Origin of the sequence: Sorangium sp. So ce1153 (assembly GCF_051521595.1) — a bacterium.
Lineage (GTDB): Bacteria > Myxococcota_A > Polyangia > Polyangiales > Polyangiaceae > Sorangium.
The window spans coordinates 14,237,195-14,294,865 of the sequence record NZ_CP150361.1 but is presented as its reverse complement, the minus strand read 5'-3'; the positions used below and the strand labels follow the sequence as shown (position 1 = coordinate 14,294,865).

Annotated in this window: 43 protein-coding genes (2 of these 43 running past the window's edge); 17 read left to right on the top strand and 26 right to left on the bottom strand. The window is 70.7% G+C overall.

Features of this window, described 5'->3' with window-relative positions:
• Positions 1-31, top strand: the final stretch of a protein-coding gene (locus tag WME85_RS52080; RefSeq protein WP_437833118.1) for an MmcQ/YjbR family DNA-binding protein. It extends 374 nt beyond the left edge of the window; 31 of the gene's 405 nt are visible here — the last part of the coding sequence; the start codon falls outside the window, past its left edge; the stop codon is at positions 29-31.
• A 181-nt stretch (positions 32-212) separates the two neighbouring features.
• Here WME85_RS52080 and WME85_RS52075 read toward each other — a convergent pair whose 3' ends face one another.
• The 8 genes from WME85_RS52075 to WME85_RS52040 all read right to left on the bottom strand — a co-directional run bounded on the left by WME85_RS52075 (position 213) and on the right by WME85_RS52040 (position 10,977).
• Positions 213-1,541: a trypsin-like serine protease gene (locus WME85_RS52075; RefSeq protein WP_437833117.1), complete on the bottom strand. Its 1,329-nt coding sequence runs from the start codon at positions 1,539-1,541 to the stop codon at positions 213-215.
• Between the two features lie 27 nt (positions 1,542-1,568).
• Positions 1,569-2,186, bottom strand: a complete 618-nt coding sequence (locus WME85_RS52070; protein WP_437833116.1) for a hypothetical protein — start codon at positions 2,184-2,186, stop codon at positions 1,569-1,571.
• A 289-nt stretch (positions 2,187-2,475) separates the two neighbouring features.
• Positions 2,476-4,641: a beta-propeller domain-containing protein gene (locus tag WME85_RS52065; protein WP_437833114.1), complete on the bottom strand. Its 2,166-nt coding sequence runs from the start codon at positions 4,639-4,641 to the stop codon at positions 2,476-2,478.
• A gap of 244 nt (positions 4,642-4,885) precedes the next feature.
• A complete protein-coding gene (locus tag WME85_RS52060; RefSeq protein ID WP_437833112.1) occupies positions 4,886-6,343 on the bottom strand; it encodes a peptidoglycan-binding domain-containing protein in 1,458 nt (485 codons plus the stop codon).
• A 154-nt stretch (positions 6,344-6,497) separates the two neighbouring features.
• Positions 6,498-6,869: a hypothetical protein gene (locus tag WME85_RS52055; protein ID WP_437833111.1), complete on the bottom strand. Its 372-nt coding sequence runs from the start codon at positions 6,867-6,869 to the stop codon at positions 6,498-6,500.
• Between the two features lie 268 nt (positions 6,870-7,137).
• Entirely contained in the window at positions 7,138-8,631 is a 1,494-nt protein-coding gene (locus WME85_RS52050; RefSeq protein ID WP_437833110.1) for a hypothetical protein, read from the bottom strand.
• Positions 8,632-9,056: 425 nt separating this feature from the next.
• Complete coding sequence (locus WME85_RS52045) at positions 9,057-9,770, bottom strand: hypothetical protein (protein WP_437833108.1); 714 nt, start codon at positions 9,768-9,770, stop codon at positions 9,057-9,059.
• Between the two features lie 538 nt (positions 9,771-10,308).
• Entirely contained in the window at positions 10,309-10,977 is a 669-nt protein-coding gene (locus WME85_RS52040) for a lamin tail domain-containing protein (protein WP_437833107.1), read from the bottom strand.
• A gap of 755 nt (positions 10,978-11,732) precedes the next feature.
• On the opposite strand from WME85_RS52040, the gene WME85_RS52035 reads away from it, so the two are divergent.
• On the top strand, positions 11,733-12,809 hold the full coding sequence (locus WME85_RS52035; protein ID WP_437833105.1) for an RICIN domain-containing protein: 1,077 nt from the start codon (positions 11,733-11,735) through the stop codon (positions 12,807-12,809).
• Positions 12,810-12,920: 111 nt separating this feature from the next.
• On the opposite strand, the gene WME85_RS52030 is transcribed toward WME85_RS52035, so the two are convergent.
• Together WME85_RS52030 and WME85_RS52025 are read right to left on the bottom strand one after the other, a co-directional pair.
• A complete protein-coding gene (locus WME85_RS52030) occupies positions 12,921-13,817 on the bottom strand; it encodes a LysR family transcriptional regulator (RefSeq protein ID WP_437833104.1) in 897 nt (298 codons plus the stop codon).
• Between the two features lie 140 nt (positions 13,818-13,957).
• Positions 13,958-15,862: a hypothetical protein gene (locus tag WME85_RS52025; RefSeq protein ID WP_437833102.1), complete on the bottom strand. Its 1,905-nt coding sequence runs from the start codon at positions 15,860-15,862 to the stop codon at positions 13,958-13,960.
• 805 nt (positions 15,863-16,667) lie between these two features.
• On the opposite strand from WME85_RS52025, the gene WME85_RS52020 reads away from it, so the two are divergent.
• Entirely contained in the window at positions 16,668-17,981 is a 1,314-nt protein-coding gene (locus tag WME85_RS52020) for a sigma 54-interacting transcriptional regulator (protein WP_437833100.1), read from the top strand.
• Positions 17,982-18,014: 33 nt separating this feature from the next.
• On the top strand, positions 18,015-21,260 hold the full coding sequence (locus WME85_RS52015; RefSeq protein ID WP_437833098.1) for a serine/threonine protein kinase: 3,246 nt from the start codon (positions 18,015-18,017) through the stop codon (positions 21,258-21,260).
• Here WME85_RS52015 and WME85_RS52010 read toward each other — a convergent pair.
• Positions 21,249-22,601 (bottom strand): hypothetical protein, encoded by a 1,353-nt coding sequence (locus WME85_RS52010; protein ID WP_437833096.1) that lies wholly within the window; start codon positions 22,599-22,601, stop codon positions 21,249-21,251. The genes WME85_RS52015 and WME85_RS52010 overlap by 12 nt on opposite strands.
• Before the next feature lie 865 nt (positions 22,602-23,466).
• Between WME85_RS52010 and WME85_RS52005 the strand changes: the two genes are divergently transcribed.
• The 4 genes from WME85_RS52005 (at position 23,467) to WME85_RS51990 (ending at position 27,778) form a co-directional block, all read left to right on the top strand.
• Positions 23,467-23,844, top strand: a complete 378-nt coding sequence (locus WME85_RS52005) for a hypothetical protein (protein WP_437833095.1) — start codon at positions 23,467-23,469, stop codon at positions 23,842-23,844.
• A gap of 1,248 nt (positions 23,845-25,092) precedes the next feature.
• Positions 25,093-25,491, top strand: a complete 399-nt coding sequence (locus WME85_RS52000) for a hypothetical protein (RefSeq protein ID WP_436623505.1) — start codon at positions 25,093-25,095, stop codon at positions 25,489-25,491.
• Between the two features lie 119 nt (positions 25,492-25,610).
• Entirely contained in the window at positions 25,611-26,966 is a 1,356-nt protein-coding gene (locus WME85_RS51995; protein ID WP_437829150.1) for a DDE-type integrase/transposase/recombinase, read from the top strand.
• Complete coding sequence (locus WME85_RS51990) at positions 26,963-27,778, top strand: ExeA family protein (RefSeq protein ID WP_437829152.1); 816 nt, start codon at positions 26,963-26,965, stop codon at positions 27,776-27,778. The genes WME85_RS51995 and WME85_RS51990 overlap by 4 nt, the downstream gene beginning before the upstream one ends.
• Before the next feature lie 749 nt (positions 27,779-28,527).
• Here WME85_RS51990 and WME85_RS51985 read toward each other — a convergent pair.
• Positions 28,528-29,250 carry an SLATT domain-containing protein gene (locus WME85_RS51985; RefSeq protein ID WP_437833094.1) on the bottom strand — a complete coding sequence of 241 codons (723 nt, stop codon included), beginning with the start codon at positions 29,248-29,250 and terminating at the stop codon, positions 28,528-28,530.
• A gap of 926 nt (positions 29,251-30,176) precedes the next feature.
• Between WME85_RS51985 and WME85_RS51980 the strand changes: the two genes are divergently transcribed.
• A complete protein-coding gene (locus tag WME85_RS51980; protein ID WP_437833093.1) occupies positions 30,177-31,682 on the top strand; it encodes a hypothetical protein in 1,506 nt (501 codons plus the stop codon).
• A 91-nt stretch (positions 31,683-31,773) separates the two neighbouring features.
• Here WME85_RS51980 and WME85_RS51975 read toward each other — a convergent pair whose 3' ends face one another.
• The gene (locus tag WME85_RS51975) at positions 31,774-32,871 is read right to left on the bottom strand and encodes an L-type lectin-domain containing protein (protein ID WP_437833092.1); all 1,098 of its coding nucleotides are present in this window, start codon (positions 32,869-32,871) and stop codon (positions 31,774-31,776) included.
• Positions 32,872-33,019: 148 nt separating this feature from the next.
• The gene (locus WME85_RS51970; protein ID WP_437833091.1) at positions 33,020-33,715 is read right to left on the bottom strand and encodes a TetR/AcrR family transcriptional regulator; all 696 of its coding nucleotides are present in this window, start codon (positions 33,713-33,715) and stop codon (positions 33,020-33,022) included.
• 84 nt (positions 33,716-33,799) lie between these two features.
• Between WME85_RS51970 and WME85_RS51965 the strand changes: the two genes are divergently transcribed.
• Positions 33,800-34,966, top strand: a complete 1,167-nt coding sequence (locus tag WME85_RS51965; protein ID WP_437833090.1) for an FAD-dependent oxidoreductase — start codon at positions 33,800-33,802, stop codon at positions 34,964-34,966.
• Between the two features lie 31 nt (positions 34,967-34,997).
• On the opposite strand, the gene WME85_RS51960 is transcribed toward WME85_RS51965, so the two are convergent.
• The 9 genes from WME85_RS51960 to WME85_RS51920 form a co-directional block, all read right to left on the bottom strand.
• Positions 34,998-35,855, bottom strand: a complete 858-nt coding sequence (locus WME85_RS51960; protein WP_437833089.1) for a hypothetical protein — start codon at positions 35,853-35,855, stop codon at positions 34,998-35,000.
• 336 nt (positions 35,856-36,191) lie between these two features.
• Positions 36,192-37,202, bottom strand: a complete 1,011-nt coding sequence (locus WME85_RS51955; protein ID WP_437833087.1) for a UDP-glucuronic acid decarboxylase family protein — start codon at positions 37,200-37,202, stop codon at positions 36,192-36,194.
• 56 nt (positions 37,203-37,258) lie between these two features.
• Positions 37,259-38,518: a CgeB family protein gene (locus WME85_RS51950; RefSeq protein ID WP_437833086.1), complete on the bottom strand. Its 1,260-nt coding sequence runs from the start codon at positions 38,516-38,518 to the stop codon at positions 37,259-37,261.
• The gene (locus WME85_RS51945) at positions 38,509-39,639 is read right to left on the bottom strand and encodes a glycosyltransferase family 4 protein (protein WP_437842611.1); all 1,131 of its coding nucleotides are present in this window, start codon (positions 39,637-39,639) and stop codon (positions 38,509-38,511) included. Before WME85_RS51945 ends, WME85_RS51950 begins: the two co-directional genes overlap by 10 nt.
• Positions 39,640-39,691: 52 nt before the next feature.
• Entirely contained in the window at positions 39,692-41,011 is a 1,320-nt protein-coding gene (locus WME85_RS51940; RefSeq protein ID WP_437833085.1) for a TIGR04295 family B12-binding domain-containing radical SAM protein, read from the bottom strand.
• Complete coding sequence (locus WME85_RS51935) at positions 41,008-42,114, bottom strand: NAD-dependent epimerase/dehydratase family protein (RefSeq protein ID WP_437833084.1); 1,107 nt, start codon at positions 42,112-42,114, stop codon at positions 41,008-41,010. Before WME85_RS51935 ends, WME85_RS51940 begins: the two co-directional genes overlap by 4 nt.
• A gap of 601 nt (positions 42,115-42,715) precedes the next feature.
• Positions 42,716-44,101, bottom strand: coding sequence for a YciC family protein (locus WME85_RS51930; protein WP_437833083.1), 1,386 nt, complete (start codon positions 44,099-44,101; stop codon positions 42,716-42,718).
• Between the two features lie 632 nt (positions 44,102-44,733).
• Positions 44,734-45,837, bottom strand: coding sequence for a hypothetical protein (locus WME85_RS51925; RefSeq protein ID WP_437833082.1), 1,104 nt, complete (start codon positions 45,835-45,837; stop codon positions 44,734-44,736).
• 85 nt (positions 45,838-45,922) lie between these two features.
• Positions 45,923-48,175 carry a substrate-binding domain-containing protein gene (locus WME85_RS51920; RefSeq protein WP_437833081.1) on the bottom strand — a complete coding sequence of 751 codons (2,253 nt, stop codon included), beginning with the start codon at positions 48,173-48,175 and terminating at the stop codon, positions 45,923-45,925.
• 281 nt (positions 48,176-48,456) lie between these two features.
• Between WME85_RS51920 and WME85_RS51915 the strand changes: the two genes are divergently transcribed.
• From WME85_RS51915 to WME85_RS51905, 3 genes are all read left to right on the top strand, one after another.
• A complete protein-coding gene (locus tag WME85_RS51915; protein WP_437833080.1) occupies positions 48,457-49,662 on the top strand; it encodes a hypothetical protein in 1,206 nt (401 codons plus the stop codon).
• Between the two features lie 133 nt (positions 49,663-49,795).
• Complete coding sequence (locus WME85_RS51910; RefSeq protein ID WP_437833078.1) at positions 49,796-50,299, top strand: DoxX family protein; 504 nt, start codon at positions 49,796-49,798, stop codon at positions 50,297-50,299.
• A gap of 113 nt (positions 50,300-50,412) precedes the next feature.
• Positions 50,413-50,835 (top strand): VOC family protein, encoded by a 423-nt coding sequence (locus WME85_RS51905; RefSeq protein ID WP_437833077.1) that lies wholly within the window; start codon positions 50,413-50,415, stop codon positions 50,833-50,835.
• A 42-nt stretch (positions 50,836-50,877) separates the two neighbouring features.
• Here WME85_RS51905 and WME85_RS51900 read toward each other — a convergent pair whose 3' ends face one another.
• Positions 50,878-51,831 (bottom strand): class I SAM-dependent methyltransferase, encoded by a 954-nt coding sequence (locus WME85_RS51900; protein ID WP_437833076.1) that lies wholly within the window; start codon positions 51,829-51,831, stop codon positions 50,878-50,880.
• A 117-nt stretch (positions 51,832-51,948) separates the two neighbouring features.
• A complete protein-coding gene (locus tag WME85_RS51895) occupies positions 51,949-52,701 on the bottom strand; it encodes a DUF998 domain-containing protein (protein WP_437833075.1) in 753 nt (250 codons plus the stop codon).
• Positions 52,702-52,946: 245 nt separating this feature from the next.
• Here WME85_RS51895 and WME85_RS51890 point away from each other — a divergent pair, with 245 nt between their 5' ends.
• The 3 genes from WME85_RS51890 (at position 52,947) to WME85_RS51880 (ending at position 55,956) form a co-directional block, all read left to right on the top strand.
• The gene (locus WME85_RS51890) at positions 52,947-53,846 is read left to right on the top strand and encodes a LysR family transcriptional regulator (protein ID WP_437833074.1); all 900 of its coding nucleotides are present in this window, start codon (positions 52,947-52,949) and stop codon (positions 53,844-53,846) included.
• A gap of 293 nt (positions 53,847-54,139) precedes the next feature.
• A complete protein-coding gene (locus WME85_RS51885; RefSeq protein ID WP_437833073.1) occupies positions 54,140-55,204 on the top strand; it encodes a sensor histidine kinase in 1,065 nt (354 codons plus the stop codon).
• Positions 55,201-55,956 carry a LytR/AlgR family response regulator transcription factor gene (locus tag WME85_RS51880; RefSeq protein ID WP_437833071.1) on the top strand — a complete coding sequence of 252 codons (756 nt, stop codon included), beginning with the start codon at positions 55,201-55,203 and terminating at the stop codon, positions 55,954-55,956. Before WME85_RS51885 ends, WME85_RS51880 begins: the two co-directional genes overlap by 4 nt.
• 6 nt (positions 55,957-55,962) lie before the next feature.
• Here the strand turns inward: WME85_RS51880 and WME85_RS51875 are convergent, their stop codons facing one another.
• Positions 55,963-57,000 carry a serine hydrolase domain-containing protein gene (locus WME85_RS51875; RefSeq protein ID WP_437833070.1) on the bottom strand — a complete coding sequence of 346 codons (1,038 nt, stop codon included), beginning with the start codon at positions 56,998-57,000 and terminating at the stop codon, positions 55,963-55,965.
• A gap of 656 nt (positions 57,001-57,656) precedes the next feature.
• On the opposite strand from WME85_RS51875, the gene WME85_RS51870 reads away from it, so the two are divergent.
• Positions 57,657-57,671 carry the 5' end (the start) of a hypothetical protein gene (locus WME85_RS51870; RefSeq protein ID WP_437833068.1) on the top strand. The gene runs 1,251 nt beyond the window's last position, so only the first 15 of its 1,266 coding nucleotides appear in the window; the start codon lies at positions 57,657-57,659; its stop codon lies off the right edge, out of view.

The window sequence follows — 57,671 nt, the reverse complement described above, 5'->3', positions numbered from 1 at the left end:
ACGCCCGCAGAAACGCCGGCGCGCTACGTGAAGGGCGCCGAGCCGCGCGGCCGGAGAGCGCCTCGACCCGCCGGCACCAGCGCGCGGCCTACCCCGTCCGGCGCTGGGTAGTGCTCAAATCTGGCCAGAGAGAGTTCACATGAAGGCGGGAAGACGGGAAGATCATTGATCTTTTCTTCCCGCCTTCCCGCCTTCATGTTCAATTTTGAGCACTACCCGCGGCGGCGCAGCGCACGCAAACCACGCAATCCGACGACGACCGCGCCCGCCTCGACCAGCGCGACCCAGCGCGCGCCGGGTCCTGCGCCCGGCGGGAATCGTCCGACCGCGCAGCCGCCCACGGCCGCCACCGGCGCGGGCGCCTCGTACCGGCAGCCGTGAGCGCGCGCCGCGCCGGCAGCGGGCGAGCAGACGCCCCCATGCGGGCACGGCTCCGGATCTTCCGGGAAGCAGAGCGCGCTGCAGGTCGGGCCCTCCTGCCCGTCGAGTTCCCCATCGAGCTCCCCCTCGAACCGCGCGCACATGCCGAACTCGCACGCCTCGTCGCGCTCGCACGAGGCGCCGATCGCCCCCGGGCTCGGCCGGGCGTACCGGCACTGCGCCGTCCCCGACGCGCCGCCCTCGCAGCGCATCGAGGCGGGGCAGTCCTCGGGGCCTCCGCACGCGCGCGAGCAGTACGGGAAGCTCGGCGCGTCCTCCGGCGACACGCACAGGCCCGAGGCGCAGTTGCCCGGCTCGACGCACGGCTCGCCGGCCTCCCCGCCGGTCTGCTCGATCGCCGCGAGCAGCGGCTCGATGAAGCCGCCGAGGTGCGCGTCGACGCGGACGGCGCTGGCGCGCTCGGCGCACGCCTCGTCGCCGCGCGAGATCAACCCGAGCAGGACCTCTCCCCCGCCGCCCTCTCCCCCGCCGCCCGCGCCCCCGCCGCCCGCGCCGAAGACCGGCCCGCCCGAGTCCCCGGAGCACGCGCTGGAGGGCGACGGCGTCAGCGAGAACGTGAGCGCGCCGAGCTCCCCGAGGACGGCCGTCCCTTGCATCCGCCGGGCGTCGCCGCGCTCCTCGGGGTCCTCCCGCCCGAAACCGACGAACCGGACGCTCCGGCCGTCGTCCTCGTCCGTCACGGGCTGCGCGCGCAGCGGGACCGGCGCCACGTCGAGCGGCTCGCGCAGGAGCAGCAGGCCGATGTCGTGCTCTGCAGCGCCAGCCCGGTAGTCCGGAGACGACCACGCCCGCGCGATGCCGACGTGGACGCCCTCGGCGGCGGACGGGCCGACGAGCGCCGTCTCCGGACGATGGCCGGCGAGGCAGTGCGCCGCGGTGAGGACGACGCGCGGGCGGATGAGGACGCCCGTGCACCCGACCTCGCCGCCCACGGCGATGCCGACGACCGCCGCGTCCTCGGTCGCCGGCGTGCCGTTCCTCACCGCCTGCCGCGCCTCGGCGGCGTCCGTCGGCAGGGGCTCGCCCGCCGGGGCGCACCCCGCCCCGCCGAGCAGGAGCAGGGCGGCCGCGGCGGTTCCTCTCGCGATGCGCGCTGTCATGGGCTGGACGCCTGCGGGGGCCTCACCTCACCGCGGCTGGCCGCAGTTGCCCCGGAAGCAGCACACGCTCGGTCCAGGGTTCAGCGACGTGAAGCAGCCGACGGCGGTGGCGTTGCAGATCGCCGAGCACTGCCACGCATAGTCCCAGGGCCTCGTCCAGCTCCCGGCAGCGCAGCCATACCTGGCGAAACAGGCGTCGTGCGCGTCGCAGCAGGCGCCCTTCGTCCCGCAGCTGATGACGCCGTTGTACGCGCCGGGCAGCAGGTCGCACCCCCAGTTGTCGTAGTCGACGCCCGAGTCCGCGCGGGAGACCTGCGCGTGGATCAGGGCCGCTCCGGTGATCGCGCCGTCGAGCGCCGGCAGCTGCTCCATCTCGACCTCGAGCGAGCCCGACGCCGCGACGGCGCCCGACTCGCCCGCCGCCGCGGGATCGAAGAGCGTCCACTCGACCGCGGGCTTCTGCCCCTCGATCGCGCGGTAGTCCGCCGAGAACTGCAGGACCCCGGCGAGATCGTAGATGTCCACGCGGACCCGCGACAGATCGACCCGGACGGCGTGCGCGACGCTGCCATCGAGCTCGACCGTCAGCGTCTCCGCGCCCTCCTCCACCTGCGGGTCGCCGGCCGGCTCCGGGCCCGATTCCACGCTACAGCCCACGAACGCGAGAGCCCCCACAGCAGCGAGCGCAGCCAGACGCAACAAAGCTCTTCTCATCGCTGTCACCTTCGCAGTCATGGCGCCGGCACCGCCAGCGCTATAATTTTACACCAACGCGCAGACGACCGCGTCTGCACAGGGCTGTGTAGCAGAGCCCGCGTTACAAACGACCTTCGCTGCGATGGTGGTCTCTCTACCGGAGCAGGACGACGCGCCGCCGCGCCGCCGCGCGCGCGGGCTGCCGGGGTGACGCCGGCGCCCGCGCTGCGGAGCCCGCTCACGGGGTGAGCGGCACGATGGCTGCGGGGGTCGCGAGATCGTTCACGTGGGCGACGCGGATCTCGTCCTCCGAGACGGAGTAGACGTAGTCCTCCAGGAAGACGCTCCGCTTCACGAACGAGCTGGCCTGGCTCCACCAGCTCCCACAGCTCACGGCGTAGGGATCGGCGCTCGTGTCGGGCAGCGGGTGGGGGACGCCGCCGAGCGAGGTGAAGCCCGCATCGACATCCACCTTGTAGACGAGCAGCCCGCTGAACGTCATCGTGTCGCCGAACTCGCCGCCGCTGCCGCCCTCGCAGATGACCATCGGGAGCCCGAGGAGCCCGCGCTGGGCGAAGTAGTTGAACGCGAGGTGATCCGTCGCGGCGTCGCTCGATGAGCCGCGCGTCCCGATCACCTCCTTGTGGGTGAGCTTCGGATCATCGAGGTTCGTGACGTCGAAGATCTGGAGCATGATCCCCTGGAACCACGCGAAGTCCCCCTGGTCGTCGGCGTCGTAACCGATGCTCATGACGTGCCCCGCGTCGATCATGTGCATGTACGTCGAGAACCCCGGGATCTTCAGCTCGCCGCGCACCCGCGGCGCCTCGGGGAGCGAGAAGTCGAGCGTGTAGAGCGGGTCCGTCTTCTTGAAGGTCACCACATAGCCCACGTCGCCGTAGAAGCGCGCGGACCGGATGTCCTCGCCCGGGGCGAGGTGGTCGATCATCCCCTTGACCACGAGCTCGCCGCCCTCCTGCTTCAGCGAGGCGACCGTGTTGTGCGCCTCCGGGTCGGGCAGGTGGCCGGTGGTCGTCGCGACGCGGAGATAGCCCTTGTGCTCGCTCAGCGCGAACTGGTTGAGCACGCGCCCCTTCACGACGCCGCTCCCGAGGTAGGCGCTCGGCTGCGCGCTGTCGCTCAGGGCGAACTTGTGGATCGTCGTCGCGTCGGGCGTCGCCGCCGCGTCCTCGTAGAACCAGCCGTACGTGCTCCCGTACTGGTGCCGGCTCGCCACATAGAGCGACTCGGAGGTCGCGTAGACGGCGCCGGGCTTGCCGACGACCGTCGTCTGGCCGAGCGCGTCGCCGCCGAGCTCGGTCGAGACGACCGAGAGGAAGCTCTGGCCGTCGCCCGTGTGCGACACGTAGAAGTTCGCGCAGCCCTCGAACGGGTCGTCGGCCCGCGGGAGCGCCTCGCCGTCGCGGTAGAGGGTGTCCTCGACGGTGGGCAGCTGGAGGTCGAGCGGCGCTGCGTCGATGAGCGCGAGGTTCTTGTCGACGAGCCGCTCGAACGCGACGTTCACGGTGCCCACGGTGCCCGGCGTGACGCCCTGCTCCGAGAGCGCGCAGATGTCGAGGCCCTCCGGCCACGTCGAGAGCCCATCGACCCTCGGCTCGGGGGAGGACACGACGGTGTGCACCGTGCTCCCGATGCGCCGGGCATTGATGAACGAGCCGGAGAACCTCAGCGTCCGCACGACGGTCGGCGCCGAGAGATCGCTGATGTCGAGCTCGGTGACCAGGAGCGGGGTGCCGTCGCCGGTGAACTCGCAGTCGTATCCGTACGTGCACTCTCCGCTGGAGTAATACGGGTCCTCGCTGGCCGACGGGGACAGCGACGAGTACACGAGGGCGCGCTGCTCATGGACGAAGAGCTTCTTCGCCTCCCCCTCGATCTCGACCGCCGCGACCCGGTGCGTGTCGGCGGCGGGCCAGGCGTCGAAGATCTGGAATTGCCCGTGGGCGAGGAGATAGACGTGCTCTCCGTCGTTCTTGATGAAGTCCGCCTCGTCGACGTCCGCCTCCTGCGTGTTCGTCGTCGAGTACTCCTTGGCGCCCCCGCCGCTGTCGCTATCCCCGCCTGCGGACGGCGCCCCCGGGAGGGGCCCTCCCGCGCCGGCCGACGCGACGTTGCCCGCGCCGCCATCGTCGCCCCACCAGTAGCACCCGCTGTCGAGCTGCTCCAGGGCGCTGGTGCGCGACGCCTCGACCGACTCGATCATGTTCTGCTTCAGCCGCTCTCGCAGGAGCGACTCGACCTCATCGCAGCTCGCCGCGGGCGTGAGGGCGCTCTGCGCGAGGCCTGTCTGCGCGGGCGCGCCTGGCTCGCTCGAGCAGGCGGCGAAGCCGATGCCGAGCGCCAGCAGAGAAACGAGCGTGCAAGTCTTGAGGAGTGTGCGCATGGGGGAAGTCTCCGTGCCAGGTCGTCGATCGGACCGATGGCCCGCGGACAGGCACGGGGCATGCCCCGCCATTTCATTAATAATTACGAACAGTTAGCGCCGGGACAGCTGGCACACGACGGCACACCGTGAGCCTCGTGGCGCACAGGCTGCCTCGAGCAGATACGGCGCCTCGATGGCCCACTTCGAGCCGCCGGAGGGGACGAAGTAGTTCACGACGCCGCTGTACCACTCGCCACCTGGCTCAGCCCCTGAGTGCGGCGCCGTGGATGTTCGCGGCGAGATCGGCGTACCTCATGCGAAACCGGCCGCGGCCCTCGGGGACCGGCGCGCGGGGCGGGGCGCCCTTGCAGCTGTCCGACCCCGCGGGGTTGCGCAGGATGACCGAGGCGGGCTTGCCGTCGGCCCCGCGCTCGATCTTCTCGGCCGCGACCCAGTGGTAGCCGCCCTCCCATTTCAGGAGGACTGGCACCTTCTCGCCGCGCCCCATCGCCCCGGCGACGTCGTCGGCGACGGACGCGCCGCTGCGCAGGAGGGACGAGACGCTCGTGTAGCTGCCGCCCATGATGTCCTGGAACAGGCTCGTGAAATTGCCGAGCGGGACGCGCGAGTCGCCCCCGAGGGCGGCCCAGAACGAGTCGTTGTCTTCGGGGTTGTCGTAATCGAAGATCCAGCTCATCGCCGTCGCGTGGTTCATGAGCGCGGACTGGAACAGCCGGTCGATGTCGACGCGGCCCGAGGCGTCGCGCAGGATCGCGTTGCGCGGCATCCTGAGCACGCGGCCCGAGCGGAGCTTCACCTCGCCCGCCTCCCGCGTGATCCCGTCGAGGATCCGCACGAACTCGGCCGGATCGACGCGCAAGAGGACGTACTCCATCGTCCCCGCGCCGCACGTGCCGCGACATGCGCCCTGCTTGACGCGCAGCGGGTTGTCGACGTGCCGGATCGCCTGCGCGAGCACGAGGTGCGGATCGATGCCGCCCTCGAGCACGAGCCTCGGGTCGCGCCGGACGTCCGCCATGGCCCCGAGGTTCGGCAGGAGCGCCCCCGTGTGCAGCCGGCCCGCCGCGAGCAACCTGTCGAGCGCGGCCAGCGCGTGCGCGTCGCCCCCGAGCGCGCGCCGGACCTCGACGAGGCGCGCGCCCCGATCGGCGGCGAGCGCGCCGGAGACGGTCGTCGCGGGCCCGTCGTCGACGGAGTCCACGGCCGGCGGCGGCGAGTCCGGGTCCGGCTCGGCCCCGGGCACGACCTGCGGGAGCTTGCTCGCGTCCGGGAAATAGCCCTGGTCGGTGCGCGAGGGCGCGGCGGGCGCCGGGGCCGCGGAAGGCGCGCGGCCGAGCGCCGCCGCCTGCTCGGGGCTGAGCCCCGCGGCCTTGGCCAGGGCCTCGTCGAGCGGCGGCGTACGCCGCGCCGCGAGGCGCCTGTCGAGGGCGGCGAGCGTCGCGGCGTCGACCGTGCCGGTCTGCGGGAGGTCCTCCGCGGCTTGCAGCGCGACGATGCCATCGTGCGTCTTCGGCCCGAACGAGCCGTCGGCCTTCGCCGGGTCGCCGAGCCCGATCGCGCCGAGCGCCTCTTGCAAGGCGCGCACGCCGTCGCCGTGCGCCCCGCGCGCGAGCGTCGCCGCGCCCGCCGCGATCGATCTCAACGCCTCGTTCGACGCGAGCTCGGGGGCGCCGAGCCCCGTGTTCCCCTTGTCGCCCATGGTCCCCTCCGGCCATCGCCAAACGCGCTGGGTCCTCCCCAGGATACTACGCCGCGCGGGTCGATGGGCGCGTCAGGCGGAGCGGCGGCACGCTGCGGGGTGGAGGCCCTGGAGCCGACGCGCGGCTCCGGGGCGCCGGGCGCTCAGCGCGCCGTCACTGGAGCTCGCCCGCGTAGAGGCACGTCCCGGCGCAGTCGGCGCCCCCGTTGTCCGGGTCGCAGGTGTCCCGCGGATCGTCCACACAGACATAGCCCTTCTCGCAGGCGAACCCGGCGAAGCCGCCGCAGGGTTTGCCCACGCAAATGCCGCCGCAGTCGGCGTCCCTCCTGGGGTTGCAGTCGTCGTTCGGGTCGTCGACGCACTTGTTGGTGCCTGGACAGCCGCGGCCGGTGATGCCGCCGCAGGTGAACTGAAGCGCGGCCTGCGACTCGTCGACCGCCTCTACCTCGCTCGCGTCGAGCGCCTCTCCCCCGCTCGGCGCCTCGGCGGCGCAGCCGACGCCGAGCACGGTGCCACTGACGATCATCACAGACACCTTAAGCCATTCCTTGAGCATGCGAGTACCCTCCAGGCGCGCTCGCCTCGTCCACGCCCTTCGCGGGGGCGGCGAGCCACGGTGAGGAGCAAAGCGAAAGGCGGGCCAGCCCCGGAGAGGCCTCCTCGGCGGCCTCTTCGCCGCGGAGCCGTCGTCGCGCGCGGCGCAGCTCGCGCAGGTCCTGCACAAACTGGGCAGGATGCTGTCTTGGAGCGCGGAGGGGGGCCGAGCGCCGGCCCCGGGGCTGGTCAGCGGGAGGTCAGTGCGCGCCGTTGGCCCGCGTGAACGGCGCGGTCACGCCGTCGAGGATCCGCGTCGTCTCGCAGACCCGGCGCCACGGCTCGTGGTACGAGAACATGGCGCCCGTGCCCGCGGGATCCGGCACGGTGAGCTCGGTGCCGGCGGCGGGGAGGCCGATGGGTCCGCCGGCGGGGATGGGCGGTGAGGAGAGGAACGGCGAGAGGCCGGACTGCGCGCCCGGCGGGCGCGGGTGGATGTGCGTGAACGGCGTCGCCAGCTCGGTCGGGCTGTGGCAGCCGTTGCACGTGGCGAGCGCGAAGTGGTGGCGCTCGATGGGCTGGAGCGGCGTCGCCAGGGTGTGATCCCAGAACGGCCCGGGCGCGGGCGGGGGCGGGGGCGAGGTCGACTCGCCGCCGAGCAGCGGGGCCGGGACCGGCGTCTGGGTGAAGTCGATCAGGTTGGGCGAGCCGGTCCAGAGCGCGTTGGCGTCGAGGTAGCCGTCGAGCGCGCCCGACGCGTTCAGGTTGTCGTCCGGCGTCTGCTTGGTCGTGTCCGGCCGGAGCAGCGCGGCGTTCGGCCCGAGGCCGACCTGCTGGAGGGTGCTCTCGCGGAGCTTCCAGTCGGGCCCGAAGATGATCTCGTTGGTGCGCACCTGGGCGATGGCGCTGCCGGAGTTGAGCGCGCCGGGCTCTGCCCCCGGGGAGGTGATGTCGTTGAGCAGCGACTCGAGGTGGGCGAGGTACGGGGGTGAGCCGATCGGCCCGAGGGACGGGTCGCTCAGCTTGTGAAAGTCGGTCGCCCAGTCGAAGGTCGTGGCCGGAGCCCCGCCGCGCTGCGACGGCAGGCGGTACTCGAGGATGACCGTGGCCGGGAGCGGGTTGCCGCTCGGCAGGTCGACGATGCCGAAGACGAAGCGCACCTCGCCGGGGCTCGGAGGGCCGCCGTAGAGGGGAGAGGGGTCCTGCAGATCGGCGCGGTTGAGGATCGCGAGGAGGCGGAAGGGCGCCCGCGTGATGTCGAGCCGGCAGGCGCCCGGGCCGACGATGGACGCCCCCGCGGCGCAGCCGCTGGCGACGAGCCACGGATCGATGAGCGCGGGCCGGATGCCGGGCCGCGCCGGCACGGCGAAGCCGTTGACGACGTTCGGCACCTCCCACGCGTGCAGCCACTCGGCCACGAACTCGTGGGCTGGTGTCGCGCCGGCCATCTGGCGCATGAGCGAGCCGAAGGTCCACGCGGCCGGGGTGCCGCCGGAGGGACACGAGCCAGACCAGGTGGTGCGGCAGACGTCGTCGACGACGGCGACATCACGGATGAGCAGCTCTCGGTCGAAGTCGACGGGCAGCGGGAGCGGCGGCCAGAGCGTGGGATTCAGGTAATCGCAGTCGGTGACGAGCGACTGCGCCGCCTCGCCGAGCGGACCGTCGTCCCCGGACCCCGAGGTCCCGGTGTCGACGGAGCAAGCCCCGATGGCGAGGCCGGCCAGCGCGCACAGGATCGATGTTCTTTGCATGAAAAGGAGGCACCTTTCTCGCGTGGGCCGCGGCTCCATGCCTGCTGGAGCGCACGGCGCGAACGCCCCCGCTGAAAACGCAGGCGGCGGCCGCCTGCTCTAGGGACGGAATATCAGCGCGCATAGTGGCCTGCATCACGCGATCTTGGCGTCTTCGTGACAGGCCCTGGGCGTGGGAGTGTGTCCCCCGGTGAAGGTGCATGAACAACCATGTACGTGAACGTCTTCCTGCGTGAGCGCCCGGGGGGGGCTACAGCCTCGGGGCCCGGCGCGCTCTCGTCGGGCGCCGGCGAGCGCGTCGAGATGGCGGCGTGCGGAGCGAGCTCGCCTCCGTGGCGCGCCCGGATCCTGAAGATAGGCACCGAGACCGCGCTCTCGCGGCGCTGCCTCGGCCGCGAGCGACTGGCTCGCTCGACGTCGCGACGTCAGTCGACCTCGATCGCGACCGCCGTGTCGTCCGGGTACGTGAACCCCTGCTCGACACCGAGCGGATCGCTGAGGGAGCACCCGCCGACTTCATCACACGTGGCGGTGCCGAAGAGCTCGAAGGCGATCTTGAACGCTCCGGGCTCCACGGCGACGGCGCGCAAGCACCCGTCGGCGAATGGATTGTCCGGACTGGCCGCGCAGGCGATGGGCATCTGCTGAGGCTCGTACAGCACACCCGTCCAGGAGAAGGTGTTGCTCTCTCCAGCGCCGATCTCGAACACGCTCCCGTCGAGGCAGTCCCACGGCCAGTCGTCCACCCTCTGGACCGTCTCGCAGGTCAGCTGCGCTCGAGGCGGATCCGCCGTGCCGAGGGGCCCGCCCTCCGGACCGATGTGGAAGCGCTCGAAGCACTCGTCGCTGCGGTAATAGATGGACGTCGCGCGGTTGTTGGTCACCGTGAACCTCACCTGGGCTCCCGGCTCGTCGTTCTCGAACGCCGAGCAATCGACCTCGCCGCCGCCGTCGCCGTCCAGCCCTCCGCCGGAGCCGCCGTCCCCGCCCTGGCCGCCGCCGTCGCCGTCCGGCCCTCCGCCGGAGCCGCCGTCCCCGCCCTGGCCGCCGCCGCTGGCGGAGCTGCTCGTGGAGCCGGACGGGCTCCCCCCCGTCGTGTCGTCGCCGCACGCGGACGCCAGCAGACCAACGCAAACCATCGCCAAGAATCTCGACATGAACGCTACCTCTCGAGCCCGCGGACTGCAAACGGTGGGCCAGGCCGGAAGATCCCGAGGAAATGCGTGGGGTTGTCGCTTCGCAGGAGGTCGCGTGTGCCTCGGTGAGCCACCATGTGTCGGAGGGTTCAGCTCGGCTTCCGTGGCCCGGTGGGGACGCAGAACAGACGGCAATGCGCCGGGAACAGAGGGTGATGCGCCAGGAGCAGCCCGCGGTGCGCCGGCTTCACCGCGCAACGCGGTTCCATAGACGTCGTGTCAGGGAAGCGAGCCAGGCGAGGAAGACGAGAGTTATGCTCCGGTGATGATGCTTCGTCTCGCCCCAGCGAGCCTGCCGGGCAGCCCGGCGCTGCCGCAGCGAGCCGCTTCATGAGCGGCCTCTTCCTCGGGGACCTGGCGCTGACACGTGTGGATCGCGACGCGTACTGCGAGCGCATCGGCTATCTCGGTCCGCGGGAGCCCACGCTGTCCGTCTTGCGGACGGCTCGCCACCGCTGTCTCGTCCCGGTACGACGCGACGCTAGGGCGCCGCGTTCGCCGCGCCCGGGGTCGGCGCGGTGACGCCGCCCTGGCCGGTGAGGTCGGGCAGCCTGCCCCACGTCTGCCCGTCGGCTGCCGCCTCCATCGGGTACTCCAGCTGGTTGAGCACCTGGTCGTTCGGAGAGATGAGGAAGACGGTCTCGCCCCTGGAGGCGCTCACCTTCCACGTCGCGTAGAAGCAGCTGCTCGGGCCTTCGGCCAGGCACGTCGTGTGGGGCCCCGGGCCCACCTCGACCGCCTGGTCGCCGAGGACGAGCAGGTACTCCCCCGGGCCGAGCTCCGTGCCCTCGGGGAACCTGAGCGCGTCGCCCGTGTTGCACAGGCCGGTCTCGTCGGAGTCGCAGAGGCCGAACCCGCCGAGGTCCGCCGCCGCCGAGCCCGGGTTGCCGAGCTCGATCCAGTCGCTGCCCTTGGCCGAGATCTCGTTCACCACGACGGTCGTCGTCACGTCACCGCCCGTGCCCGTTCCCCCTGACCCGCTGCCGCCGGTGCCGCTGCCGCTGCTGCTGCTGCTGCCGCTCGAGGCCTGTGACGAGGTGGTCGCGCCCGCGCCGGGCGTGCCGCTGCCCGCCGGCTCGTCGTCCGAACCGCAGCCCGCCGCGCAGAGCGCAGCAGCAAAGAGCATGGTGAATCGAAGGTTGGTAATCATGAAGTTCTCCTCGGCCGCAGCACACGGCGGTCCCGGCCGCGCGTCAATGGGCACGGGCCGGCCCGCCACGCCCGCTCGCAGGTCCAGGAGCGCTCTGGCCGAGCGCGGGCCCAGGCGGCTGTCCTCGGGTGCTTCAGCGTACATCGCCGCGGGGCAAGCGTGCCGCTCCGGACCGGCGCCGGGCCGGGCGGCGCGGCGGCGCGGGAGACCTCGTCACCCTTGATCCCGTGCCTGGTCCAGCGGACACGGGATCACCTCCCGCTACCGCGCCGCGTCGGCAGCCAGCGCGGCGGTTCCGAAGGTGGGCCGCGTGCGCGCCCGGCGCCTCGGCCGGGACGGAACATGGGCAGAGGCGGCCACCGCGACCCACGCGCGACGGCGGGATGGCAAGGTTTGCCGGTCAGGTAATCCTTGCCATGGCGTGATGGCATGACTTGCCACCGGGCCCCGGCGCCCATCACTCGTCGAGCAGCCTGCCCGGAAGGGCATCGACGCCGCGCTACGCCTTCGAAATCCGCGCCGGTGGCCAGGAGCGAACGCCCGCGGAGGCAGGGATGCGCGCCGAAGCCGCTGCCCCGGAAGCCGTTCTGATCGCTGGCTTCACTCTTGCTGAGTCCATCTTCGACGGTCACGGACCGGGACGACGCCGAGCCACGGCAGAGCCGCCGCTGCACGGCTACGTCGACCATCCACCGCCTGCACGAGCTGCCCTGTTTCAGCTCGGCGCGCACGGCGAATCTACCCTGGAGTACGACATGAATACGTTGAAGCGAATCGTCGGGCTTTGTATCGGTGCTTCGGCCCTCGCGGCATGCTCGGCCGCCGACGTCAACGGGGACAGCGAGAGCGTCGACACCGACGATGGCGCACTTTACGTCTCGTCCCCGAACATCTGGCAGAGCCGCAACATCCCTGTCTGCTGGGAGAACCCCGGCAACGACGCGACCCAGCGCGGCTGGGTCAAGGAGCAGATCACGAACACCTGGGATGCCGTCTCGTCGGTCAACTTCACCGGTTGGGACACGTGCGCGAGCACCTCGTCGGGCATCCGCATCCGTATCGAGGATTCGGGCCCTCACGTGAAGTCCCTGGGCAGCGCGCTCGCCGGCGTCAGCGCCGGCATGGTCCTGAACTTCACCTTCCTCAACTGGAGCCAGGCCTGCCAGGGGAACGAGGAGAGCTGCATCCGCAGCATCGCGGTCCACGAGTTCGGCCACGCCCTCGGGTTCGCCCACGAGCACAACCGCGACGATACGCCGAGCTCCTGCACGGACGCGCCCCAAGGCAGCGACGGCGATCTCGTGGTCGGCAGCTGGGACCTCAGCTCCGTCATGAACTACTGCAACCCGAAGTACAACGGCGACGGCAATCTCAGCGAGACCGACATCGAAGGCGTCCACCTCGCCTACGAACTGGGCTTCACCGGCCTGATCGTGAGCGAGGAGAACGACAAGTGCCTCGACGTCTTCCAGGCGAGCGGAGACGACGGCGCCGCCGTGGTCACCTGGCCTTGCCACGGCAACGACAACCAGCGCTGGGACCTCGCGCCGAGGAGCGACGGCTACTTCAACGTCATCAACCGCAACTCGGGCAAATGCCTCGACGTCGATGGCGCCAGCGCGGGCGACGGCGCCGCGCTCATCCAGTGGACGTGCAGCGGAGACGACAACCAGGCATGGCGGGTCGAGTCGAGCGGCGGCGCGACGCGGCTCGTCGCCAAGCACTCGGGCAGGTGCCTCAACCTCACTGCCTCCAGCCAGGACGACGGCGCCGCGGTCGCGCAGAATGCCTGCGACGGGAGCGGCAGCCAGCAGTGGTCGATCAAACCCTGACCCCCACCGTCGGGTGCTTCAGCGTACATGGCCGCGAGGCGATCGTGCCGCCCGTGACCAGCACCTGGCCAGGCGGCGTGGAGGCGACGGAGGCGTCGTCGCCCAGCAGCGTCAGGTCCCGAGCTCTTCGACCATGAGATCGATGAAGCGCCGGACACGGGGCTCCAGGAGACGTCGGGTTGGGTAGATCGTCACGATCTTCACCTCCTCCGCCTCGAGGTCGGGCAGGACCTGCTGGAGGCGCCCGGCGGACAGGTCATCGGCCACCAGAAAGTCCGGAAGAAACGCGATGCCGAGCCCCGCGACGGCAGCGTCCCTGAGGGCTTCTCCGCTATCCAGCCGCAAGCGGCTCCGCCCCTGCGCCTTGACCCAGGCTCCGTCGGCGCCGACGAAGCGCCAGCTCTGCCTTCGATTGCGGCTGCTGAAGATCAAGCAGTCGTGTCCGGCGAGCGCATCGAGGCTCAGCGGTTCGCCACGCTCGGCGATGTAGGACGGCGAGGCGCAAAGCATGGCCCTGTACCTGGCGACCACCCGGGAGACCAGCCGCGTGTCCGGGGGCGCGTCTCCGATCCGTACAGCCAGATCGAAGCCCTCCTCGACGATGTCGGCCAGTCGATCGGTGAAGCTCACCTCCACCTGGATGTCGGGCCAGGCCTCGAGATACCTCCGCAGCAGCGGCAGGACCACGAGCCGCCCGAAGGCATCGGGGACAGTGAGCCGCAGAAGCCCTCGCGGCGTGCCGGAGCGCCCCGCCACGCTCGCCTCCGCATCGTCTACCGCCGCGAGGATCTGTAGGCCCCGGTCGTAGAACACCCGGCCTTCATCGGTGAGGCTCAGCGCCCTCGTCGTGCGGTTCAAGAGGCGCACGCCCAGCCTGTCTTCCAGGCGATTCACGGCCTTGCCCGCCGCCGACCTGGTCAGGCCCATCGCCTGCCCCCCGGCGATGAAGCTCCCTTCCTCGACGACGGCCATGAAGACGAGGATATCGCTCAGGTTCGCGCGCAGCATGGTGCAGCTCCGCCTGCTCCGGCGCTGGGCTGAGCAGGCGCCTGGAATGTAGCAGGAAAGCTCCTCGCGTCTGTAGAGACATCCACTCGTTGGACGCCATGCTCCGGAGCTTGCCCGCCGCGACGGTCCGCGCTCGCCGCTCAGTGGGTGCTGGCGAGCGGAACGCGCGTGAGCTGGAGCGGCGGTAGACCGAACTTGAAGCCGCAGATTTGATTCGCGAGCGAGGCAAGCGCTTGCTTGCGGTTATCCATCTCGGCGAACGTGTGGGACAGGCCGCGCACGTCCGTGACGGTGAGCGAGCTATTCTGCAGCAGGTCCGACAGCCCGGGGCTCGCGCCAGGGCCGGCGGGGCGAATGTGATAGAAGCTGGTCGCTGTTTCGCCGGTGTGGCAGCCGCTGCACGTCTTCGAAGAGAACGTGAAGCGCGCTTCGAGCTCGGCAGCAGACGAGAGATCCGGATGATCCCAGAACGTGTCGAAGTTATACGTCGAGGCGCCGCCCAGGAACGGCGCGCCGCCAGACAACTCGGGGACCTGGTAGCCCGGATCGCCCATTGAATTCAGGATCTCGCCGAGGAGCGCAGGGCTGCCGTTCAGGTCGATCGGCGCGGGCGTCACGCCGGGTACGGACGTAAACGTCACCTGGTGCTCGCGTGGATTGTTCTTCGTGGTCGTCTGCGTCAGCGGGCCCCCCGGAGCGGGCAGCACGAACTCCCGGAGCTGCCAGATCCCGCTCAGATCGATCTCGTTCGTACGCAGCTGGTTCAGCGCGCTCTGGTTCGGCTTCTCGGGAGCGGCGCCGTGGACGACCACCGCCTCGGTCAGCGCTTCCAGCGCCGAGCCGTACGCGGGATCTCCCGGCAACAGCGTGCTCAGGTTGACCCAGGCATTTGCCCACGCCTTGATGTCCGTGCAGCTCGAGAGCGGGACGCCAAACTCGAAGATGGTCGACATCTCGATCGGCTGGCACGTGTCTCCAGCGTCCTTCGCGTCCCCGTCCCCGTTCGCGTCCCGGACTTCCATGGCGCCGAACACGAAGCGCAGCTCGCCGCCGCTGTTGCCCGCCGAGGAGCCGCCGTACGGCGAGCTCTGCGCGAGATCGCTGCGGTAAACGATGGCTTGCAGCCGAAACGGTGCGATGCTGAGGTTGAGCGCGCCGCCGCCGCTGCGCTGCTTCCAGGGATTCAGGATCAGGGAATCGACGTTCGCGGCCGCCGCGGTGCTCGTGGCGTCGAGCACCGGCGCGCCGCCGGTGGCGGTCACGCTCTGCTGCGCGCGCCAGGCGTTCATCCATTGCTTGACGAAATCACTCGAGCTCAGCCCGGAGCCCTGCGCCATCTGCTCCATCAGATGACCGAACGTCCATTTCTTCAGGGGATTGTTCGCGACCGCCGCGTTGCATGGATTCATGGTGCGAGCGGGATCTTCTATCACCGGCAGCGAACGGATCAGGAGTGATTTTTGCGGGTTGATGCTGGCCGTCGTCACCGCTCCGAGCGTCTTCAGCGGCCCGAGCTCGCCGATGCGGGGCAGCCGCACGACCGCTCCCCTGCGCAGCGCCTCGAGATCGATGGCCGACGTCGTCTCGATACGCTCGCTCCCGGACACGACGCGCGAGCCTGGGACGAAGCGCCGCACGGCCGTCTCCCTCAGGCGCGAAACCTCCCGGTTCAGCTGAGTCAGAAGCTCGACACTTACGGGGATTGCGCCCGTGAACAGGCCGTCGCCGGCCCTCGCGTCGAGGTCGCGACCGAGATCGTTGAACTCGACGCTCGGCTCGCGCTCGCTGAGCGAGAGCTTGAAGCTCGCCTCGCCATTCTCCGCCGCCACGCGCTCGCGCTCCCTGCCCGCGAGCTTCAATGACAGCGCTCCCAGGTCACTCCTCGGAAGCTGCAAGAACAGGTCATCGACGCGCAGCGGGAGCCCCCTTGCGCCGCGCAGGGCCTCCACGTCGGAGCTCGCCAGCTCCGGCGCGTCTTGCTCTGCGGAGCAAGCCGCCAGCAACACAAGCCCCGTCGCGACAAGGAATCTGCTCGTTTTGCTCATATATTTTCCTTTCGATCGTGAATCTGAATCAATGGTACGCTTCTGAGACCGGAACTTGTGGGTCACCGCGGCCTGTCCGATGACGTGAGGACGGAGCGGACAAGAATCAGCGACTCACAGCCAGAGGCCCCCGGATCCTCGCCGGTGTCATGGCGATGTGGGCTCAGCTGACGTCAGACCTGCCGACGGCTTGCTTGCTCGTCATCGAGCTCGACGCCCTCTGGCAGTCACCCACCGTGAATAGACGACGAGGCGCGTACGGGCGCTCGCTCGTGTCAGCAACTCTGGCGCTGTCAACCCTAGCAACTCTGGGGCCACGTTGCCTCGAGCTTCCAGCGATGCCTCATCCATCGGGTGACGGCGCGCGGTCGTGGAGACGACGCCCGCTACCGTGCCCGACTTCGGCGGGCCGATGCCGGCGCTGGCGTAACTCCGGACCCGTCCCGTGTTACGGGTCACCGTACGCCATTCGTCTTCGGCGGCGTAACACGGCGCAACATCCGTAACACCCACCCGGCTGGCCGAGGCGAGCACGGAGGAGGACCCAGCCCGCAGCGTCGGCGAGCCAATGATTACCGAGCCGTCTGGCCGATGGCGCAGCGCCCCATCTCGATGATGGACACCTCGCTGGCGGCTCCGCGGGCGCGGTTCACCGATCGCCGCCGCTCATGATGCTGCCGCCGGCGTATTGACCGCGTCGGCCCGACTGGGTACGCAGAGCTTCGTGTCTGGTGAGCCCGACCGAAGCACATTGTCCGCCATGGACGGACCGCGACATGTGAACGGACCAGAGAAGGGTTCCTTCTTGTTTCTGGTCGTGGACAGCCACCGGCCGGTTGCGTCGCCGGCGCGCGTCGCCCTCGACGATGTCGAGGAGGTCGTCATCGGCCGCGGCACTGCCCGAAGCCTGGATCTCACGGGCAGCGGCTCACGCCGGCGCGTCGAGATCCGCCTCGACGACCCCTGGCTCTCGTCCAGGCATGCGCGACTGATGCGGGTCCTCGGGCGGTGGTGCTTCGAAGATTGCGGCTCCAAGAACGGCAGCGTCGTCAACGGGGCGCCGAGGAAGCACGCCGAGCTCGCGGAGGGGGACGTTGTCGAGCTCGGTCGTACGTTCTTCATCTATCGCGCCGCAATGGATCGCGGATCCGAAGAGGCTAGTTTGCTGGACGGGTCGAGCCTTGCCGCGCCCGTCCCGGGCTTGCTCTCCCTCATCCCGTCCCAGCGTGAGATGTTCAAGCAGCTCGCCCTGGTCGCGGCCTCCACCATCCCCGTGCTGCTCCAGGGCGAAACGGGCACAGGCAAGGAGGTCATGGCGCGCGCCATCCATTCGCTCTCGGGCAGGCCGGGCGCATTCGTGCCGATCAACTGCGGTGCGCTGCCGCGGGAGCTGGTCGAAGGAGAGCTCTTCGGGCACAGGAAGGGCGCCTTCTCCGGGGCCACCGAGGATCGCCCCGGGCTCGTGCGCAGCGCCGATCGCGGGACGCTCTTCCTCGACGAGATCGGCGACCTACCCCTGCCCGCCCAGGCGGCCCTGCTCCGCGTGCTCCAGGAGCGCGAGGTGCGCCCCGTGGGCGGCACGCGCTCGATCTCCGTGGATCTTCGCGTCACGGCGGCCACGCACCGGCCGATCGAGCGCATGGCGGCGTCAGGCGACTTCCGCTCCGACCTGCTCGCGCGCCTCTCCGGTCACGCCGTCGAGCTCTCGCCGCTCCGGTCTCGCCGGGAGGATCTCGGCCTCATCCTCGCGGCGATCCTCCGACGCATCGACGGACAGCGCGCCGAGCACATCCAGCTGCACCCTCGCGCTGCGCGCGCCCTCATCACGTACGGCTGGCCTCTCAACGTGCGCGAGCTCGAGCAATGCATGACGACCGCGGTGGTGCTGGCGCAGGGGGGCAAGATCGATATCGATCACCTGAACAGCGCGCTGAAGCGCGGCGCCGCCGATGCCGCGGCCCAGGGAGACGAGCCCACCCGGCCCGACGAGCTCAAGGCGCTCCTGCGCGAGCACGGCGGCAACATCGCTGGCGTGGCGCGCGCCATGGGCAAGGCCAGGATGCAGATCCATCGCTGGTTGAAGCGCTACGAGATCGACCCCGATGACTTCCGCCCGTGAGGCGCTGCGCCACGGTCGCAGGATGAGGCGACCATGACGCCGGAGACGGTCATCGCGGCTCGATACCGCATCGTGCGACGCCTGGGCGCGGGCGCGATGGGCGCTGTCTACGAGGCGATCGATCTCCAGACGGCGCGGCGGCGGGCGCTCAAGGTGATGCACGCCCACACCGTCGAGCGCGCCGACCTGCGGGAGCGATTCGCCCTGGAGGCCCGCGTGTCCGGCCAGGTCGACAGCCCCGCGCTCGTCGACGTCGTCGACGCGGGTGTCGATGACGCCACGGGGACTCCGTTCCTCGTGATGGAGCTCCTCCGGGGGGAGACCTTGAGCCAGCGGCTCGCGCGCGCGGGCGGGATGGCGCCGGAGGAGGTGCTCACCTATCTCGGTCAGGCCGCGCCGGCCATCGACAAGATGCACAAGCTCGGCATCGTCCACCGCGACCTGAAGCCGAGCAATCTGTTCCTGGAGCAGCGCGAGCACGACGCCCCGCGCCTCAAGATCCTCGATTTCGGCGTGGCGAAGGTGCTGCACGAGGGCGTGACCCGCGGCTCGACCGGCGCGGCCGGGACACCGATCTACATGGCGCCTGAGCAGTTCCAGAGCAGCAGGATCACGCGCTCCGCCGATATCTACGCGCTCGGCATGATCGCTTTCACGCTCCTCGTCGGCAAACCCTACTGGGACGACGAAGCGCAGATTGGCGACAGCCCCGTCGCCTTCGCGCTCGTCGCGTTGCACGGCCCCAAGGAGCCCGCCTGCGAGCGTGCGGCGCGCCGCGGCGTGACGTTGCCGCCCGCGTTCGACGCGTGGTTCGCGCGCGCGACGGCGCTCGCGCCCAGCCGGCGCTTCCCGACCGCTGGCGCCGCCGTGGAGGCGCTGGCGCAAGCGCTCGGCGTGCCAGGCTACGCGCTGCCAGCCCAGCAGGCCGCCGGGGCCGAGGCGCAGGACGGGACACGACCCGTTGACGAGCAGCCGACGCCGACCGAGACGTTTCGATCGGACGGGCGACCGGATGAGAGTGAAGGAGCGAGACGCACGGCCCCGGAGGTCTCGGGCGCAGGGGAGCCCGGCGCCGAGCGGCCTCGCTCCGAGCCCGAGCGCGATGCGCCGAGCGACACCTCGCCTCAGCAGCTGCAGGCCATCGTGCGTCGGTCGCGCTGGCGGCGCTGGATCGCGGCCTCGAGCGCCACGCTGGCCGCCGTGGGTCTGGGCATCGCGCGGTGGGCGTTCCCTCACCGGCCCGTCGCCTCTCCTCCACCCGCCGTCGTCGTGCGATCTCCTCTGGAGCCTGACGGCGCGGTGCTCGCTTGCCCGATCCTGGAGGCCTCCGGGGTCGAAGAGCCGGCCGGGTGGCTGGGAGCCGCCGCGGCGGCGACGCTGTGCGAGCGGGCTCGGGTCATCCTCGGAGGCAGCACGGCGCGCACGTTGGTTCCTGCGGAGCTGCTCTCGCTCCCTCGGCCGCATGCGGACGCGTATCCCGTCGAGCCGTATGCCGGGCCGGAGGCCCGCGCGCGATCGCTGGAGGCGGCTCGCCGGAGGGCAGCGGCGTACGTGGACGGGACGATCGTCCTCGAGCCGTCCCGTTCGTTTCGGCTCACGCTCACGCTGCGAGCCGCCGACGGCGGCGAGCTCGCGTCCTCTGTTGGCGGGGGCAGCGCGCTCTATGAAGCCGTGAGGAACGCCATGGATCCCTGGGTCGATGCAGGGCTCTTGCCAAAGGCCGCGCGCCTCGACGACGCCGTGGCCGACTTCTCTCGGGCGCGCACCGTCGACGCGGCGCTGGACGAGCTCGACCTGACGCTGGCCATGACCCACAACGCCGGCGGGCTCCGGCAGGAGTGCGCCCGGTTCGAGGCGCGCGGCGGCGGGCTCGCGGAGATGGGCCCAGGAGAGCGCTTTCGCTGCGCCTATACGGTCGGCGAGCCCGCTCCTGCGGTCGCGCTCCCACCCGCCAGCGCCACCGCTTCGCCGGGCGAGCTCGCCGCGCGCGCCCGCGTTGACCTCATGATGCGGCGCACCGTCGACCCGTCCGCGGTGGCGGAGCTCCAGCGCCTCTATGATCGCGAGCCGTCGGCCTGGGGACGCTCGACCCTCGCGGCGACGTTATCTTGCGTGCTGCCGTCGCCCGATGAGGTGCGCGCCACGGAGATGACCACGCTCGCCAAGGACATGGCGTTCGGCGCGGTGCAGGCGGAGCCGAAGAACCCGATCGGGGAGTGGTGCGCGCCCTGGTTGCAGCTGGCAACCGTGACCCATGGGACCCCGAGCGCGACGAGCGCCTTGCAGGGAATGAGGGCCTGGATGCCGTGGGAGGCATATGGGTGGCTGTTCGAGGATTCCGGCTCAGGAGAGGCCGAACCTCCAGCGCACGATGCTCGCAAGCGCGCCCTCAGGTTCGCGCGGCGTGCCTATGTTCTCTCCCCGCTGGACATGAACGTGGCCGACACCCTGGTCGATCGGCTCCTCCAGGATGGAGCGCGCCAGGAGGCGCGCGGGATAGCGCTCGCGGTGGCCCAGGGAAGCCACGCTCCCCACAAGGTCGGGAGTGAGCTCCTCCTCGTCCGCGTCGAGGCGAGCGAGGCTCGCATCGGCGCTGCTCTCGAGCGGGCGAGGCGCACGATGGCCGTTTCTCCGGATGATTCCGGGTTCGTTCGCGTGCAACGCCTCCAGATCGCCTGGCGCGCGCTGGAGCTCGCCCTCGTCCTCGGGCGCGAGCGGGAGATAGCCGACCTCATCGTCGCCCTCTTCCTCGACCCGGAGCCGCCCCCCCTCGAGGGCACCCACATCAGCATCCCGCTCCGTATCGGGGCCATCTGCGCCCGCGCCAGCCGAGCGGTGTCACGTCGCTGCTTCGAGAGGTTTCGCAAGCTCCGGGTCATGTTCCCGGAAGGCGAGCTGCCGAACACGGAGAGCTTCATCACTGGAGCCGAGCGCTATGCCCGCGGAGACCACGGGGGCGCCGCGCTGGCGTGGCGCCCGCTGCTGCAGGAGCCTGAGCCGTTCGTCGAGGTGCTCGGCGACGCCATGGTCGCGACCTATGAGCGCGAGGGTGCGCACGAGGTGGCTCACCTGCTGGAGGAGGCGATCCCGACCGACAGCCAGGCCCTGAACGGCGCGAGCCTCAAGACGGTGCGTGAGGCGGAGCGCGCGGCGAGGCGTGGGGACGAGCAGAGGGCCCTCGACCTGGCCCAGCAGGTGATCAAGGCGTGGTCGGTGGCGGACGCCCCTGTTCCGGCGGTCGAGTCGATGAGGCGATTGGTGGCGAGACTACGGAAGTAAACGTCCAGGATACCAAGTAAGAAGCGAAGAGCAATCGGCAGATCTGCTGAGATCACATGGATGGTTCAAGTAGCTCGTGATGGGGTATTCCCAGTGGGAACCGCCCTCGACGCACGAGGCGTAGACAAGACCTGTGTTAGCATCAGACTCGTTGCACGCACATGAATTCGCAGTACCAGGAATATCAGCCGCGCATGGCTTTGGCACATTAACAAAGCAATTTTCAGTCGCACCACTCCATGGGAGGGCGCACAGTCTATCCGCGATGTTCGCATCGCCAACCGTCAAGTATTTGCTGAAGCATGCGTACTGCTTATCGAAGAGTACGTCCTTGGAGCTCCCCGCGTCACTGGCGGATGTCGAATCGAAGATGTTCCCGTAGAACGCGCCCTCACGGTACCTGAACACATCCACTTCCGGCGCCGGATACGTCAACTCCTCGGTGGCCACAGGAACCACGTCGAACGCAGCGCTCTTCTCCGGCAGCATCACGCTAAAATACCCATATGATGCCTCTGGGACGGCATCCGCTTCACTCACATCCATCATGGGACCATTCGCGGGACACTCAAATTCAACCGCGTAATCAGGACTCTTGAGCATAGCGCTTTTGATGTGCTCGATGTACTTCTTCCGAAAATCCGCCTCCGGATATGCCCCATCGTTACAGCCGTGTATGCCCGCGCATACACGCACAAACACCGGAGATGGGCTGACCTGGACCGGGCCAAGCTTGAGCGTGACCTTCCTGTTCTCTGTCTCGCCAAACTTCTGCGCCATGCATTGCCCCACGTAACGTGCCGACCACCCGCAGTTGTCCGTCGCCGAAGCCGGTCCACCGCCGCCGTCGCATCTGCTGAAGCTCTCGATCTCGATGGCTTCACCTGTGCTGCCGTCCTTCTCTCGATACCTCGTTTCGACGGGAACCTTGTCATGGAGAGCGAGGGGAGATCCCGGGCCGCGCATGGAGAGCACGACCACCTTGTCGAGCGCGTTCACCCGGGCGAGCACGCTGGCGGAGACCGCTTCCAGACATGCGTTGGTTGGAAGTTTGTTAAACCAGTCGCCCATCGCCGTTCCGCTGCTGGCGCATGCCCCCATATGCCCATTCCACTCATAGTGCTTGGGCCCCACGTCGACCGAAACCGTCTGGCCTTCATTGAGAGCGAAATACACGATGTAATCCATCAGCTGAACGGCGAGAGGCTCCAGCGTGGAATTCTGCGAGCTAAACGGCTCGACATCGTCGAGCTTCAAGCCGTTCAGCTGACTTCCTTTCAGTCGCTCGAGCAAGTCTTGGTTCGCCTGGAGCACATTCGGATGGATGCCGTTCTTGGGCATGCCGTTGTGAGGCAGCTGCCCCGCGGGAGCGACGGGCTTTGCCGGAGGTCTCTTTGACGCGCACGTCCCGCACCCCATGGAAAATCCCACGCCGAAGCAGACGAGCACCATGAACAAGCGGCTTGTGAACACGAGTGTCCTCCTGATCTTGAGTCGCAAGATGAGCGACAATGGTGGACGCAAACCCTGACACCGACATGCAGGGTTTGGGCCTTGCGCTTCATTTACGCTGACTGCTCTTGGTTGTCTACATGACGACCTACCGCAATTCGCATGCCGCGGTCTCCAATGCGCGTGCTTTCCCTCCGGCGTGGCGGGATGCCTGTTCCTGACTGCGGCCCACGCGTTCGCCGTCTCATCGAGGCAGCCCCGAGCAGCGGCGCGGCGAACCCGGCTTGCCACGCCCGCCGCCAGCGATACGACAGGACGTTACGCCGGTGATACACCGTGTTGCGCTGCGGAAAAACGCGCCGCGCATGGCTCCCCGTAACAGGTCGAGCGCCCCGCCGTTACGCCGCGCAGCGCGGAGCCAGGGGGGGCACGCCCAGGAGATCGACGGTGCCGATGCGTCGGCCTGGTGGTCCGTTTCGGCGCGAACCATGAACAATGAGCCGACGTAGAGAGCACGTCCGGCCCTTCGGCAGCGCCCCGTCGGTGCGCGCGCGTCGGCGCTCGCCATGCGCTTGAAGGGCCCGGTCGGGTCACGCGCGATGAGCCGCCCGGCTGGCACCGGAGCTGCAAGGCTGGTCAGCGTCTCCCCACCCTGGCGCTCAGGCCCCGGAGAGCCATCCATCGGCCCGGTATCCGCGACCAGGAGCGGGGGTGACACGCACAGCTCCACGCAACGGTCAAGAGGAGGTTCATCATGGCACTTGTTGATATCGTCAGCACCAGCCTTATTCTCAACATCATGGGTGCAGTAGCTAATTGGTCTGATGGTTGGGGACCCAATCTGGATTGGGGGCGACGCGGCTCGCTCCGCGCGTTGGAGAGCGCAGCGCATCTGGAGTCAACCATCGCGCTGATCCGCGATGAAGAGACCAGGCGGCATCTCGTCACCGCGAATGAGCAGCGCGCGATTCAACTGCTCGACGAGCTGACGCCGGAGCGCCCGGAGCTTCATGTCATGGCCGCGCAAACGCTGATCGGGGTCGCTGCGATGCTGCCCGCCGGCGCCACGCGCGCCGCGGTCCTCAAGAGGGCCGCAAGGCTCGTGGACGGGGGAGACCCGCGTGGTGCGTGAAGACAGGACAACGTGACGACCAGGCTCCTGCTGCCATGTCGTCCCCCGTGACGCGCGTCGGCTGACCGACGCCGCGCCGAACGAACGACGCTGGTGATTGCGAGGATGGATCTCGTCGCGACTGGCGCTGAACGATGAGCCCCCCAGGCCGGCTGTGGAATGAACGTGGTCCCCCTGCGGGAGCTTTGCCACATCGCCCTGCCGCCTCGGGATCCATTTACGTAAATTTATTTATTCAATCGTTGGGCCAGAGAGCCGCCTTCACTCCACAGCTAGACTGCGGGAACTGGGTTGGCCTGGCCTCGACTCGAACCGGCACGCCCAGGCGCGCTGGAAGGCAACATTGATCAAGATCGCGCCATGGATACCATACTATGATCAGCATCGACCCCTCTATTCATGGCCTCTCGCAGCTTGGTTCCGCGCTGCTTTGCATTGCATCTTCCGGGACTATGTTCATTTTGGCGTCTTCGGTGAGCGGCTGCGTCGTGGACGCGGACGTCTCAGTCTCCGAGGATACGCCAGCCTTGAGTCAGGCATCAGAGCTGCGGGGATCCGATTTCGTTCCGCAGAGCGACAACTGTACCTCATTTGGTTCATTTACATGTGTTCCCACCGGCAGAGAGTTCAGTTACTCGACCCCATATTGCCGACCAGTCTCGTTGATGCTCCAGCCCCTCGAGTCGAGCATGCTGCGTGATGGTGAGGAGTTCTGCGCAGCGAAGATGGCCATCATGGAGGGGGCTCGCTCCGGGTAGGCACCGAGGGAGGATGACGTCCACGGAGCCACGGCTCCGCATTCCGGTCAGCTATCCGGGATTCCCATCAAAGAAGCGACCAGCGCGCAAGTGCGCCGCTTTCCGGCCAACGCCCGGGAATTACCACCCATCGTTGCTCCCACGCCCACCTCACGACGGGGTAGGTCCACCCGAGGAGCGGAGCAGCGGCGCGGTGCCGGCCACAAAATAGGCGACGAGGAGACCTGATCTTGGCGGACAGCCTCCTCGTCGTGCTCCGATTCTCTTGCCCAGGAATCGAAGCGGTCGCAGTGTTATCCAGAGCGCCATCGACATCAAGCGTTGGCAGCAGCAACCCCCCACAGTCGTCGAAGCGCGCCCCGCTCGCTGCCCCGCCTGCGGCGCCGCAAGTTGTCCGCTCGGGGGCGCGATCCGGCTCCAAGGCCACGGCAGGCGCGAGCGACAGGTCTGGGGCCCTGCCAGCCCGGACCAGCCCCCCGAGGTGATCTCGGTGGCCGCCCGCCGCTACCGCTGCCTCGGTTGCAGCGCCGTGCTCCTCGTCGTTCCTCGCGGTGTGCTCGGCCGGCGCGTGTACAGCGCCGCCGCGATCGGCTTCGCCCTCGCGCTCTGGGGCCTCGCGCTCGCGACGGCGACCGAGGTCCGGCGGCGCGTGGGCCCGGCAAAGATCCTCGGCGAGAGCGCCGTCACCGGCTGGGCCACGCTGCGCCGGTGGGCACGCGAGGTCGCGCAGCGACGTCTGTTTGCTCAAGCCCCCGACCCAGGGCCGTCCGCGTCGCTCCGAAAGAGCGCGGCGACCGCCGCGGCCTCGCTCGCGGCGAGCGCGGACCCAACGACCCGGGCGCTGCCGATCGAGCACCGCGCCTTCTTCGGCGCCGCGCACGCGGCGTGAGGGGCTCTGCCCTTTCGGAGTCGGAATCGTACAGCCCACCGGAGAGGATCGCTGCCGAAAACGCCGCCGATCCCGGACAAGGACCGCGCGCCAGCAAGGCGCAGAAAGGACCTGTTCCAATGTCCCTCGGCCCCGCCGACCACGCCGAGTCCGTGGCGATCTTTCGCGCCACGGTCATCGGCCCTCTGATGCACCGCGTGCTCACCCACGGCCAGCTCGCCGCCGAGCTGCGCACGCGCAGCGAGCAGCGGTTTCGACCGCCGGGCGCGCACAGCACGCGCACCTACTCGGTGCCCACGCTCCAGCGCTGGCTGTACGCCTATCGCTCCGCTGGCCTCGATGGCCTGCGTCCGCAGCCACGCAGCGATCGAGGCTTCGCGCAGGAGCTCTCGGAGGAGCTGCGCGCGCTGCTGCTCGATATCCGGCGCGAGCATCCCGATGCCTCGGTGCCGCTCATCCTCAAGACGCTCGTCGATGAGGGGCGCCTCGAAGCGGGCAAGGTCTCCGAGCCCACCGTACGGCGCCTGTACGCGGCGCACGGCCTTCGCCGCCGCGCCGCGCGCGCCGAGGGCGAGCCGAAGACGCGGCTGCGCTGGCAAGCCGAGCGCCCCGGCGCGCTCTGGCACGGTGACGTCTGTCACGTGACCGGTTGCACCGTCGGCGGCAAAGCGATGCCGATCCGCATCCACGGGCTGCTCGACGACGCCTCTCGCTACGTCGTCGCGCTCGAGGCGCACACCACCGAGAAGGAGGTCGACATGCTCGGCATGACCGTCGACGCCCTGCGCCGTCACGGCAAGCCCGACGCGCTCTATCTCGACAACGGCTCGACCTACCGCGGCGACATCCTCAAGACCGCGTGCGCGCGGCTCGGCATCACGCTCCTGCACGCAAAGCCCTACGACCCCGAGGCGCGCGGCAAGATGGAGCGCTTCTGGCGCACGCTGCGCGAAGGGTGCCTTAACTACCTCGGTGCCGTGGCCTCGCTCGTCGACATCAACACGACGCTCCGCGCCTTCCTCGACCGGCGCTACCACCCGGCGCCGCATGCGGGCCTGCTCGGCAAGAGCCCGGCGCAGGTCTACGCAGTCCGTCCCGCCGGAGACAGCGCGGTCGACGAGAAGGCGTTACGCAGCGCGCTTACCGAGCGTACCCGGCGCCGCGTCTCGGGCGATAACATCGTCTCTGTCGACGGCATCGCCTGGCAGCTCGATCAGGGCTACCTCGCTGGCCAGGTCGTCTCTGTGGCCCGGTGCTTCATTGCGTCCGACGAGCCGCCGTGGGTCGAGCACGAGGGCAAGCGCCTTGTGCTGCATCCGGTCGACCCGCAGCGCAACGCGCGGCGCAAGCGGCCGCCGTGCGGTGGCCCTGCGGCGGACAGGCCGACGCTCCCGGTGGACTTCAACCCCGCGCGGACGCTCGGCCGCCGGGCGGAGGGTGGCGAGGACACGAGCGAGGCTGGAGGTGGAGCGTGAGCGAGTCGTACGTCCGCTTCTTTACCCTGTCCGCCGCGCCCTTTTCTAAGGAGATCCAGGATGGCGAGCTGTGGCTGCCGCCCTCGAAGGAGCAGCTCGTCGAGGAGGTGTGCGAGGCCGTGCACGAGCACGCCCAAGTGCTGCTGGTCGGCGAGCCTGGCGCCGGTAAGACGTGTGTGCTGCGGGCCGTGCGGCATCGGTTGCCCCAGGCAGGCTTCCGGCTGACCTACTGCCACAACGCCACGCTGGGCCGTCGCGACTTTTATCGTCAGCTCTGCCAGGCGCTCGGCCTCAATCCTGCTGCGACCGCGGCGGCTGTCTTCTATGCCGTCAGCGCGCATGTCGAGACCCTCGGCCGCGAGCGCATCCATCCCGTCTTCCTGCTCGACGAAGCGCACCTGCTCCACCAGGACACGCTCGATCATCTCCACATTTTGCTAAATTATGAATGGGACAGTCGTGCCCTGCTGTCGCTGATTCTGGTAGGGCTCCCGGACCTCCAAGACCGGCTCGAGCTGCGCAAAAATCGCTCGCTGTACTCGCGCATCGAACGGCGTCTGTCAATTGGCGCCATGGTCCCCAATGACACCGGCGAGTACGTGCGTCTGCGGATGAGCCGCGCCGGCGCCGACCGCGAGGTCTTCACCGCCGACGCACTCACCCTGCTGCACGAGGCGGCCGGCTCGAGCCTGCGCGAGATCGACCGCATGGCCACCGCCGCGCTGCGCGAGGCAGCGCGGCGCAAGAAGAAGCTCGTCGAGCGCGAGGTGATGGCCCACCTCGTCGGCGACCTGGGGACGGACGGCAGCTGACGCTGACCGCGATGACGGGTGCGTCCTCGGCGCCGGCATAGGAGCCCCTCGCCGGCGCCGACGTCGACGGTCAAGCGATGATGGCCATCACGAGCCTGCCACCGGCGCACGCCTCAGGGATGGCCATCGCCCTCCTGGACCCCAACCGAGCACGCCCGCGATGGCCATCGCCCTCTTGGATCCCAACCGAGCATGCCCCGCGATGGCCATCAAGGGGTGTGCTCGGCGAGCCATCAGCCAGCCTGAGCGTCAACACCCCAGGGTGTTTGCCTCTCAACTGGTTGCAGGCGAAGAACAAATGCAGAAGTAGCTGCTCGGGGGTATGCGTCGACTCCGGCTGGAACGACATTTGATTTGACAGGATGTGGGTGCGCCACGTCCTCGAAGAGTCCGCCGGTTGAGAGCGCCCACGCGCCGACGCGCGCGCCGCGTGGGTCGATGCGCCGAACCTCGCCTTCGACGTCTCCCGCTCGATCCGGACACGGCACCGCCTGCGCTGGCTCGAGGCGGCGGGTCCTTTCCGGAATCCACGCCTCGCGTCCTCTTCACGCCCTCCCATCGCGCCTCCACGCCCTCCCATCGCGCCGGAGCCGCTAGGACACCGAACAGATTAAAACCCCGAGAAAATGAACCACAGAGGACACAGTCATTTTTGGTCGTTCCTCTGTGTCCGCTGTGCCCCTGTGGTTCGAATCTCTTCGTTCCCGGGTGTTTCAAGCTGATCGGTGCTCTAGGCGCGACCTGCCTGCTCACCGCTTCCGGTGGTTTGGAACCTGGCCCTGCAGCCCGATCCCGAGCACAAGCCTTTCGAGCTCGTCTTCGAAACCTGCTCTCTGTAACCGCGGCTTGGGGCCATGCGGCACCGTTAGCTCTGGTGCTATGGGGCGTGAACCAGGTTGACCATGGCCGCCGGGGGAAGAACCATAGAAGCCGCCGGCGGAAGAACGATCGTCGCCCAGGGGCGGAGAGGCAATTAGACCTTTTGTATGTTCCATCATGGCTGATGGAATCTCGACGCGTCTCCCAATATCATCGAGTGTTTGACTAATTGTTCCTAATGACCGCATCCATCCTTCAGGATTGTTCCTGCTGGCCGACGTCATCATGAGCTGAAGCCGCCGGACAACCTCGGCGTATTCCTCCGAGGCTACCTTGTGCGTGGTCGCGCGTTCGGCGTAGTTGTGGAAGGTGACGAGCGCCGCTAGACCAGCGGCTGTCATGCTTGCGACCGCAAGCAGCCACTTCAATATGTCCGACTGTGCGGCATGCTGGATTCCAGCGAAGATGCTCGTTGCTACGATTGCGCTCAGCGCAACGCTCGGAGCGCCGATCCGTCGGTTCATCCGCTGAAGGCTGATAGCTTCACTTCTGTGCGCGTCGGCGTATGCGACGGCGATATCGCACCACTTCAGCGCGAGATATCTGACGTCAGTCGGCGCGGGCTCCGAGTCATCGATGATTTGAGTCCTCATTCGCCCTCTGGTGCCCGGATTTGGGCTGCCATGATCGTCTCAGCACCAAGGTGCCAGCGGGGGCGTGCGTCCACGCTTCGATGGCTTCCTCCCGGCCGGGAGGTATCTCTCTGGTCCTTGCTGCCGCTCCAGTTACCCCTGTGGCTACCCCGCCCTACAAGGGCACCCGAGATCCCTTCCCGCGTCAAGAGGAGCCCGCCCGGTGGATGCGCGTCGACCAGGGCCTGTAGGGGACCGGGCCGTCGCGTCCGCATCCAGCCGCATCCTCTCGACCAGCTCCGAGCGCAAGCCGCCCCGTCGACCGAGGATCCAGCCGTGTGGATCCGGGAATGAGCCCGGGAAGCGGGCCGCTCGCCACCACGCAGCGAGCTCGGCGCCGGCCATCATGGCGGCCTCGGCCGACGCGTTCGTCGTCTCATCGAAGCAGCCCAGATCGTCGGCGCGCCGAGCCCAGCTCGCCACGCTTAAGTGCCAACGATGAAACCGGACGTTACGCCGGCGATACACCGTGTTGCGCTGCGGAGAACCGTACCGCGCACGTCGCCCCGTAACATGTCGAACGCCACGCGGTTACGCCGTGCAGCGTGAACCAGGGCGGTCATTGTGGCGGCTGGATGGAACCTACGATGCGGTTTTCAGCGGATTCGAGGCAAAACGCAGCATGAACTTCGAAGTTGGCGGTTACGGGGTCGCCAACCCGTGACAGAGCTCGCGACGCCGGTCGCACCCTCATCTCACACTGGACTCACGACGCCTCCGGGCGCCTGTCGAATTCATCAGCGATGGCACGAGATTTGATCCTGCTCCCGTCGCGGCCGCGGCTCTCGCGATGCGAGAAGCCGATGGAAGCATGGACATAGACGTTCACCAGGCGGGCAAGAACACGCTCGGCGAGCGAACATCAAATTCTGAAAGGCCGGTGTCTCATGACAGATTACAGTTATTCGATCGCGGGCGTCACCGATATCGATCAGCGCTGGGCCGGGCTGCCCGGAGGCGGCGGGATGTACTGCGTCCCCACCGCGACCGCGAACTGGCTTTATTACATGGCGTCGCACGGCAGACCGTCGGCCATCTGGTTGCCGCCGCCTGATCCTTCCGTGCCCGGGAGCACCATCATGAACCTGGTGATGGTGGGAAGCTACATGGAAACGGACCCGGCCCACGGCACCAGCTCGAGCGGCTGGTTCGACGGGCTGCTCGACTGGCTGAATGACCGCAACGTGCCGGCCATGCTCATCAATTATTGCTCGAGGGACGATGCTGCCGTCACGTTCGAGACTCTCCAGGCCTGGGCGGTGCGCGGTCTCATGACCATTGCGATAGGGCGATACAACAAGGTAAGCAGTGGTTATGACCGGGTCGGCGGCCACGCCGTGTCGATCGTCGGGCTGCGCAGGACGTCGACCGGATGCCAGATCATCGTGCATGACCCCGCCCAGGACGACGGCAATTCGATGAAGCAGTCCAGCACGGCGGAGCAGACGGTATCGGTAACGAACCAGTCCGGCCAGTTCGAGGGCGAGCAGACGACGCTGATCCGCTGGGGATCGTCGACCGCACCCTACCTGTTCGTCGATCAATGCTTCATCATCCTGCCGTCTTTTGCCGTCACCAGCCTGACTGGCGGCGAGCTCACAATTTATTCCTCAAGCCTCACGAGCGATGCCGTCGAGACCAAGGAGATCCCGACCTCGCTCTCCGCAGGTATCGCCGATCTCGCCATTCACCCGCTGCTCGGGGTCGTCGCGGCTCTGGGCGGGGAGACGGGCGACGTCGTGACCGTCGACCTCACCAGCGGCGCCACGAAGAAGCTCGCGCGCCTGCCCGGCGCCGCGCGGCTGGCATACGGAGGGCGCTCGCCCCGCCTGTTCATCGCGCAGGAACGGGACGTGGTGGCGCTCGACGATGCCGGCAAGGAGCTGAGCCGCGCCAGGCTGGACCACCCGATCGACGCGCTCTCCTTCGATCACACGGAGGACCGCCTGGTCGTCGCGTCGTCCGCGGCGGGGAAGCTCCTGCATTTCAGCCCGCGCCTGGAGGCCAGGGAGACGCGCGAGCTGCCGCCCGTGCCCGGGAAAGGGCGCCTCTCGTTGACCACCAACCCGCGCGACGGCACGCTCTGCATCACCCGCGCGGGCTCTCCGCAGGTGACAACGGTCCGGGTGCATCCGACCGGCGCGGTCGCGCGAGGGACGAGCCGCCTGCTCTCGACAGGCGTCACCTCGGCGGCTCACGTCGATCGCCACGGCAACCTGTATGTCTCCGAGGACCGACGGATCGCAACGTTCGACACCGACGGCAATCGCCGGAAAGGCTCACCGTTCGACGGGCTGCCGGCCGGTCCGCTCCTCAAGGTGGCGCGGAGCTATTCCAACGCCGATCCGGTCAAGATGAGCAAGCCGGAATGGCGTAACGGATCCGCCCGCTGACACCTCCTGCCCGACTGCCGATTGGAATGAATGACTCGCTCATCACGCGATCTCCCCGGGGTCCGGAGCGATCATGTTGCTTGGCGGGAGCTCAGAGGCAGCGGGGAGCGGGGAAGGTGATGTTCACATTCCTGATCTCCTGGCGCGCGACGGCGTCCCCCGTGCCGGCGGCGAAGCCGTAAAAGAACGTCGACCCGACGGGGAAGCCGTCGATGACGAATCCCCGGATCAGGGTCTCGCCGTCGATGCTCACGCTCACCGCGCCCTCGTCGAGCTCGATCTGGGCCGTGTGGAACGCGCCGTCGCCGAGCGCGACGTTGCTCGCCACCTGGCTCAGCAAGCTGAGGCCCCCCTCTTCGCAAGACCGGGCGAGATCGTCGACGCCCACGTGGTTCCTGTTCGGATCTCCGCAATCGAAGTTGTTGTAGGTGTCGAGCTCGACGCCGTAGCCGGCCAGCCCCGCCATGCCGAAGCCGCCGCCGGGCTCGCCCACGGCCGTCTCTCCTGTCGCCTCGAGCATGAAGCCAAGGCCGTCGCCGCGGCCGAGGCGGAACTCGAACGTCGCGGTGAAGGAGTCGGCGGCGATGGGATTGCGGTAGACGAGGGCGCCGGCCTGATCGCGCCTGGCCTCGGTGAGCACGCCAGTCAGCGCCTCCCCATCCCAGAAGGCGTCCCCATTGAAGGACCATCCCTCCGGCGGCGAAGCCGTGTCCGCGGCGAGGCTCGCCGCGCACACGGTTCCACCGGGGCACGTGCGCTCGTCGGTCTGCCCGTTGCAGTCGTTGTCGACGAGGTCGCACGTCTCGGGCTCCGGCGTCGTCTCGCCCGTGCACGGGCCCCAGCCGCTCCGGGAGCAGACCTGCACGCCGGCCTCGCACGTCCCGACGCCCTGGGTGCCCTGCGGGCCCGAGTAGCAGGGCCGTTCACGCCCCTCCGGGCAAGCGCAGCCCTCATCGGCGACACGGTCGCAGTCGTTGTCGAGACCGTCGCAGACCTCCGGCGCAGGTACGCACCCGGCGACGACCTCCTCGACGACGACCTCCTCGAGGAGGTCGCTCCTGCCGCAGGCGAAGACAGCGGCGGCGAGCGCCGGGAGGAGGAAGAGCGCCAGAGCGCGCGCGCTCCGGCCAGGGCCCGACGCCCCGCGTGAAGCCTCGCGTGAAGACGAGATCGGCTGTGAAGGATGCATGAGCTCTCGATGCTGGGCGCGACGAAGGCTCGTCGCAGAGGAGGTGGGGCGCTCCCATGCGCCAGCTCTCTCTGCGCCGCAATGTACCAGATCGAGAGAAGCGAGCCTCCACGCATCCAGCGGCGGTCGCGGTCTGGAACCCGGCGGCTCACCCCGAGCCCGCGATCCCGGCGAGGATCAGGTCGATCCCGGCGAGGAACTCCTTGCGATCGTCGTGGCCGGAGAGGTGGGCGGCGACGCTTCGCGTGAACGGGTACTCACGGGCGTCGAGCTCGCGCCAGCGCGCCGCCGCCGCCTCGAGGAAGTCGGCGCGGTTCGTCGACGGCGCGAGCTCGCGTCGCGCGAACTGGCTCGCCGTGGCGTTCTGGACGCTCACGCCGACGATGTAGCTGAGCAGCGTCGACGCCGCGGTGAACTGGGCGCTCCCGCGGACGCCCAGCGCCTCGACCTGGCGGCCGAGGCGCTCGTAGATCCGCAGCATCGCCGTCTCCCACGGAGCGCGTGAGAGCTGCGCGCCCACCCACGGGTGCGCCTCGATCGCGTCGAACACGCCGAGCGCGATGCGATGGATCGCCTCGCGCGGCCTGGTCGAGCCGCGCACCTCGCCCATCGTGCGCGCGACCACGGCGTCGGTCGCGGCGACGAGGAGCTCGCTCTTGTTCGTGACGTGCCAGTAGATCGCGCCCGGGCCCGTCGCCAGGCTCGTCGCGAGCGCGCGGAACGTCAGCCCATCCTCGCCGTCCGCGTCCAGCAGCGCGATCGCCGCCTCGACGATCCGCTCGCGCGAGAGCGCATCCTCGCGGCGCCTCTCGCGCTCCGGCCCTCGCGTCGCCTTCTTCGCCAAGGCTCCATCTTGACAGTCCTGGAACGGCGCTCCAAGTAAAAATTGTGGAACGACGTTCCACAATGAACACCGAGAGGGATCGCGATGACTTCCATCACCATCATCGGCGCCGGACCGGGCGGGCTCACCCTCGCGCGCGTCCTCCACGTCCACGGGATCCGGGCGACCGTGTACGAGGCGGACGCCTCCGCCGAGGCGCGTGCCCAGGGCGGGATGCTCGACATCCACGACTACAACGGCCAGCTCGCGCTCAAGGACGCCGGCCTCTTCGACGAGTTTCGCCGCATCGTCCACGAAGGCGGTGAGGCGATGCGCATCGTCGATCCGCAGGGCGCGGTCCTCCTCGACCAGCCGGACGACGGCACCGGCGCTCGCCCCGAGGTGCTCCGCGGCGATCTCCGGCGCATCCTCCTCGACTCACTCCCGCCTGACACCGTGCAATGGGGCCGCAAGCTCACGGGCGTGCGCGCGCTCGGCGACGGAGAGCACGAGCTCACCTTCGCGGACGGGTCGACCGTGACCACCGGCCTCGTCGTCGGCGCCGACGGCGCGTGGTCGAAGGTCCGGCCGCTCCTCTCCGACGTGAAGCCCGAATACGTCGGCACCGCCTACATCGAGACGTACCTGCTCGACGCCGACGCGCGGCATTCCGCCAGCGCCAGGCTCGTCGGCGGGGGCGCGCTCTACGCGCTCACGCCCGGCAAAGGCATCATCACGCACCGCGAGACGAACGGCGTCCTCCACACCTACGTCGCGCTCACGAAGCCAAAGGCGTGGATCGAGAGCATCGACTTCGCCGACCCGGAGACGGCGCGGGCGCGCGTCGCCGCGGAGCTCGAAGGCTGGGCCCCGGCCCTGACCGCGCTCATCACCGACGGCGAGACCGATCCGGTCCCGCGCCTGATCCACAAGCTCCCCGCCGGGCATCGCTGGGATCGCGTGCCCGGCGTGACGCTCCTCGGCGACGCCGCGCACCTGAGCCCGCCCGACGGGGAAGGCGCGAACCTCGCGATGTACGACGGCGCGGAGCTCGGCAAGGCCATCGCCGCGCACCCGGATGACCTCGAAGCCGCGCTCGCCGACTACGAAGAAGCGATGTTCGTGCGTGGGGCGAAGGCCGCGCCCGAAGCCGCGGCGACCTTCGAGCTTTGCTTCGGCGAGACCGCCCCGCACGGCCTCATCGCATTCCTGTCGGGCGGGGAAGCGCGGTCGAGCGGCCAGGAGGTGCGGCTGCCGCCGGAGCGCGGTTAGTCTTCCTGCGGATCTCGCCGGCTGCCTGCGCTCAGTCCGCGGCGAAGCAGTAGATGCGGCCGCTGCCGCCCTTCGGAGCCGTGTCGGCGCAGCTGCCGTTCTCGTGCACCGAGTTCCACGGCCGGTACATCTCGTCCATGTTCTGATTGGGGCCGCGCCCGTCGCAGTGCCCGATCCAGGCCATCTGGGCCGGATCCTCGGAGGTCCAGTCCTCGCACGTGTAACCGACCTTGAGGGTGCCGTCTCGGTCCGTACCGGTGAGGATATCGTGCTCGATCGGCGTCGGGGAGCCATCCCACTGGCCCGGCACCATCTCGCCGTTCTCGTCGAGGAAGACAGTGTAATCGCCGGGCCTCGCGTGCAGCTCCTCGAGGTCCGCGGCCACCATCTCGAGCTTCGCGTTGTACCAGGGGCCCGTGCCGATCCGGTCCCGGGCGTTCACCGGCTCGCCGTCCGGGCCCTTCTCGACGCTGAGGTAGGCGCGCCAGGTCCTCGCGCCGGCGCCGACCGCGTCGGCCAGCTCCTGGCACCGCTGATCCGCTCCGGCGAGCCCGCCCAGGTTCGCCGTCGCGCTCCCGGTGCTCGACACGAAGAAGCTGAGCGACGGCCCCGCGTTGCCGCCGCCGCCCCCCGTGCCGGTGGCGCCGCCGCTGCCGCCGCTGCCGCCCGTGCCGGTGGCGCCGTCGCTGCCGCCGCTGCCGCCCGTGCCACCGTCGCCGCCGCCGCCGCTGCTGCTGCTGCTGCTGCTGCTGCTGCTGGCGGTGGTGGAGCTGGTGCTGGTGCTGCTGCCGCCGGTGTCATCGTCGCCGCAGGCGGCGACGGCGATCGACAAGCCGAGGCCGAGAAAGACGCCGAGGCTGCGAAGATGCTCTGAACGCGATCGCTCCATGGAAAACTCCTGTGCAAGGGTACGTCGGGGGCGCACAGAGTAGCCTCTCGGCTCGGCTGGTGGTACCCGGCTCGCTCCGGCCAGCTGCAGAGCCCGGCGTCGTCGGCCCGGACATCGAAGTCGCAACTGCCCTTCTCGGCGAGGAAGAAGTTCTCGTGAAGATCTGCGGTGTCCAGCGCTCCTCGTGGGCCGAGAGGCTGACCAACAACCGATCTGCGCGAGGGTTGAATGAGGACCTCGCAGATGTCGAGCTGTCTGTCAGCTGAGGAATCCCCTCGTTTTGCGACGATTTTTGGCAGAACCCCGACAGCCCCGCGCGATGGGCCGAGTCGACCGTCAGCTCGCCAGCGCCGCGTCCCCGCGCCGCGACCCCTCCCCCGCCCCGGCGAGCGCCGCCCGGAGGCTCTGGATGGTCGCGTAGAGCCCCTGCCGCAGCGCCACCCGCGGCTCGAACCCGAGCGTGCGCCGGGCCAGGTCGATCGCCGGCCGCCGCTGCCTCGGGTCGTCCTCCGGCAGCGGCCTGAACACGATCCGGCTCGCGCTGCCCGTGAGCCTCACGATCTCCTGCGCCAGCTCGAGCACCGTCACCTCGACCGGATTGCCCAGGTTGACCGGCCCCACCTCCACCGGGTGCTCCATGAGCCGCAAGCACCCCTCGACCAGGTCGTCGACGTAGCAGAAGCTCCGCGTCTGCGAGCCGCTCCCGTAGACCGTCAGGTCCTCGCCCCGGAGCGCCTGGACGATGAAGTTGCTCACCGCGCGCCCGTCGTCGATCGCCATCCGGGGCCCGTACGTGTTGAAGATCCGCGCGATGCGCCCGGACGCGCGCCCCTGACGGTGGAAGTCCATCACCAGCGACTCCGCGCAGCGCTTGCCCTCGTCGTAACAGGCGCGCACCCCGACCGGGCTCACCCGCCCGAGGTAGGTCTCGGGCTGGGGGTGCACCTCGGGATCGCCGTACACCTCGCTCGTCGACGCCTGGAGCAGCCGCGCGCCGTGCCGCTCGGCGCACGCGAGGGCGTGCAGCGCGCCGAGCACGTTCGTCATCGTGGTCCGCACCGGATCGACCTGGTAACGCGCGGGGCTCGCCGGCGACGCCAGGTTGTAGATCCTGTCGACCTCGTGGTCGAACGGCACGGTCACGTCGTGCTCGACGAGCCAGAAGCGGCTGCTGCGCATCAGGTGCGCCACGTTGGCCGGCGAGCCCGTCGAGAAGTCGTCGAGCGCGATGACCTCGTGGCCGTCCGCGAGGAGCCGCTCGCACAGGTGCGAGCCGACGAAGCCGGCGCCCCCCGTCACCAGGATGCGCATGCTCCTCCCCACCGTTCTCCCGTTCGCGTCACCCATCGAAACACCTCCGTTGTCGCGATACCACCCCTCGGCGTGGCTGTTCCCCGACGTCCTCATGCGAGCGGGCTCCGGTGGCGCGCGGGGTCGCAGCGGCGAACCCCGGACGGCGCGCCGCTCCGCTCCAGCTCGTCCTCCTCCTCCTCTTCGACGAGCCGCACGAGCCGCGCGAGCCGCGCGAGCCGCGAGGACGACGGCAGGAGGAGCTCGTCGACGAGGTCGAGGAGCGTGTCCACGCGGTGCGCGCAGGTGTGGCGCGCGAGCACCGTCCGGCGCCCGTGCTCGGCGATCCCGCGCGCGTAGTCCGGGTCGGAGAGGAGCGCGCGGAGGTGCTCCGTCATCTCCGCGCCGGTGCGCGCGACGAGGTAGTCGCGGCCGGGCGAGAAGAGGCGCTCGGCGTCGGACCACGGCGCGCTCACGAGCGGGATCCCGCACGCGAGCGCCTCGAAGGGCCGCATCGCCGGGACGCCGGGGAGCAGCGCGGCGTACGGCCGCCGCGGGACGTGCACGGTGACGCGGGCGCGCGCGAAGGCGTCGGGGACGAGGTGGTTCGGGAGCCAGCCGGCGTGCTCGATGCCGGCGTCCGCGAGCGCCGCGAGGGCGCGCCCGGGGTAGCGCAGCCCGTGCACGCGCGCGCGCAGGCCGAGCGCCTTCACGGGCTCGATCAGGAGCTCGTGGAGCTCCGCCGTCCGCTCGCCGTCCCCCCAGTCGCCGATCCACACGAGATCGCGCTCCTTCTCGACCTCCGGCAGCGGCCGGAAGAGGCGCGCGTCGGCGGCCTCGTGCCAGACGACCGCGCGCCGCGCGACGCCGCGGCTCAGGTAGAGCTCGCAAAGGCCCCTTCCAGAGCCGAGGACGCAGTCGTACCCCGAGAGATCGCGCCGCACGATCGCGGCCGGATCGGTGAGCAGGCGGTGGTGCGTGTCGTGGAAGAACAGGTGGTAGCGGCCCGCGCGGGCGCGGTGCTCGCCGAGGCGCCGCACGAGCTCGGGGTCGTTGCCCTCGTGGACGAGCGCGACGTCGACGCCCTGGAGCGCGGCGTCGAGGTCCAGCGTGGCGAGCGCGTAGCGGCGCGGAAAGAGGCGCGGCCAGAGGCGCTGGCAGGCGGCGGCCGCGTCGTTCACCGCGGCCAGCGCGGCGTGGCCGTGGGCGGCGCGGAAGCCCGGCGCGCTCCAGGCGTCCTCGCCGTCCTCGGGCTCGAAGGCGAGGACGTCGTGGCCGCGCGCGTCGAGCTCCGCCGCGACGCCGCGGAGGAAGTGCGCGTCGCCGTGGTTCCAGTCGGAGAGCAGGGAGCGGCAGAAGAGCGCTATTCGCATGGTGTCCCGCAGGGCGAGGGCGATGGAGGAGGGCCGCCGCGCCGGCGCGCGGGCGGCCGGGCCGCGAGCGCGACGGCGTAGACGTCGAGGTAGCGGCGGGCCATGGCGCGCGGGCTGAAGCGCACCGCGCGCCGGCGGGCGAGGGCGCCGAGCGCGTCGCGGCGCGCGGCGTCCCGGATGAGCTGGTCGAGCGTTCCCGCGAGCGCGCCCGGGTCGTCCGCGGGGACGTAGACGGCGGCGTCGCGCCACACCTCGCGCAGGCTGGGCAGGTCGCCGAGCACGAGCGCGCAGCCGGAGAGGCCGGCCTCGAGGATCGACATGCCGAACGGCTCGTACCGCGCCGGGAAGGCGTAGATCGCGGCGCGCCCCATCCACCACGCGAGCTCGCCCTCGCTCATCCACCCGAGCGAGCAGAGGCTCTCGCCGGTGCGGCGGCCGACGCCGCCCGACGCGACGTCGCTCCCGGCCACGAGCACCGGCCACGCGAGGCGGGGCGCGACCTTCTCGAGGGCCGCGAGGTTCTTGCCCTCGTCCCAGAGCCGGCCGGCCGCGAAGACGAACGCCTCCTTCGCCGCCGGCACGAACCGCCGCCTGTCGCGCGCGTGCGGGATGACGTGGCCCCGGCCGACGCCGAGCGCCCCGTAGTCGCCCGCGAGGGAGCGCAGCATCGCCGCGCTCGGCGCGACGACGGCCTCCGCCGCGCGCAGCCCCTCCGCGACCCGCGCGCGGTAGCGATCGTAGCGGACCGGCGCCGGCCGGCGGTGGACGGCGCGCCACCAGGAGAGCACGCACGCGTGCGCCACGACGACGCGCGGCGCCCGGAACGGGAGGGCCGCGTGGCAGTACCCGTTGAGGTGGATGAGGTCGGGCTGCGTCCGCGCCTCCAGGGCGAGCAGCCAGTCGCCCGCGGCGGCGACGTCGTCCCACGGGTCGTCCATCCACTCGAGCCGGTGGTCGCTCTCGGCGAGCTCGAGGCCCGGGATCGCGGCGGCGGCCTCGCGCGCCGCGGGCGAGAGCGGGCCGCCCAGGGCCGCGAGCACCGTGGCCACGCCGGCGCGCGAGAGCGCCGCGGCGAGCTCGAGGGCAGAGGTCCACACGCCGCCGTGCGCGTCGGCCGTCATCAGCACGCGTCCGGGCCGCGGCCGCGGCGCCGCCGCGCCCGGGGCGCCGCCGTCAGCGGGCGTCACGCTCGAGCTCCGCGAGCGGCAGCGGCCGGCCGTCCTCGAGATCGCCGAGCTTCCGGTGCTCGGCGATGTAGTGGGCGTGGGCCCGCTCCCACGCGCCGTCGTCCGGCGCGCCCCAGCGCGCGGCGTACGCGGGGGAGCCGGGGTAAGGGAACACGGGGACGGGCTCGTTGGCCCAGACGCCGAGGCCGAGCAGGCGCTGCCGCCACGCCTCGGCCGCGGCCGGGTCGCCGGCGCTCGCGTGGTGCAGGGTGGCCTGCACGAAGGGGACGCTCTTGCGGGCGTGGACGAGCAGCGCGGTGAGCTCCTCGGTCGAGGCGCTGGAGCGCCTGGCGAGGGGCTCTCGCTCGCCGCGCTCGCCGCGCTCGCCGCGCTCGCTGCCGGAGAGGCCCTCGACGCCTGCCTCGATCGAGACGCAGCCGGCGCGGCCGAGCAGATCGAGCATCTCGCGCGACCAGCTGTCGATCCGGAGCCGCACGCCGAACGCGACGTCGCGCGCGCGGAGCGCCTCGAGGAGGGCTCGGTCGGGCAGGAAGTGCTCGTCGATGAAGTAGACGTAGCGGGCGCCCTGGGCGAGGAGCGCGTCGAGCTCGTCGAGCACGGCCTCGAGCGGGCGCCTCCGGAGCGGGGCGCGGGAGCGGTCCCTCCCGCAGAGGGCGCAGCGGTGGGCGCAGCCGCGCGAGGCCTCCAGCTCGGCGCCCGGCCCGTCGGGCACGGCGTCGAAGCGGTGGTGGTGGTGGGCGTGCCGCGCGATCGTCTCGTCGTCCCAGCGCAGCGCCGGCAGCGCCCGCACGCTGGCGGCGTGGGGGCCGCCCTGCACGTGGTCGATGCCGTTCCTGCGGTAGGCGATCGACGGGATCCGCCAGTAGCGCGCGTCCGCCGCGCCCGCGAGCATGACGAGGATCTCCTCGCACTCGCCGAGGATCACGACGTCCACGCCGAGCTTGCGGAGCGCGGCGCGCGGCGTGGAGGAGCCGTGGGGCCCGACGGCGACGAGCAGCCCGCCGTGGCCCCGCAGCGCGGCGGCCGTCGCCATGGGCACGCGCAGCTCGGGCGGCGGGCAGCGCCAGAAGAGGTAGCTCGGCGCCGTGGCGATCGCCGTGATGTCCGGGCGGAGCGCGGCGACCGCGGCGCGGAGCGCGGGGAGGTCGAGCCCGCGCGCGTGGGCGTCGACGAGGGCGGCCTCGTGCCCGGCGCGCTCGAGCAGCGCCCGGGCGTACGCGAGCTCGAGCGGCAGGTGCGGCTCGCGGCAGCCGGCGTAGACGCTGCCCTGGAAGCTCCAGGGCGGGTTGACCAGCGCGACCTTCATGACGCGACCCCGAGCCGGTCGGGCCGGTCGGGCCGGCGGAAGCGCGCGGAGAGGGGGGGATCCGCGTAGACGGCCCCGAGGCGCTCCTCGAGGGCGAAGCGCCATCGATAGAGCGCGCGCAGCCCGTCGCGGACGCCGACGCGCGGCGCCCAGCCGGTGAGCGCCTGGAAGGCGCGGCAGTCGGAGACGTAGTACCGCGGATCGCCGGGTCTCCACCCGGCGAGCGAGACGGCCGGGCGGCGCCCGTCGAGCTCGGCGATGAGGTCGAGCAGCTCGACGAGGCTCACCGCCCTCGCCGGGCCGCCCCCGAGGTTGAAGGCGCGGCCCGAGGCCGGCTTGATGTCGCGGCGCGCGAGCAGGAGGGCCTCGACGAGGTCGTCGATGAACAGGGCGTCCCGGACCTGGAGCCCGTCGCCGTGGAGGGTGATCGGGTCGCGGCGGATGGCGCGCGCGACGAAGTGGGCGATCCACCCCTGGTCCTCGTTGCCGAACTGAGAGGGGCCGTAGACGCAGCTCATCCGGAGCACCGCGGCGTCGAGGCCGAAGGTGCGCGCGTAATCGAGGACGTACTGGTCCGCGGCGCCCTTGGAGCACCCGTGAGGGGTGTGGAAGTCGAGCGGCCGCGCCTCGGAGATGCCGTGTTCGCGCGCGCCGTCGCAGAGGGGTCGATACCGCTCTTCCGCTCGCTCGAGCGGGATGTCCGGCAGCGCGCCGTAGACCTTGCTGGTGGAGGCGAAGAGGAGCGGCGGGGGCCGGTCGAGCTTCCGGAGCGCCTCGAGCACGTTGAGCGTGCCGCGCGCGTTCACCTCGAAGTCGAGCGCCGGGTCCGAGGCGCCCCTCGCGGCGGCGACCTGCGCGGCGAGGTGGAAGACGAACGAGGCGCGCCGCACGGCGTCGCTCACGGCCTGCTCGTCGCGGATGTCGCGCACCATGACGTCCACGCCGCCGCCATGGCGCTCCTTGAGGAGCTCGACGTTCCGCTCGACGAACGCGCGCGCGAGGTTGTCGAAGACGAGGACCGGCTCTCCCTGGCGGAGGAGCCGATCGGCGAGGCTGGAGCCGATGAATCCGGCTCCACCCGTGATCAGGACGTGGTCAGGCATATCTTGCTCCGTTCCGGTCTGGACGAGCAGCGGGCGGCGAGAGAGCAGATGTCAGTCAGGTCGGGAGCGGCCAGCGCAGGGCGGCGCGGCAGGCAGAGCGCCCGCCCGCCGCGCGATTCCCCCCGATCCGCGCCGCGCTGCGCGCGAGTCCCTGAGGAGACACCGATTAACATGCGACCTGGAGGCCTGCAATCCGATCGGAGGAGCTTTATCTCACCATGCGAGTCGAGCCTGGCGCGGTCCCTAAACAGGGTACGGAAACGCCGGACGGCAGCCTGGACAGCTGCGTAGATCGAGGTGTCGCAAAGGGTTCTCGACGCGAGCAGCGGTATCCGGACAGGCGATGAAAGCGACCGGGGACGATGGCGGGAAGGAGGGAGCGCGCTCGACGCCGGGCGGAACCGGGTGGATGCGGCCGCGGACCTCGACCGGCGCGGGCTGGGTGGCGCCGGGGCCGGATGGATCGTCCTGGAACGAGCGGTCCAGAATGCTCGGTCTGGACGGCGCTGGCCCGTCATCCCGATGGGCGACAGCGGTTCGCGCGAGGTTGGAGAAGGGCGTGCGGGGAGGGGGCAGCGCGGACGCGAGCCTTCGAGGAGGCTCAGCTCGCGATCGGCTGGCCGGTCAGGCGCAGGTAGATGTACGCATAGCCGATGGCGGCGATCGGCGCGGCCACGAGCGTACCGAGGCAGCAGGCGAGCGCGCCTCCCAGGAAGAGCGCGAAGGCGAGCAAGGCATAGAGGAAGAGGCCGCCCTTGTGGCCGGTCGTGATTCGCCAGCTTTCCTTCATCGCGTCGATGGTGCCGAGGTTTTTATCGACGATGCACAGGATCGTCATGCTCAGACCGAGCGCGAGGATGACGCCGGGGACGAACAGGAAGACCATGCCGATGCCGACGGCGAGGGCGGTCAGGAACTGGGCGCCCAGGATGGGGAGGAACCACTGGCCGCCGCCGAAGATGTCGTTGAACGAGTACGGCTGGCCGCGCGCGACCTTCAGGAGCAGAGTGTACAGGCCTCCGGCGAAGTAGCTGCCGAGCACGAAGCCGACGAGCTGCAGGAGGAACTGGACGGCCGCCCCGAGGCCGGGCGCATCCCTCGCGAGGGCCGCCTGGATGCCTCCGCCGATGGCGTTGGGGAGGCCTGCCGCGAACCCGACGACAGCGACGGCGCCGATGAGGATCGCCGGGTCGCGCTTCACGCGCTCCCAGCCGAAGGATGCCGCGTCGCCCGCGCCCCACGACGTCGCGCCGCCCATCCCCGGCGGCTGGCCATAGGCGCCGCCGCCGGGAGGCACTCCGTAGCCGCCAGGGGGCGCTCCGTAGCCGCCGCCCGGGGGTGCTCCGTAGCCACCGCCAGGGGGCTGACCCCAGCCACCGCCACCGCCCGGCGGCTGGCCCCAGCCACCGCCGCCCGGAGGCGGACCATAGCCGCCGGCGCCCGGCGGTTGACCGTAGCCGCCGCCCGGCGGCTGACCACCGCCCGGCGGCTGACCGTAGCCGCCGCCCGGCGGCTGGCCATACGCGCCACCCGGCGGCTGCCCCGGCGGTTGGCCGTAGCCGCCGCCCGGCGGCTGGCCATACGCGCCGCCCGGCGGCTGCCCCGGCGGCTGGCCATACGCGCCGCCCGGCGGCTGCCCCGGCGGCTGGCCATACGCGCCGCCCGGCGGCTGCCCCGGCGGCTGACCATACGCGCCCCCCGGCGGCTGGCCGTAGCCGCCGCCCGGCGGCTGCCCCGGCGGCTGGCCATACGCGCCACCCGGCGGCTGGCCGTACGCGCCACCCGGCGGCTGCCCCGGCGGCTGGCCGTAGCCGCCGCCCGGCGGCTGCCCTGGCGGCTGGCCATACGCGCCACCCGGCGGCTGTCCTGGCGGCTGGCCGTAGCCGCCGCCCGGCGGCGGACCATAGCCGCCGCCACCCGGCGGCTGACCGTGACCACCACCGCCCTGACCGCCCCCTGATCCCCCGCCCCAGCCACCTTGGCTCATCTTGTCTCCACCGGTGTGAATACCAGCTAACCCTCAACCAACCACCCCCACTATACGTGGAGGGCGCCGACACGGAACAACTAACTTCTGGCCACGCGGCGAGCGCCGCGCGCGCATCTGCGCGGCCGCGCAGATGCGGCCGCCGCAGGCTTCGCCGGCGTTCCGGACAGGGCCATCATCACGGATCGCGGAGCGCGACTCTCGACAGACCGCGATCGAGCGCTCGAGGCGCATTGAGGGGTGCGACCTGAGGCATCCCTCGAACTCTTCGGAAAATTCACAGGGAGGCGGGGAGACGGAGAGGAAAAGCTTCAAATACTCCCCGTCTCCCCGCCTCCCCGCCTCCCCGCCTCCCTGTTCAATCTTCCCGCTGAAAAGGGCTGCATGATAAGGGGATTCCTCAGGGGCGCGACCGCAAGGACGACAGCGTCCATCCGCCATCCGCGCGCGGCGGCCGCCAGGCGCGACCATCGCAGCGCCCTTCGCCCAACAGATACGCTGATGGCGCCAGCCGAACTTCCCTGTCCACGGCGGGCTCGCCCCACCGGCCCGCCGCACGAGACCGAAGCGCGCGAGACCGGGGAGCATGAAACCGGAGCGCACGAAACCGGAGCGCACAACACGGAGGACGCTCACCTCGGAGCTGCCCCTCCCAGGCAGAGCCCGGCGATGCTGCTCGTGAACGAGGTCCCGTCCTCGCGCCGGACCTCGACGGAGTTGCCCGTGAGCGGCGACGAGAACACCTCCGCGACAACGCCGGCCCCCTGCTTCGCCGTCACGGCGCGGCCGACGAGGGCTGCCGGCGACACGGCCTCGATCGCGGCTCCCGGCGCGAGCGCCTGCTCCTCGGGCAGCTCCGCGCGCCGGAACCCGCCGAACCGGACCGCCGCGCCGCCGTCCGCTCCTCCCGGCGAGAGCTTTCCGACGCACTGCCCGAGCGGCGTGCTGACGACGGCGTAGCGCACCGTGGCGTCCACCGGCGGCCGCCCCCACTCGCGGACCAGGACGGCGGCGATGGCGAGGAGGAACACGGCCACCGGGACCACCAGCGCGGTCGCCACGACCGCCGCGGCGGCGCCGGAAGTCGCCCTGCCGAACGAGGCGAGCTCGGCGCTCACCGCCTGCTCGAACGACTGCAGGACGACGACCTGGCGCGCGCGCACGCGCTCGAGGACGGCCGGCGAGACCAGGTTGTCGGCGGCGCAGAAGCCGCAGCGCGCGACCGCGCCGTCGCCCCCGCCGAGCGGCGCGCCGCACACGTGGCACGCCGCCGGCTCGCCCGGGGCCGCGGGCGGGCGCGCGGCGCACGCCTCCTCGATCCGCCGCTGCCTGCGGCGCACGAGCGCGAGCACGGCCGCGCCCGCGCCGACGGTGCCGAGCCAGGACGCCACCACCATCCCGCCGGTGACGACGTCGCCGTCGGTGTCAGGACTGACCCAGAGCCCCAGCAGGATGAGCGCCGTGAACCCGGTGATCGGCACCGACGCGAGCGCGAACACGACGAGGAGCCGCGCGTGCCGCCGCGACGCCGTGACCAGCGTCCGCCGCAGCGCGTCCGAGAGCTGGCGGCGGCGCGCATCGGTCTGGAGCACGACGTGCGCCGCGGCGCGCAGGCCCTGCGCCGCCGCGGCGGGCGGCGGGCCGCGGTAGTGGCAGGCCGCGCAGGCCATGAAGTCCGGGCTGGCGAGGGACACCGGCGCAGGTCGCCCGCAACGCGGGCAGTGCACGGCGAGCATCGAGCGATTCTACGCCAGCCGCGTCTCGGCGCGTCAAGGCGCCTCGCGGCGCCGTGGCGTCCCTTCATGTTCAGACAGCGACACGCTACCTGCGGCCCCTCCCGGCCGGCGCGAGCGCGCGGAGCGCCGTCGACAGCGAGGCGAACGTGTCCAGGTCCCGGAGCTCGACGGCGACAAGGCTCCTCGCGATCTCCGGGCGCACGCCGACCAGATAGACCCGCGCGCCGAGCAGGGCAGCCGCGCGGCTGATCGCGCCCAGCGCGCTGGCCACCTCGGCGTCCACGAACGGGACGCCGGTGACGTCGAGCAGCACGCGGCGCGCCCTGTGCCGGCTCACCCCCTCGGTCACCTTCTCGAGCACCTGCTGGGCGCGGCCGCCGTCGATCATCCCGATCATCGGCACGAGCAGCGTGCCGGGCAGGAGCGGGATCAACGGGCAGCCCAGCTCTCGCACGGTCTCCGAGAGCGCGCGCTCGATCGCATAGGCCTTCTGCAGGTCGACGTGCTGCGCCGACACCGACTCCAGCAGCGCGTCGCGCTCGAGGGCCGCGCCGAGGAGCGTCCCCCAGATCGCGACCGTGCCCTCGTCCCCGGTCATCGCGACGAGCGTCGGGCCGACGAGCGCCAGGACCCCCCAGTCGCGCCGGGCAGAGCGTATCGGCAGGAGAAACACCATGAGCGAGCCGTCCGCGGCCGCGGGCGGCAGCGTCTCCGCCGGCGGAAACGCCTCGAGCGGGCAGCGGCCGCCGATCGGGGGCGTCGGGCTGCCGTCGCGGCTGTAAGCGCCCGCGACGACGAGGCTCGCGCGCGTCTCCGGATCGTCCCAGAGCGCGAGGCAGCTCCAGACCGCCGGGGTCGCCTCGAGCCACGCGAGCGACCGGGCCTCGTGCTGCGTCCCGCCGAGCAGCGCGAAGCTCACGTCGTAATTGGTCCTCGCGAGCAACCCGAGCTGGTGGACAACCTGCGTCTCCGCCTCGAGCCGGGCCCGCGCGATCGCGAGCCGCGACAGCTCCAGGTAGTCCTCGACGCGCCGCCTGGCCGCCGCGTCCACGGGCACGCGGCGCCGCTCGTGCGACTGGCCGAGCAGGCGCACCGCCGCCAGCAAGGTCCCCAGATCGGGCGTGACGCCGACGGCCTGGCGGTAGGCGCGCTCCACCTCCACCGCCGGGAGCGGCTCGGCGCCCCGGAGCGCCGCGAAATACCCCTCGACCACCCGCGTGACCGCTGGCCATACCTCGGTCGGCGGCGTCCCGGGCGGGAGCTGCCGGGGCACGAGGAGCATCTCGACCATCCGCCGGGCCAGGACGCCGCCCTCGCCCTCCTCGGAGGCCAGGTCCTCCTGGTCGAGGAAGTTCTGGATCACGTTGCAGCCGCACGAGCTCCGCTGGACGAGCACGTTCGCCGTGTGCACGCCCTCGGGCGGGAAGGCCTCGCCGGCGATCATCGACGCGAGGAGATCGCACGCCGCGCTCCCCATCATCTCGAACCGCTGGCGGATCGTGGTCAGCGGCGGGTCGACGCCCTGCGCCTCCACGATGTCGTCGAAGCCGACGATCGCGAGATCCTCGGGCATCCGCACGCCCGCCGCCTTCAGCAAGGGCATCATGCCGATCGCGTTCTTGTCCGTCCCGAAGACGGCGGCCGTACACTCGTGCCGCCGCGCGAGGAGCGCCGGCGCCGCGCCCTGGCCGCCGCTGTACCAGTTGTTGTCGCTCTGGACGACCAGATCCGGGTCGAACGGGATACCTGCCTCGGCGAGCGCGTCCTTGTAGGCCGCGAAGCGCTCGCGCACGTCGTAAGCGGCGAAGTACCCGACGAACGCGATGCGCCGGTGTCCGTGCTCGATCAGGTGGAGCACCGCGCTCCTCATGCCGCCGCGGTTGTCCGGGATCACGGCCGGGCAGCTGACCTCGGCGGCGCGCGTGCCGACCGTGATGAACGGGACCCCCGCGCGCGCGAGCGCCTCGATGCCGTGCACCTCGATCAGCACGATCCATCCGTCCACCTGCCCCCTGGCGAGCGAGGGCGCCCGGAGCTCGAACGGCGTGCCGCGCAGCACCATCGTGCGGTACCCGCGCTCCTGCGCCGCCTCGTGAATGCCCGTCAGGACCGGGTTCCAGAACGAGCCGTCGACAAATGGGGTGATGATCCCGAGGGTGCGAGGGCGGGCGCCCGCGTCGACCTCCAGCCCCTCGGGCCCCGGAGCGTCGGTGCGGCGCGCGGCGGGGATGGATGAGCGGGTCTTTGCGCGCGCGCCCGCCTCCTGCCCCGGAGCGCCGGACAGCTCGCCCCACTGCTCCGGCACCGCGACGCCACTGCTCTCGCCAGCCTGACCCATCCTCGCGCTCCCTGCTCCACGGTCCGGGTCATCCTCCCGGCGAGCTTCTGCGGACCAGCTACCAGGGTACACGTGGCCCCGGCAACATGGGCGCGACGTCTGGCGCGGGAGCGATGAGCGCCGAGCGACGCGCCAGATCGCGGGGAGGCCTGCTCCTCACCGCGCCAACGGCCGCCGGGACGGAGGGCGCGGCCTCTGGCCGGCGCGGAGCACGAAAACGCCCTCGATGTCCTCGCCAGCGCGGGCGCCGGCGCCGCGCCTGCCGATGCTACCGTTGCACGATGCACTACCGCGACGAACGAGACGCGCTGCGCGGGCGCGTGGACAGCCTCCAGGAGCAGCTCGCGACGGCGAAGCGGGCGCTGGAGGACCAGCGGGACGACGACCGGACGGAGCGCGTCGCGCAGCTCGAGCGCCAGATGGCGGAGGCCCGTCGCGTGCTCGACCAGCTCGGCCGCGAGCTCGACCAGGTGCGCGGCCGGCCGCAGCGCTCGCTCTTCGTGCCGGTCCTGGCGATCATCGCGGGCCTCGGGATCTGCAGCTCGGTCGCGGCCTATCTGCTGGTGCGGCCCGCGCCCGAAGCGGCGGCCGGCGCCGTGCCGTACCCAGTCGTGGTCCCGACCCCCGTGCCCGTGGACCCAGCCCCCGAGCCCGCGCCGGCGCCGGCGCCGGCCACGCCGGCCCCCGCGGCGCCGGCGCGGACCGCGACCGCGACCTGGAAGGCGACCGTGACGCGCGCGACCGGGCTCCCCCTCGCGGCCGGCGCGACGTGCACGGTCGAGGCGACGCTCAAGAGCCCTGGGGACGACATCGACGTGCCCGCGCTCCAGGTCCTTTGCGGCGGCAGGCCGATCTACCGCTCGAGCGATCCGCTCAATGGCATGTCGATGTTCAGCAGCGGCGTGCAGGAGGACCCGGGCTCGGCCCCTGATACCTATGTTTATTCCATCTCGTACGAGGACAAAGGCTCGCGGGCCGGGGAGAGGGCCGAGGTCTCGCTCCACAGCATCCGCAAGGCCGGCGCCGTCTGGCGCGACTCAGCGCCTGCGTACAGGGTCGAGCTCGCGCTGCCTTACCAGAGCGCGCCCGTGAAGAGAGAGCCGCTCCTCGACGCCACCGGCAAGGCGCTGCGCAGGTCGGCGCGCGTCACGGAGGCCACGGGTCCCAGCCCGGTGAAGGTCGGCGCCGAGTGCACGCTGCGCGTCACGCCGCTCCGGAGCCCCGGCAACCAGTGCCTCACGCGCCTCGAGTGCGGCGGCCACATGCTCTACGGCGCGGGGACGACCGGCGTGTCCGCGTGCACGGTGGAGAGGAACCAGGTCGTCCGCGTCGGCGACGACCACGGCGAGAAGACGCGCCTCGGCGGCGGCGGACCGGCGCTCGATCTCGACCTCGCGACGGGGCGGGCGACCGTGCGAGGCGAGGTGGCGAGGGGCACGTGGACGGCCTCCGTGCAGCTCGACCGGAGCGCGCAAGAAGGCCAGTAGCGCCCGAGGCGCGACGGCGAGCGAGCGGCCGCGAACGCCGGGCGGCAGGGGCGGTCGATTTTTTTTCGCAGCGCCGATGATTCTGACCGGGCGCGGGGGTCCATGCCCTCGAACCCGGACAGAAGAGGCCACCATGACCGCGATCTCCCCCGCCATTCACCACGCCGCGACCACCCGAGACGACAACCAGGCACCGCAGACCGGCGTCGCCCTCGACGCGCCCGCGACCGGCGCGACGCGCGACGTCCCGCGCTCGAGGAAGGCGCTCTGGGCAGGCCGGATCCTGAGCGGCATCGCCGTGCTGTTCCTGGCCTTCGACGCCGCGGGCAAGCTGTTCCAGCCGCGCGAGGTCGTGGAAGGCACGACCAGCCTCGGATACCAGGCGAGCGTCATCTTCCCGCTCGGCGTCGTGCAGCTCGTGTGCCTCGCCTTCTACCTCGCCCCGCGCACGGCGGTGCTCGGGGCCGTGCTCTGGACGGGCTACCTGGGAGGCGCCATCGCGACGCACGTGCGCGTCGGCAACCCGCTCCTTACCCACACGCTGTTCCCGATCTACGTCGCGGCGCTGCTCTGGGGCGGGCTCTGGTTGCGCGACCGGCGGCTCCGCTCGATCCTCCCGCTCCGGGACGCAAAGTGAGGAGAGCCGGCGCCCGCGAGGGCCGATGATCTGGAGCTCCTCACCGCGTCGAGAGACAACCTTGGGTCCCGGGCGACGCCGCTCGCGCCGCGGACCATCGCACGGAGGCCGACATGTCGATCAAGAACCTGAATCCCTACCTGATGTTCAACGGAACCGCGGGGAAAGCCATCAAGCTCTACGAGGGCGCGCTGGGCGCGAAGGTCGAGGGCCTGATGCGCTACGGCGACATCCCGGGCAACACCCCGGCTCCCGAGAACCGGGACCTGATCATCCACGCCACCCTGCGCGTCGGCCCGGGCCTCGTCATGGTCAGCGACGGCACGCCGGACAGACCGGTTCCGCAGGAGAGCAACACCGAGGTTTTCCTGAGCTTCGACGACGTGGCGGACATGACGAGGGTGTTCGAGGCCCTCGCGGCCGGCGGCGCCGTGACGATGCCCCTCCAGGACACGTTCTGGGGCGCGAAGTTCGGCACGCTCACCGACGCGTTCGGCATCCGCTGGATGTTCAACTGCGACCTCAAGAAGACGTGACGTCCGGGCGGCCCGGCGCCGCTCGGGAAGCGCGGCTGAGCGTCAGCGCGCCGCCAGCAGCCAGGCCGGCGCCCACCAGTAGCGATGGAGCAGCCGGCGCTCGACGCGCGCGAAGCCTGCCTCCTGCAGCAGCGCCGCCCAGTCGTCGATCGGGTGCTCGAACGTGGTGCGGGCGGCGCCGCGGTCCGCATAGCCGAAGAGCACCGGCATCAGGAAGCCCTGCGCCACCGTGTCGAGCTCGGCGCCGGAATACTCGGTCAGCCCTTCGCGGTACCGCTCGAGCACGTGCCGCGCGATGTCCGGCGCGAGCGGCTCGTCCATGCGCGGCGCGTCGAACTCGGCGATCAGCAGGAGATCGCAGCGCTCACGGGCCCAGCGGAGCAGCGCCGGCCGCTCGGCCGGGGCGATCGCGTGCAGGCAGAAGGTCGCCTGCGCGACCGCCCAGCGCCGCGACGCCATGCCGGGATCCGCGGCGAGGTCCTGGAATCGCCCGCTGAAGGCCTCGAAGCCGACGCCCCGCGCCGAGAGCGCCGCGGCGCACCGCTCGAGCAGCGGCGCCGCCGGCTCCACCACGGTCACCCGCCGCACCGCCGGCGTCAGCGCGGGCAGCAGGGCCATACCGTCGCCAGCGCCGATGTCGAGCAGATCGAAGGGCGCCTCCGGGTACTGGCTGGCCAGCGCCCCGCTGGTCTCCCGGTAGAGCGGCACATTGCCGCCGCCGCGGATGAAGGCGGCGAACCCCTCCGCGGACACGTAGACGTTGCGCTTCCCCTCCCGGGCGACCCGCGCGAGGTGCGCCGCGGCCGCGCGGAACAGCGGATCTCCCGGCGAGGCCTCCGCGGCCCGGGCAGCGAAGGCCGCGGCGTCCGCGGCGCGCTCGTCGGCGAACGCCAGCATCGCGAGGTAGCAGAGCTCCTCCGGCGACGGCGCCGCGGCGGCGGCCGCAGCCTCGTCGAGCCCGGCGGCGCGATGACGATCCCAGATCCTCTCCAGCATGGTTCTCCTTTTCCTGCGCGCGGCCTCGCTCGTCCAGCGCTCGAGCGGAGCCCTCATCCCTCCCGGCTTGGCGCGCATCTTGATGATGTTGATGTAGGCTGGCTGCTGCTTCAGTATCTAGGGTCGGGGAGTCTCGTCCTCGCCGCTCGAGCGTGCAACGGTCCGGCGGTTCCAGATCGACGCCCCTGCACAGAGGAAGCCGACCAGGATGGGATAGACGGCGCAGCGTTCGACGAGGCCGATGAGGACGTTGGCCCCCGAGCTGGCGACCGCGAGGAAGGCCACCATCGAGGCGAGCCCGAACACGCCGAGGACGACCATGGCCCTCCCGGCTTTCGGAGTGACTCCGACTTGTTGGCGCTGCCGTCCAAGGAGGATCGCGAGCACGTTGCCTCCGACGATGGACGCGAAGGCGCCCAGGCCGTGATAGTCGACCGCGCCGTCGGGCGGCTCTCCGGAACCGGGGTTGAACGCCAGCAAGACGCCGCCAAGCGCGACGAGAGCTCCCAGGATGAGCGCTGCCCAGCGGCGCCAGCTTCGCAGGCCCTTGAGCGCGGCGACACCGATGAAGAACATGATCCCGAAGAGAAAGAACCCGGTGTTCATGACCCACGCGAGCGGCGATATCATGAACTGGCCAAGAGCCTCGAGGGGGCCACGGACTCCCAGGTTGCTGATGTAGTGATGCGTGTAGCTATAGGGAGGATCCGTCCATGCCGCGGCGGCGATGAACTCGGCGAGGAAGAAGATCACCGCCCCGGCGACGAGCGCCGCGCCGGCGGGGCGACGTTGCACCAGCTGGTTCGCCTCGGGTGCGGGCCTCGCGCGCTCCTTTGGTTCCGAGCTGGAGGTCGGGTCGTTCTCGGTCATGTTCGGGTTCTCTCGGTTGTCGGGCGCGAGGCCCAGCGAAACAGAAGCCCCAGCGTGTGCTCTGCATCGGCGCTCGAGCGGTCGACGCGCGACGCCCAGCCGCGCGCCAGCTCAGCCGGCCCAAGAAAGCCGGGCGACGGCTCCTCGAACGTCTCGATTCGCCCCATGTCGAACAGCCTGCGCCGTCGCGCTCAAGACCACCAGGACATTGATCGCAACGGTTTCAGACCCTATAGGTCTGAATCATGGAGCTGCGTCACCTGCGGTACTTCATCGCGGTCGCGGAAGCGGAGCACTTCGGAAGGGCGGCCGAGCAGCTCCACGTCTCGCAGTCGCCCTTGAGCCGGCAGATCGCTCAGCTCGAAGCGGAGATCGGCGTCGAGCTCTTCGTGCCCTCGGGACGCGGGGTGAAGCTGTCCGCCGCCGGCCGGAGCTTCCTCGAAGGTGCGCGCGCGACCCTGGCTCGCGCCACGCTCGCGGTCGAGGACGCCCGCGCGACGGCGCAAGGCCGTATCGGGACGGTCGTGATCGGGTTCGACGGCGCCCTGGCTGACACCCTCCTGCTGCCGGGGATCGTGCAGACGTTCCGCGCGCGTCATCCGCGCGTCGAGGTGCGCCTTCGGCCGCTGCCGAGCGAGGAGCAGGTCGCCGCGCTGCGCGACGGCAAGATCTCGGTCGGGTACGGCTATCATTCGCCGGAAGACAACCCGCTCTTCCGCTTCCGCGTGCTGTATCGCGAGCGCGTCGGCGTCGTGATGTCGAAGAGCCATCGCCTCGCCGCACGGCGCACGCTGAGGGTCGCGGACCTGAAGCAGGAGCGCTTTCTCTGGCCTCCGCGCAAGGAGGGCCCGCGCCTCCACGACGACATCATCGCCGCCTTCCGGGCGCATGATCTCACGCTCGAGCTCGCCCACGAGGAGGCCAGCAGCGATGTGATCCTCATGCTGGTGGCGAGCGGCGAAGGTCTCAGCATGTTTCCCGAGAGCGCCGCGTCGACGCTCCTTGCCGGAGTGGTGTTCAAGCGGGTTCGGGACCTCAACGTTGTCATCCTGGGCCGCTCGGTGTGGCGCGCCATGGACGACAAGGACCCGCTCGTGCGGTCGCTCCTCGAGATCACGAATTCGGTGCACGGTTCCTCGCGGTAGGCGTGCGCCAGGCGGGACTGGAGGCTCGCCGTCGCCGAGCAACGACGCGTCCCTCGTCCGCGCGCTGCACCACCGAGCGCCGGGCGCGCCTCGACATCGCGGACGACCATGGCGAAGATCTAGTGGAGCTGGCACATGGGACGGGGTGGGTCGATGTGAGCATGGGCCCCGGAATGCACCCCCCGGCTCACGGGTGCGGTCGGGCGCCAGCGTGCCGTTCGGCCGCGCGATGCGGTGTACCCTGGTGATCCCGTGATGTCTTTTCCCCAAGACCCCGTGGCCGGACCCGGACGATGCTAGCCCAGACTGGTGGCGTCGCGGCGGCGGCGCACGAACCCACCAGCCACGGGAAGGCCCACCTCGGCAAGGCCGTGCTGATCACGACGGCCGTGCTCTGGCTGCTCGACTGGGTCAGCACCAGCAGGTTCGACGCCCGGGAAGCGCTGGGGATCGCGGCGTGGGTGTCGGCGGTCCTCGGCGCGCTCACGGCGGTGGCGCACAGACTCGACACGCAGCGCATGCCGGTCTGGCGGCAGCTGCTCGCCCTCGCGCTCACGGCCGGCATCGCCAGCTCGCTGACCCGCCTTGCCCTCCTCCTGCTCGTCATGGCGCTGCCCGGGTCCTTCGCCGAAGGCCCGCGGCAGACGTTGGGGGCCACCGCCGTCGTCGGTTTCTTCGACGGTGACGCGCTGTTCGGCTTCTGGGCCCTGCTCGTCGAGCTGCCGCGCCGGATCGGCGCCGAGCGAAGGCTGGAGCAGGAGCGACACGCGCTCCGCCAGGAGGCCGAGCTCGCGCGCATCCGCGCCGCGCTCGAACCTCATTTCGTGCTGAACACCCTCAACACGATCGCAGGCCTCGTGACCGAAGAGCCGCGCGAAGCCCGCAACCTCATCGCGACGCTCGGGGACCTGCTCCGAGACGCCATGCAGGAGTCGCGACGCCACCGTCACACGGTGCGCGAGGAAGTGAGCTGGCTCCGGGGCTTCGCTCGGATCCTGGAGTCCCGGCACCTCGGGCGGCTCGCGTTCGAGTGGGACGTGGACCGCTCGGCGGAGGACTGCGTCCTTCCGGCATTGCTGCTGCAGCCGCTGCTGGAGAACGCGGTTCATCACGGCGCGCTCCGTCGGCCGGACCGCGGCCGTGTCGCCCTGCGGATCGCCCACGACGCGGACCGCTTGCGCTGCACCGTCGAGGATGACGGGCCAGGCTTCGACCCGGGCGCCGCCCGCCCCGGGGGTCGGGGGTTGGATTTGGTGCGGCGCCGCATCGCCCTCGAATCCGCCCACGCTTCGCTGCGGGTCGACGCGAAGCCCGGCCGGACACGCGTCGAGATCGAGTTGCCAAAGAGGACCGCATGAAGCCCCTGTCCGCTCTGATCATCGAAGACGAATGGCCGGCTCGCAACTTCCTGGTAGAGCTGCTGCGCGACACTGGAAGCTTCGGGGACATCGCCGCGGTGACGAGCGTCGAGGATGCCCGAGAGGTGCTCGGGCGCCCTGAGCTCGGCATCGAGGTCGCGTTCGTCGACGTCCGCCTCGTCGATCGGCCCGGGGATCGCTCGGGGCTCGACTTCGCCCGGTCGCTCGCCGGCCTGGCGAGCCCCCCGGCGGTGGTGCTCGCCACCGCCTCGGCGCAGTACGCGCTCGACGGGTTCGAGCTGGGCGTCGTCGACTATCTCCTGAAGCCGTTCACGCTCGATCGCATCACGACGTGCGCGGCACGGCTGCTCGAGCGGCGCCGGCCGCCGGCCCATGGCGCCGCGCGGCGGCGCCTGGTCGCCCGGAAGAGCAACAGCCTGGTCTTCCTTGACCTCGATGGCATGCTGGCGTTTCAGACAGTAGATCGCCTCACCTACGTCCACCACCTCGATGGTGTATTCTCGATGGACCTCTCCCTCAACGCGCTCGGGGCCGCCCTGGGCAGCCGCGTTCTCCGCGTGCACCGCAACTGGCTCATCGCCCCCGCGCACGCGCAGGGGCTGAGCCGGCTCGCGGGCGAGCTGATCGTCGAAGTCGGCCCCACGCTCCGCGTCCCCGTGTCGCGCGATCGGGCGCGGGAGGTCCGGCAGCGGTTGCTGGAGAACACCGTGGGCATTCGTCAGCCAGGCTGAGCTCGCCTACCTCGACGAGAGAATGAATCTGGCCAGCTCGCCCCCAAGCTGTTCGATATCGAACGCGTCGGACGCGTTCGTCCCGAGGACCACGCGGCTGTTCGCCTCCGGGCAGTCCACCGCGTATCCCCCGAAGCCGTAGTCACTGCCCCCGGCGTAGCCGTAAACCGTCTTGCCCTCGAAGGTTCCGCCCGAGAGGTACAGCGTTCGGTAGGCGTCGAGCGCCGCCGGGTCCAGCACGTCCCCGCCCCAGACGGCGACCAGCCAACGCTCCAGATCGGAGACCGTCGTGACCAGCCCGCCGTTGCCGACCAGCGACCACGTGTACGGCCACGCGGCGGGGTCGTTGCTCCCGAACGTCGAGGTACCGTACCCGATCGCGGTGTCGACCCGCTCCCACACCGGGTCGCCGAAGAAGCCGCTGTGTTGCATCCCGGCCGGCGTCAGGAGCTCGTCGCGCACGTACTGGGTGAACCCTCGCCCCGAGACGGTCTCGACGACGTCGGCCAGCAACGTATAGCCCGAGTTCGAGTACGCGACCTCGCTCCCCGGCTCGAACCGCAGCTCCTGCGCGAAGATCCGCTGGCGGGCTTCAAGGCGCGCCATGGGCTCGAAGTCTCCCTCGGTGTCGTGGTACTCGTCGAACCCGGCGCGGTGCTGGACGACTTGCAGGACGGTGATCTCGGCCTTGTCGGCCGGCACGTCGTCGAAGAAGGTCGCGAGCGAGTCCGTCACGCTGAGCTTGTCCTCGCCTTCGAGCTTGAAGATGGCCGCCGCCGTGAGGTCCTTCATGACGGAGCCGAAATCGTACGCAGTGTCGGCGGCGTCGGGCACGCCATTGTCTCGGTCCGCGAGGCCGTAGCCGCGCGCCAGCACCGTGACCCCGTCCACCGTGACCAGCGCCGATCCGGAGAACCCGGCCATCGCCGCGGCATCGAGGCGGCGATCCAGCTCGTCGCGGAGGTCGTCAGGCGCGTCCGGCGTACCGGAGCTCGATCCGCATGCGGTGTTCAGAGCCATCAGCGCGGCAAGGGGAACGACCATCGACGGAGAATCTGGTCTTGTACGGGACGTCATAGGACACCCACGTTGCCAGACGGGGCGGCGAGGTCGAGCGACGGATGACGAGGCAGGGGTTTTGCCCGACGAGCGGCGGGTTCTCCGGCACGAGGCGCGGGGCGCGCGCCTGGGCGAACCCGCGCGCCGCTTGATTCTCGCCCACCTCGCGCACGAGCAGCCGTGCCAGCTCGTGCGCTGCCCCCGCCGCGGTCCGTGAAGTATTGTGGCGTCGTCGTTATGGCACGTCCAACCACGGAGCCGCATGATGACGTCACTGGGAGGCAACGCCATGACGACCCTCCGATCCTCTGCCGCGGCGCAGCCGGAGGCGATCGTGGGCGCACGCCAACAGGTGTTGGTCCCCGCCTACAGCCCGCGGCCGGCGCCTGGGCTCGAGGGCCCGCCTGCGCGGCCAGCGGAGCGCAGGTTCCCCCCTGGTCCGACGCGTGCATCGGTCGCGGGTGAGACGCGCGGGCCGTCCGCTGGCGGCTTTCGGCCAGAAGCTGCCGAGGGACGCGCGCGGTCGTCTTGAACCAACACGATTGGAGAGGTTTGTCATGCGCAGGATCGACAAGGGGAACTTATCGGCGCTGTCGCGCCGCGCCTTCATCTCGGCGACAGCGGCCGGCGTGGCGGGGGTCGTGACCGGGATCGAG

What these genes read in the sequence shown, in the direction of transcription:
- WME85_RS51890 (WP_437833074.1), top strand. Translation starts at nt 52,947, where the DNA reads ATGGAGCTGCGTCACCTGCGGTACTTCATCGCGGTCGCGGAAGCGGAG.
- WME85_RS52025 (WP_437833102.1), bottom strand. Translation starts at nt 15,862, where the DNA reads ATGAGCAAAACGAGCAGATTCCTTGTCGCGACGGGGCTTGTGTTGCTG.
- WME85_RS52060 (WP_437833112.1), bottom strand. Translation starts at nt 6,343, where the DNA reads ATGGGCGACAAGGGGAACACGGGGCTCGGCGCCCCCGAGCTCGCGTCG.
- WME85_RS51925 (WP_437833082.1), bottom strand. Translation starts at nt 45,837, where the DNA reads ATGCTCGCCGTGCACTGCCCGCGTTGCGGGCGACCTGCGCCGGTGTCC.
- WME85_RS51900 (WP_437833076.1), bottom strand. Translation starts at nt 51,831, where the DNA reads ATGCTGGAGAGGATCTGGGATCGTCATCGCGCCGCCGGGCTCGACGAG.
- WME85_RS51960 (WP_437833089.1), bottom strand. Translation starts at nt 35,855, where the DNA reads ATGGAGCGATCGCGTTCAGAGCATCTTCGCAGCCTCGGCGTCTTTCTC.
- WME85_RS52010 (WP_437833096.1), bottom strand. Translation starts at nt 22,601, where the DNA reads ATGCCCAAGAACGGCATCCATCCGAATGTGCTCCAGGCGAACCAAGAC.
- WME85_RS51995 (WP_437829150.1), top strand. Translation starts at nt 25,611, where the DNA reads ATGTCCCTCGGCCCCGCCGACCACGCCGAGTCCGTGGCGATCTTTCGC.
- WME85_RS51915 (WP_437833080.1), top strand. Translation starts at nt 48,457, where the DNA reads ATGCACTACCGCGACGAACGAGACGCGCTGCGCGGGCGCGTGGACAGC.
- WME85_RS52035 (WP_437833105.1), top strand. Translation starts at nt 11,733, where the DNA reads ATGAATACGTTGAAGCGAATCGTCGGGCTTTGTATCGGTGCTTCGGCC.
- WME85_RS51975 (WP_437833092.1), bottom strand. Translation starts at nt 32,871, where the DNA reads ATGCATCCTTCACAGCCGATCTCGTCTTCACGCGAGGCTTCACGCGGG.
- WME85_RS51980 (WP_437833093.1), top strand. Translation starts at nt 30,177, where the DNA reads ATGACAGATTACAGTTATTCGATCGCGGGCGTCACCGATATCGATCAG.
- WME85_RS51875 (WP_437833070.1), bottom strand. Translation starts at nt 57,000, where the DNA reads ATGGTCGTTCCCCTTGCCGCGCTGATGGCTCTGAACACCGCATGCGGA.
- WME85_RS52015 (WP_437833098.1), top strand. Translation starts at nt 18,015, where the DNA reads ATGACGCCGGAGACGGTCATCGCGGCTCGATACCGCATCGTGCGACGC.
- WME85_RS52055 (WP_437833111.1), bottom strand. Translation starts at nt 6,869, where the DNA reads ATGATCGTCAGTGGCACCGTGCTCGGCGTCGGCTGCGCCGCCGAGGCG.
- WME85_RS51955 (WP_437833087.1), bottom strand. Translation starts at nt 37,202, where the DNA reads ATGGGTGACGCGAACGGGAGAACGGTGGGGAGGAGCATGCGCATCCTG.
- WME85_RS52050 (WP_437833110.1), bottom strand. Translation starts at nt 8,631, where the DNA reads ATGCAAAGAACATCGATCCTGTGCGCGCTGGCCGGCCTCGCCATCGGG.
- WME85_RS51935 (WP_437833084.1), bottom strand. Translation starts at nt 42,114, where the DNA reads ATGCCTGACCACGTCCTGATCACGGGTGGAGCCGGATTCATCGGCTCC.
- WME85_RS51930 (WP_437833083.1), bottom strand. Translation starts at nt 44,101, where the DNA reads ATGAGCCAAGGTGGCTGGGGCGGGGGATCAGGGGGCGGTCAGGGCGGT.
- WME85_RS52065 (WP_437833114.1), bottom strand. Translation starts at nt 4,641, where the DNA reads ATGCGCACACTCCTCAAGACTTGCACGCTCGTTTCTCTGCTGGCGCTC.
- WME85_RS52045 (WP_437833108.1), bottom strand. Translation starts at nt 9,770, where the DNA reads ATGGTTTGCGTTGGTCTGCTGGCGTCCGCGTGCGGCGACGACACGACG.
- WME85_RS51905 (WP_437833077.1), top strand. Translation starts at nt 50,413, where the DNA reads ATGTCGATCAAGAACCTGAATCCCTACCTGATGTTCAACGGAACCGCG.
- WME85_RS51985 (WP_437833094.1), bottom strand. Translation starts at nt 29,250, where the DNA reads ATGAGGACTCAAATCATCGATGACTCGGAGCCCGCGCCGACTGACGTC.
- WME85_RS51965 (WP_437833090.1), top strand. Translation starts at nt 33,800, where the DNA reads ATGACTTCCATCACCATCATCGGCGCCGGACCGGGCGGGCTCACCCTC.
- WME85_RS51940 (WP_437833085.1), bottom strand. Translation starts at nt 41,011, where the DNA reads ATGAAGGTCGCGCTGGTCAACCCGCCCTGGAGCTTCCAGGGCAGCGTC.
- WME85_RS51950 (WP_437833086.1), bottom strand. Translation starts at nt 38,518, where the DNA reads ATGCGAATAGCGCTCTTCTGCCGCTCCCTGCTCTCCGACTGGAACCAC.
- WME85_RS51910 (WP_437833078.1), top strand. Translation starts at nt 49,796, where the DNA reads ATGACCGCGATCTCCCCCGCCATTCACCACGCCGCGACCACCCGAGAC.
- WME85_RS51880 (WP_437833071.1), top strand. Translation starts at nt 55,201, where the DNA reads ATGAAGCCCCTGTCCGCTCTGATCATCGAAGACGAATGGCCGGCTCGC.
- WME85_RS52075 (WP_437833117.1), bottom strand. Translation starts at nt 1,541, where the DNA reads ATGACAGCGCGCATCGCGAGAGGAACCGCCGCGGCCGCCCTGCTCCTG.
- WME85_RS51885 (WP_437833073.1), top strand. Translation starts at nt 54,140, where the DNA reads ATGCTAGCCCAGACTGGTGGCGTCGCGGCGGCGGCGCACGAACCCACC.
- WME85_RS52040 (WP_437833107.1), bottom strand. Translation starts at nt 10,977, where the DNA reads ATGATTACCAACCTTCGATTCACCATGCTCTTTGCTGCTGCGCTCTGC.
- WME85_RS52030 (WP_437833104.1), bottom strand. Translation starts at nt 13,817, where the DNA reads ATGCTGCGCGCGAACCTGAGCGATATCCTCGTCTTCATGGCCGTCGTC.
- WME85_RS52005 (WP_437833095.1), top strand. Translation starts at nt 23,467, where the DNA reads ATGGCACTTGTTGATATCGTCAGCACCAGCCTTATTCTCAACATCATG.
- WME85_RS51945 (WP_437842611.1), bottom strand. Translation starts at nt 39,639, where the DNA reads ATGACGGCCGACGCGCACGGCGGCGTGTGGACCTCTGCCCTCGAGCTC.
- WME85_RS51920 (WP_437833081.1), bottom strand. Translation starts at nt 48,175, where the DNA reads ATGGGTCAGGCTGGCGAGAGCAGTGGCGTCGCGGTGCCGGAGCAGTGG.
- WME85_RS51895 (WP_437833075.1), bottom strand. Translation starts at nt 52,701, where the DNA reads ATGACCGAGAACGACCCGACCTCCAGCTCGGAACCAAAGGAGCGCGCG.